The organism is Roseateles chitinivorans, assembly GCF_002761755.1.
Lineage (GTDB): Bacteria > Pseudomonadota > Gammaproteobacteria > Burkholderiales > Burkholderiaceae_C > Roseateles > Roseateles chitinivorans.
Genome location: NZ_PEOG01000014.1, coordinates 1 through 57,671 on the forward strand (window position 1 = coordinate 1; position 57,671 = coordinate 57,671).

General features: G+C 68.9%; 45 protein-coding genes (1 of these 45 running past the window's edge). 13 read left to right on the forward strand and 32 right to left on the reverse strand.

Features of this window, described 5'->3' with window-relative positions; genetic code table 11:
* The 3 genes from CS062_RS06575 to CS062_RS06585 form a co-directional block, all read left to right on the forward strand.
* Positions 1 to 1,548: ShlB/FhaC/HecB family hemolysin secretion/activation protein (locus CS062_RS06575; RefSeq protein ID WP_158238684.1), on the forward strand; the 1,548-nt coding region annotated here is incomplete at its 5' end.
* A 134-nt stretch (positions 1,549 to 1,682) separates the two neighbouring features.
* Positions 1,683 to 9,821 carry a two-partner secretion domain-containing protein gene (locus tag CS062_RS06580; RefSeq protein WP_158238685.1) on the forward strand — a complete coding sequence of 2,713 codons (8,139 nt, stop codon included), beginning with the start codon at positions 1,683 to 1,685 and terminating at the stop codon, positions 9,819 to 9,821.
* A gap of 10 nt (positions 9,822 to 9,831) precedes the next feature.
* Positions 9,832 to 11,169 carry a hypothetical protein gene (locus CS062_RS06585; RefSeq protein WP_099860649.1) on the forward strand — a complete coding sequence of 446 codons (1,338 nt, stop codon included), beginning with the start codon at positions 9,832 to 9,834 and terminating at the stop codon, positions 11,167 to 11,169.
* Positions 11,170 to 11,259: 90 nt separating this feature from the next.
* On the opposite strand, the gene CS062_RS06590 is transcribed toward CS062_RS06585, so the two are convergent.
* A complete protein-coding gene (locus CS062_RS06590) occupies positions 11,260 to 12,228 on the reverse strand; it encodes a sensor domain-containing diguanylate cyclase (protein WP_099860650.1) in 969 nt (322 codons plus the stop codon).
* Between the two features lie 113 nt (positions 12,229 to 12,341).
* Between CS062_RS06590 and recQ the strand changes: the two genes are divergently transcribed.
* Positions 12,342 to 14,210, forward strand: a complete 1,869-nt coding sequence (recQ, locus tag CS062_RS06595) for a DNA helicase RecQ (protein ID WP_099860651.1) — start codon at positions 12,342 to 12,344, stop codon at positions 14,208 to 14,210.
* Positions 14,211 to 14,347: 137 nt separating this feature from the next.
* Here recQ and CS062_RS06600 read toward each other — a convergent pair whose 3' ends face one another.
* From CS062_RS06600 to CS062_RS06610, 3 genes are all read right to left on the reverse strand, one after another.
* The gene (locus CS062_RS06600; RefSeq protein ID WP_099860652.1) at positions 14,348 to 14,617 is read right to left on the reverse strand and encodes a hypothetical protein; all 270 of its coding nucleotides are present in this window, start codon (positions 14,615 to 14,617) and stop codon (positions 14,348 to 14,350) included.
* A gap of 315 nt (positions 14,618 to 14,932) precedes the next feature.
* Positions 14,933 to 15,115, reverse strand: coding sequence for a hypothetical protein (locus CS062_RS06605; protein ID WP_099860653.1), 183 nt, complete (start codon positions 15,113 to 15,115; stop codon positions 14,933 to 14,935).
* Positions 15,116 to 15,271: 156 nt separating this feature from the next.
* Positions 15,272 to 17,281, reverse strand: a complete 2,010-nt coding sequence (locus CS062_RS06610; protein WP_158238686.1) for a putative bifunctional diguanylate cyclase/phosphodiesterase — start codon at positions 17,279 to 17,281, stop codon at positions 15,272 to 15,274.
* 191 nt (positions 17,282 to 17,472) lie between these two features.
* Between CS062_RS06610 and uvrA the strand changes: the two genes are divergently transcribed.
* Positions 17,473 to 20,472, forward strand: coding sequence for an excinuclease ABC subunit UvrA (uvrA, locus tag CS062_RS06615; protein WP_199174184.1), 3,000 nt, complete (start codon positions 17,473 to 17,475; stop codon positions 20,470 to 20,472).
* Positions 20,473 to 20,485: 13 nt separating this feature from the next.
* Here uvrA and CS062_RS06620 read toward each other — a convergent pair whose 3' ends face one another.
* Positions 20,486 to 21,271: an MHFG family PEP-CTERM protein gene (locus tag CS062_RS06620; RefSeq protein ID WP_099860655.1), complete on the reverse strand. Its 786-nt coding sequence runs from the start codon at positions 21,269 to 21,271 to the stop codon at positions 20,486 to 20,488.
* Between the two features lie 304 nt (positions 21,272 to 21,575).
* On the opposite strand from CS062_RS06620, the gene CS062_RS06625 reads away from it, so the two are divergent.
* Positions 21,576 to 21,953, forward strand: a complete 378-nt coding sequence (locus CS062_RS06625; protein ID WP_158238687.1) for a response regulator — start codon at positions 21,576 to 21,578, stop codon at positions 21,951 to 21,953.
* A gap of 103 nt (positions 21,954 to 22,056) precedes the next feature.
* On the opposite strand, the gene CS062_RS06630 is transcribed toward CS062_RS06625, so the two are convergent.
* The 9 genes from CS062_RS06630 to CS062_RS06670 all read right to left on the reverse strand — a co-directional run bounded on the left by CS062_RS06630 (position 22,057) and on the right by CS062_RS06670 (position 31,879).
* A complete protein-coding gene (locus tag CS062_RS06630) occupies positions 22,057 to 22,476 on the reverse strand; it encodes an SWIB/MDM2 domain-containing protein (protein WP_099860657.1) in 420 nt (139 codons plus the stop codon).
* A 285-nt stretch (positions 22,477 to 22,761) separates the two neighbouring features.
* Entirely contained in the window at positions 22,762 to 24,201 is a 1,440-nt protein-coding gene (locus CS062_RS06635) for a sulfite reductase subunit alpha (protein WP_099860658.1), read from the reverse strand.
* On the reverse strand, positions 24,201 to 25,226 hold the full coding sequence (locus CS062_RS06640; RefSeq protein WP_233217947.1) for an FAD:protein FMN transferase: 1,026 nt from the start codon (positions 25,224 to 25,226) through the stop codon (positions 24,201 to 24,203). Before CS062_RS06640 ends, CS062_RS06635 begins: the two co-directional genes overlap by 1 nt.
* Positions 25,227 to 25,282: 56 nt before the next feature.
* Positions 25,283 to 26,119, reverse strand: coding sequence for a DUF4198 domain-containing protein (locus CS062_RS06645; protein WP_099860659.1), 837 nt, complete (start codon positions 26,117 to 26,119; stop codon positions 25,283 to 25,285).
* A gap of 39 nt (positions 26,120 to 26,158) precedes the next feature.
* Positions 26,159 to 26,695, reverse strand: a complete 537-nt coding sequence (locus CS062_RS06650; protein ID WP_099860660.1) for a DUF2271 domain-containing protein — start codon at positions 26,693 to 26,695, stop codon at positions 26,159 to 26,161.
* 114 nt (positions 26,696 to 26,809) lie between these two features.
* Positions 26,810 to 27,463 carry a PepSY-associated TM helix domain-containing protein gene (locus CS062_RS06655; protein ID WP_099860734.1) on the reverse strand — a complete coding sequence of 218 codons (654 nt, stop codon included), beginning with the start codon at positions 27,461 to 27,463 and terminating at the stop codon, positions 26,810 to 26,812.
* A gap of 33 nt (positions 27,464 to 27,496) precedes the next feature.
* Positions 27,497 to 28,177 (reverse strand): Fe2+-dependent dioxygenase, encoded by a 681-nt coding sequence (locus tag CS062_RS06660; protein ID WP_099860661.1) that lies wholly within the window; start codon positions 28,175 to 28,177, stop codon positions 27,497 to 27,499.
* Positions 28,178 to 28,268: 91 nt separating this feature from the next.
* Positions 28,269 to 30,542 (reverse strand): catecholate siderophore receptor Fiu, encoded by a 2,274-nt coding sequence (locus CS062_RS06665; protein WP_099860662.1) that lies wholly within the window; start codon positions 30,540 to 30,542, stop codon positions 28,269 to 28,271.
* A 347-nt stretch (positions 30,543 to 30,889) separates the two neighbouring features.
* A complete protein-coding gene (locus CS062_RS06670) occupies positions 30,890 to 31,879 on the reverse strand; it encodes a TerC family protein (protein WP_099860663.1) in 990 nt (329 codons plus the stop codon).
* Between the two features lie 293 nt (positions 31,880 to 32,172).
* Between CS062_RS06670 and CS062_RS06675 the strand changes: the two genes are divergently transcribed.
* Positions 32,173 to 32,529 carry a phage holin family protein gene (locus CS062_RS06675; RefSeq protein ID WP_099860735.1) on the forward strand — a complete coding sequence of 119 codons (357 nt, stop codon included), beginning with the start codon at positions 32,173 to 32,175 and terminating at the stop codon, positions 32,527 to 32,529.
* A gap of 91 nt (positions 32,530 to 32,620) precedes the next feature.
* Here CS062_RS06675 and CS062_RS06680 read toward each other — a convergent pair whose 3' ends face one another.
* Positions 32,621 to 34,192, reverse strand: a complete 1,572-nt coding sequence (locus CS062_RS06680) for a M48 family metalloprotease (RefSeq protein WP_158238688.1) — start codon at positions 34,190 to 34,192, stop codon at positions 32,621 to 32,623.
* Positions 34,193 to 34,253: 61 nt separating this feature from the next.
* Between CS062_RS06680 and moaC the strand changes: the two genes are divergently transcribed.
* Entirely contained in the window at positions 34,254 to 34,736 is a 483-nt protein-coding gene (gene moaC, locus CS062_RS06685; RefSeq protein WP_099860737.1) for a cyclic pyranopterin monophosphate synthase MoaC, read from the forward strand.
* A 32-nt stretch (positions 34,737 to 34,768) separates the two neighbouring features.
* On the opposite strand, the gene CS062_RS06690 is transcribed toward moaC, so the two are convergent.
* The 12 genes from CS062_RS06690 to recA form a co-directional block, all read right to left on the reverse strand.
* Positions 34,769 to 36,556, reverse strand: coding sequence for a PglL family O-oligosaccharyltransferase (locus tag CS062_RS06690; protein WP_099860665.1), 1,788 nt, complete (start codon positions 36,554 to 36,556; stop codon positions 34,769 to 34,771).
* An 80-nt stretch (positions 36,557 to 36,636) separates the two neighbouring features.
* Positions 36,637 to 37,398: a pilus assembly protein gene (locus CS062_RS06695; RefSeq protein WP_099860666.1), complete on the reverse strand. Its 762-nt coding sequence runs from the start codon at positions 37,396 to 37,398 to the stop codon at positions 36,637 to 36,639.
* A gap of 91 nt (positions 37,399 to 37,489) precedes the next feature.
* On the reverse strand, positions 37,490 to 37,897 hold the full coding sequence (locus CS062_RS06700) for a pilin (protein ID WP_099860667.1): 408 nt from the start codon (positions 37,895 to 37,897) through the stop codon (positions 37,490 to 37,492).
* Positions 37,898 to 38,164: 267 nt separating this feature from the next.
* Positions 38,165 to 38,947: an MBL fold metallo-hydrolase gene (locus CS062_RS06705; protein WP_099860668.1), complete on the reverse strand. Its 783-nt coding sequence runs from the start codon at positions 38,945 to 38,947 to the stop codon at positions 38,165 to 38,167.
* A gap of 245 nt (positions 38,948 to 39,192) precedes the next feature.
* Positions 39,193 to 39,849: an FHA domain-containing protein gene (locus CS062_RS06710; protein ID WP_091730306.1), complete on the reverse strand. Its 657-nt coding sequence runs from the start codon at positions 39,847 to 39,849 to the stop codon at positions 39,193 to 39,195.
* A gap of 40 nt (positions 39,850 to 39,889) precedes the next feature.
* Positions 39,890 to 40,684: a Stp1/IreP family PP2C-type Ser/Thr phosphatase gene (locus CS062_RS06715; protein WP_099860669.1), complete on the reverse strand. Its 795-nt coding sequence runs from the start codon at positions 40,682 to 40,684 to the stop codon at positions 39,890 to 39,892.
* Entirely contained in the window at positions 40,681 to 41,751 is a 1,071-nt protein-coding gene (locus tag CS062_RS06720; protein ID WP_099860670.1) for a serine/threonine-protein kinase, read from the reverse strand. The genes CS062_RS06715 and CS062_RS06720 overlap by 4 nt, the downstream gene beginning before the upstream one ends.
* An 18-nt stretch (positions 41,752 to 41,769) precedes the next feature.
* Complete coding sequence (locus CS062_RS06725; RefSeq protein ID WP_099860671.1) at positions 41,770 to 42,501, reverse strand: TerC family protein; 732 nt, start codon at positions 42,499 to 42,501, stop codon at positions 41,770 to 41,772.
* 194 nt (positions 42,502 to 42,695) lie between these two features.
* The gene (gene sucD, locus CS062_RS06730; protein WP_099860672.1) at positions 42,696 to 43,589 is read right to left on the reverse strand and encodes a succinate--CoA ligase subunit alpha; all 894 of its coding nucleotides are present in this window, start codon (positions 43,587 to 43,589) and stop codon (positions 42,696 to 42,698) included.
* 27 nt (positions 43,590 to 43,616) lie between these two features.
* On the reverse strand, positions 43,617 to 44,777 hold the full coding sequence (sucC, locus tag CS062_RS06735) for an ADP-forming succinate--CoA ligase subunit beta (RefSeq protein ID WP_099860673.1): 1,161 nt from the start codon (positions 44,775 to 44,777) through the stop codon (positions 43,617 to 43,619).
* Between the two features lie 402 nt (positions 44,778 to 45,179).
* Positions 45,180 to 45,788, reverse strand: coding sequence for a regulatory protein RecX (locus CS062_RS06740; protein WP_099860674.1), 609 nt, complete (start codon positions 45,786 to 45,788; stop codon positions 45,180 to 45,182).
* A gap of 18 nt (positions 45,789 to 45,806) precedes the next feature.
* Positions 45,807 to 46,850, reverse strand: a complete 1,044-nt coding sequence (gene recA, locus CS062_RS06745) for a recombinase RecA (protein ID WP_091730281.1) — start codon at positions 46,848 to 46,850, stop codon at positions 45,807 to 45,809.
* Between the two features lie 312 nt (positions 46,851 to 47,162).
* On the opposite strand from recA, the gene CS062_RS06750 reads away from it, so the two are divergent.
* The 3 genes from CS062_RS06750 (at position 47,163) to CS062_RS06760 (ending at position 50,129) form a co-directional block, all read left to right on the forward strand.
* The gene (locus CS062_RS06750) at positions 47,163 to 47,834 is read left to right on the forward strand and encodes a response regulator (RefSeq protein WP_099860675.1); all 672 of its coding nucleotides are present in this window, start codon (positions 47,163 to 47,165) and stop codon (positions 47,832 to 47,834) included.
* A 53-nt stretch (positions 47,835 to 47,887) separates the two neighbouring features.
* Complete coding sequence (locus CS062_RS06755) at positions 47,888 to 49,393, forward strand: sensor histidine kinase (protein WP_099860676.1); 1,506 nt, start codon at positions 47,888 to 47,890, stop codon at positions 49,391 to 49,393.
* A 163-nt stretch (positions 49,394 to 49,556) separates the two neighbouring features.
* Entirely contained in the window at positions 49,557 to 50,129 is a 573-nt protein-coding gene (locus tag CS062_RS06760) for a Uma2 family endonuclease (RefSeq protein WP_158238689.1), read from the forward strand.
* Here the strand turns inward: CS062_RS06760 and rodA are convergent, their stop codons facing one another.
* From rodA to CS062_RS06785, 5 genes are read right to left on the reverse strand one after another with little or no spacing between them, the layout of a single operon-like run.
* The gene (gene rodA, locus CS062_RS06765; protein ID WP_099860678.1) at positions 50,130 to 51,284 is read right to left on the reverse strand and encodes a rod shape-determining protein RodA; all 1,155 of its coding nucleotides are present in this window, start codon (positions 51,282 to 51,284) and stop codon (positions 50,130 to 50,132) included.
* Positions 51,281 to 53,422, reverse strand: coding sequence for a penicillin-binding protein 2 (mrdA, locus tag CS062_RS06770; RefSeq protein WP_099860679.1), 2,142 nt, complete (start codon positions 53,420 to 53,422; stop codon positions 51,281 to 51,283). Before mrdA ends, rodA begins: the two co-directional genes overlap by 4 nt.
* A 22-nt stretch (positions 53,423 to 53,444) precedes the next feature.
* Positions 53,445 to 53,966 (reverse strand): rod shape-determining protein MreD, encoded by a 522-nt coding sequence (gene mreD / locus CS062_RS06775; RefSeq protein ID WP_099860680.1) that lies wholly within the window; start codon positions 53,964 to 53,966, stop codon positions 53,445 to 53,447.
* Positions 53,963 to 54,928: a rod shape-determining protein MreC gene (gene mreC / locus CS062_RS06780; protein WP_099860681.1), complete on the reverse strand. Its 966-nt coding sequence runs from the start codon at positions 54,926 to 54,928 to the stop codon at positions 53,963 to 53,965. Before mreC ends, mreD begins: the two co-directional genes overlap by 4 nt.
* Positions 54,929 to 54,980: 52 nt before the next feature.
* Complete coding sequence (locus CS062_RS06785) at positions 54,981 to 56,024, reverse strand: rod shape-determining protein (protein WP_091731851.1); 1,044 nt, start codon at positions 56,022 to 56,024, stop codon at positions 54,981 to 54,983.
* Positions 56,025 to 56,385: 361 nt separating this feature from the next.
* On the opposite strand from CS062_RS06785, the gene gatC reads away from it, so the two are divergent.
* Both gatC and gatA read left to right on the forward strand, forming a co-directional pair.
* Positions 56,386 to 56,685, forward strand: coding sequence for an Asp-tRNA(Asn)/Glu-tRNA(Gln) amidotransferase subunit GatC (gatC, locus tag CS062_RS06790; RefSeq protein ID WP_091730250.1), 300 nt, complete (start codon positions 56,386 to 56,388; stop codon positions 56,683 to 56,685).
* A protein-coding gene (gene gatA / locus CS062_RS06795; protein ID WP_099860682.1) for an Asp-tRNA(Asn)/Glu-tRNA(Gln) amidotransferase subunit GatA crosses the window boundary here: on the forward strand, positions 56,682 to 57,671 show its 5' portion. Its footprint extends 501 nt past the window's final position; only the first 990 of its 1,491 coding nucleotides appear in the window; the start codon lies at positions 56,682 to 56,684; its stop codon lies beyond the right edge, outside the window. Before gatC ends, gatA begins: the two co-directional genes overlap by 4 nt.

Here is a 57,671-nt window from a genome sequence, read left to right on the forward strand (position 1 = left end):
CTGCCGACGCCCGCGCCGAATGCCGTCCCCGCGCAGGCGCGCACGCTGCAAGTCGCGCCCGCCGAGATCCACGTCGAGGACGGATTCCCCGAGCTCGACCGCGCCACCGACGTGCTGGTCGCGCCGCTGCGCGGCCAGCGGCTGCCGGTGTCGGCCCTCTACGCGCTCGCCGACGCGATCGAGGCCGCCTACCGCGAGGCCGGCTACCCGTTGGTACGCGTGGTCGTGCCGCCGCAGTCGGTGAAGGATGGCGGCGTCTTCGCGCTGCGCGTGGTCGACGGTCACATCGAGCGCATCGACACCGCCGCCGTCCCCGAGCCGGCCCGGCATGCGGTGGAGCGTTCGCTCGCCGCGGTGCTGGGCCGGCGCCGGCTGCGCGGCGACGAGCTCGAACGCGCGCTGACCCTCGCCGGCCGCGGTCCCGGCCTGCAGCTGCGCAGCGCGCTGGGCGCCGGCCAGAAGATCGGTGGGGCGGTGCTGGTGCTCGAAGGCGAGCATCGGGCGACCGCGATGACCGTCTCGGCCGACCGCCGCCTGAGCGAGTCGCTGGGGCCCTGGCAGACGACGGTCCAACTGCGCCTGAACCAGCCGCTGCGGCGTGGCGAGCAGTTCTACGCCTATGTCTCCGGCGGCAAGGACTGGGGGACCGCCTGGCGCGACGATGCGCCGCGGCGCGTGCTGGGTGGCGGCGCGATCGTGCCGCTGACGGCCGACGGCCTGAGCCTCAACCCCGAATTCACCGTCTCGGACACGCAGCCACGCGTGCCGGCCGGCAGCCTGCGCTCGCGCAGCCAGCTCGAGCGCTACAGCCTGCGCCTGCTCTACCCGCTGCAGCTGACGCGCAGCCAGGAGATGAACCTGACGGCCACGCTCGATGCCAGCCGTCAGGTGGACTCGCTGCCCGATTTCGACTTCACGATGAGCGAGGACAAGCTGCGCGTGGGCCGCCTCGCCCTCGACTGGACCCGCAACGGCGACGCGGCCCGCTGGCGCGCCGGCGTGACGCTGTCGCGCGGCCTGCCCGGACTGGGCGCTCGCACCGCGGCGGACCTCGCGGCCACCGGCATCCCGGTCTCGCGGCCCGGCGCCAAGCCCTACTTCTCCAAGCTGGAGGCCAACGCCAGTGTCGACCTGTCGTTGCCGTGGGGGCTGAGCGCGCGCAGCTCGGCGCGGATGCAGAGCTCGCTGGGCGGCGTGCTGCCGAGCGCTGAGCTCTTCAGCCTGGACGGCGAGGAGGCGCTGTCGACCTTCCGTTCGGGCGCGATCTCGGACGACAGCGGCTGGACGCTGCGCCAGGAGGTCTCACGGGCCTGGTCGCCGACGGTCGGCGGCGCCGGCCTGTTCCTGCAGCCCTACCTGTTCGCGGCGCTGGGCCGGCCGATCTCCAAGCTGCCCAGCCTCGGTCACCGCCTGGCCGCGTCCGGCGGCGCGGGCCTGCGCACCCAATGGCGCGGCGTCGACCTCGCCATCGAGGCCGGCCGCCGCCGTTACCGCCCCTTCGGCATGGACGAGTTCCAGGCCTTCGTGAAAGCGCAAGCGCAGTTCTGACGACCATGCCGACCCTCACGCCCTCCCCCCTGCCCGCCACGACCCCGTCCAGCAGCGACGCCGACTCGCGCCGGCGCCCGACCCGTCCTCCGCGGCCTGGACACCGTCCCCGCCTCACGGCGCTCGCGGCCGCGATGCTCGCCGGCTTGCTGCCGCTCGCCGGTGGCGCCCAGACCGCCACGCTGCCGATCCTGCCGAAGAGCGGCAGCGTCAGCGCCGGTCAGGCCGTCATTGGCGCACCGGCCGGCAGCCGACTCGACATCCGGCAGCTGTCGCAGCGCGCCGTGCTGCGCTGGGACAGCTTCTCGATCGGCGCTGGCAGCGCCGTCGAGTTCAAGCTGCCCAGCACGCAGGCGGCCACGCTCAACGTCGTCACCGGTCCGCTCGGCAGCGAGATCGCCGGCTCGCTCAAGTCCAACGGCAGCCTCTTCCTCATCAACCCGCAAGGCATCGCGATCACTCCGACCGGCGTCGTCGACACGCGCGCCGGCTTCGTCGCGTCGACGCTGGGCCTGTCGGAGGACGACTTCATGGCCGGGCGCCTGCGCTTCAACGGCCGGGGCGGCAGCGTCCTCAACCAGGGCGTGATCGCGACCGGCGACGGCGGCCAGGTGGCGCTGCTGGGTAGCCATGTCCAGAACGACGGCGTGATCCTCGCCCCGCTGGGCAAGGTGGCGTTGGGCAGCGCCTCGGCGGCGACGCTGGACTTCTCCGGCGACGGCTTCCTGCAGGTGATCCTGCCGGCCGATGCGGTCGACGGCGACAGCCGGCCGCTGATCGAGAACAACGGCCGCATCGCGTCCGGCAGGGTCGCGCTGCGCGCCGCCACCGTCCGGGAGGCGCTGCGCGAAGCCATCCACCTGCCCGGCGAGATCCGCGCGACGACGCTGTCCGGCAGCGACGGTGCGATCGTGCTCGACGGCGGCGTCGGCGGCGTGGTGCGCCTCGGCGGCACGCTGGATGCGTCGTCGGCGGAAGGTGTCGGCGGACGCATCGACATCACCGGCCAGCGCGTCGCGCTGGAGGGCGCCACGCTCGACGCCAGCGGCGCGACGCGGGGCGGCCTGGTGCGGGTGGGCGGCGCCTTCCAGGGCGGCAAGGCCAGCGGCGCGCAGGCCGACGGGCATGAGCAGTTTCTCGACCGCTTCGGTGCGCTGCCCTCGCTGGCATCGGCCGATCGGATCTCGGTCGATGCCGAGAGCCGAATCGATGTCTCCGCGCGCGCTCGGGACGGGCGGGGCGGCACCGCCGTGCTGTGGAGCGAGCGCGCCACGCGCATGCTGGGCCACCTGGACGCGAGCGGCGCCGCAGCGGGCGGCGCGGTGGAGATCTCCTCCGCCTCGACGATCCAGTCCATTGCGCTGAGCCGCATGACGCTGGGCGCCGGCGCACGGCTGTTGCTCGACCCGCAGGACATCGTGATCGACGACGGCGTGTCGCCCACGCCGCCCGGCGACATCGGCTACGGCGACGCGTCCGGGATGACGACGACCTTGAACTCGGCCGACCTGACCGCGTTGCTGGGCAGCGGCGTCAGCGTCCGCCTGCAGGCGAGCCAGGACATCACTTGGTCGACCTTCTTCGCCAGCGTGACCCGTGGCGCGACACCCGTCGGCGACCTGAGCCTGGCGGCGGGCCGCTCGCTGACGCTCAACGGTGCCTTCAGCAATGGCGGCGGTCACTGGACGCTGACCGCCAACGACACCGCCGCGCACGGTGTCGTCGATGCGGAACGCGGCGCCGGTCCGGCCACGCTGGACCTGTCGAACGCGCGCTTCATCACCGACAACGGACCGCTGACGCTGCTGCTGGCCGACGGCGCCGGCAACACCGAACGCACCGCCGGATCATTGCGCCTCGGTGGCGTCAATGCCGCGTCGCTGAGCGCCACGGTGATGCCGACGGCATTGGCCGCGGACAGCTCGCGCGCCGAGTTGATCCTGCAGGGCGACGTCTCGGTGGCCGGGACGGCCACGCTGAGCGGCCCGCTGCGCGTCAGCGGCAGCAGCGAGATCGCAGGGCGCTCGGTGAGCTGGCTGACCGAAGGGAGCGACACCATCGTCGGCGAAGGTGGCTTCCGTTTCGTCGAGAACGGCGTCGTCACGCGGCTCGCGCGGCTGGGCAGCGTCGATGCGACGCGCGTGGCGCTGGGCAACGACACCGGCGCGCCGGTCATCCGCGTCTACGGCGATGCCGATCCCGATGCGGATCACCTCGGGCGCGCGCCGGTGCATGCCGTGGGCGGCATGCCCGCCTCGGTGGAGGGGTTGCTGGTCCCGGGCTCGCTGAACGTCGCGGGCCCCGGCGCCGCCGCACCGGTCGGCAACGGCACGCTGACGCTGTCGGCGACCAGCTCGGCAGCCATCGAAGCCGGCGTCGTCGGCAACTTCTTCATCGACCTGAGCGCGGCGACGATGCCGCTGTCGATCACGCGCCGCACGCTGACGCCGACCGTCTCCAACGGCAGCTACATCTACGGCTCGCCAGCCGCGGTCCTGCAACTGGCCGGCCTGGTGAACGGCGACAGCGTCGTGCCGGTCGCGACGCTGGGCTCGCAGGGTGGCGTCGCGATGGGCGTGAACGGCGCCGGCTATGGCTTCGGCGACCGGGTCGGCGCCGGTGCCTGGAACTTCATGCTGACGGGCCTCGACGGCGCCGCGGCATCGAACTACACGCTGGACCTGTCGGGCCCGGTGAGCGGCTTGCTGTCCATCGCGAGGAAGCCGCTGAGCTACATCGTCGGCAACGGCTCGCAGACCTATGGCTCGACGCACACGATGCCGGCCGCCGTGCTCGCCGGCGTGCTGGCCGGCGACGACGTGTCGCCGGTCGTCGGCCTGTCGCCCGGCGGCCTGCCTGCTGTGGCGGGCGATCGCCTGGCCGCCGGCAGCTACGCCGCCTCGGTGACCGCGCTGAACGGCGCCTCCGCGGCCAACTATGCGGTCGGCACGGTCAACAACAGCGACGGCGTCTACCGTGTCGACCCGAGGCTGGTCACCTGGTCGGTCGGCGCGGGCAGCGGCATCTATGGCTCGCCGGGCACGCTGGGCGTCGCCACGCTCAACGGCGTGCTCAGCGGCGACACCGTGAGCGGCTCCGTCTCGCCGATCACGAGCGGCGGCGCCCCCTTCACGCCCGACGCGATCACGCGCGCCGGGACCTACGCCGAGATCGTGTCCGCGCTGACCGGCCCGCAGGCCGGCAACTACGCGCTGGCCGCCAGCGGCAACACACCGGGACAGTTCGTCGTCGCGCCCAAGCCGATCACCTACACCGGCGGCGTGGTGGATCAGGTCTACGGCACGCCGCTGGCCTCGCCGACGCTCAACGGCATCCTGGCGGGCGATCTCGTCGGCGGTTTCCAGAAGGTCGAGGTGCTGCGCGGAGACGCCGCCAGCGGCCAATCGCAGGCCTGGCCCGTGGGCCAGTACGCCACCACCCTGCTGTGGCTGACCGGCGCCGATGCCGGCAACTATGTGATCGCCGGCAGCGGCAACTCGGCGCTGACCGTCAATGTCACGCCAAGAACGCTGACCTACGTCGCCGCCTCGGGCAGCAATGTCTACGGCACGCCACCGATCGGGGCGACGCCGACGCTCAGCGGCGTGCTGCCGGGCGACCAGATCGCCGCCCTTCCAACGCTCCAGGCCGGCGGCACCACCTCGACGCTCGATGCGCGGTCGCATGCCGGCACCTATGCGTCCATCGTCACGAACGGCTCGTTGTCGGGCGCCGGCGCCGGCAACTACGTCATCGCGACGAGCGGCAACACGCCGGGCGCCTGGACCGTCGCGCCCAAGCCCGTCAACTGGCAGGTCAGCCAGGGGTCGAGCGTCTATGGCGATGCGCCCGCCAATGCGGTCGTGCTGGACACGCTGCCGGGCGACTCGGTCCGCCCGACGGTGGTGGCGCTGGACGGCAACGGCAACCCCGTCGCCCGGCCCACCGTCGGCGGCAACTGGTGGGCGGGCGTCGGCGCCTTGACCGGCCCGGATGCGGGCAACTACGTGCTCGCCAGCGGCGGCAACGCGATCGGCGCGCTGACCGTCACGCCGCGCCCGGTGACCTTCTCGGTCGCCAACGCCACCGCTGTCTACGGCAACCTCGCCACGCCCGGCGCGGTCACGCTCGGCAATGTGCTGGCCGGCGACTCGGTCGGCTACACCACCGCGGTGCTGTCGGGCTCAACGCCGATCACGCTGACCGAGCGCACCGGCGCCGGCGCCTACGCCGAGGTGGTGACGGCGCTGACCGGCAACCCGAATTACCTGCTGGCCGCCAGCGGCAACGCGCCCGGCACGCTGACGGTGCAGCGCCGCCCGGTCGGTTACATCGCACAGGATGCCTCGTCGATCTACGGCACCGCGGCCGCGACGGCTCCGGTGACCCTGCAAGGCGTGCTGGCCGGCGACAACGTCAGCGCCGGTCCCGTTGTGCTGCTCGCGACCGGCGCCACGCCGACCGAGCGCACCGCGGCCGGCACCTGGGCGCTGGGCCTGCGCAGCCTGAGCGGCGCGGACGCGGCCAACTACCTGCCGAGCGACGCCGGCTCGACGACGGCCCACCTGACGGTGGCGCCCAAGCCGGTGACCGTCACGGTCGAGGGCTACTTCGGCCTGTCCGGCGGCTACCGCGACAGCTTCATGGATCGCACGCTGCCGTACACCGCGGCGGGCACCGCCACGCTGCCGGGCGCCCAGGGCCGCATCGATGGCGCGCTGCCCGGCGACCAGGTGACGGTGACCACCGCCATCACGCCCATCGCGCGGTCGGGCAGCGGCCGGATCAACGCGGGCACCTACAGCTTCACCGGCACGGGGCTCGGCGGCGCGGACGCCGGCAACTACGTCATGGCGCCGTCCGGCAACCGCTTCGCGACGCTGACGGTCACGCCGGCCCTGGTCTCGAATTCGGCCTGGGTGCAGGGCGCGGACATCAGCCAGCGGGAGCCGATCTACGGGTCCGCGGACCAGTACCGCCTCAAGACCTTCCTCGGCGGCGTCTATGCCGGCGACGACGTGGCCCTCAACGCCTGGGCGAACCTGCCCGGCGGGCGCTCGAACACCTTGCCCGCCCGCCTGGTGCCCGGCTGGTACGGCGTCGACAGCGAGTTGCAGGGCGCGGACAAGGGCAACTACGTCATGGCCGACGTGTCCTCCAGCGCCTTCCATGTCGCGCCCAGGCCGATCACCGTCACCGTCGGCAACAGCACCAGCACCTACGGCGACGCGTTGCAGCTGTCCGCGAGCACCCTCCACGGCGTGCTGGACGGCGACGCGGTGTCGGTGACGACGGCCATCGCCGGCGCGTCCTTCACCAACGGCAGGATGTCCGCCGGCCAGTACGGCGTCTTCGCCACCGGCCTGACGGGCGCGGAGGCGGGCAACTACACGCTGAAGCCGGAGAACTTCGGGGCGCCCGGCCTGCCGCTGTCGGAAAGCGGCCGCCTGACCGTGCTGCCGCGCGGCCTGGACCGCGCGATGGACCCGGGCAGCCTGAGCATCACCTATGGCGACGCGCTGCCGCAGCTGCGGATCGTCGGCGGCGTGCTGCAGGGCGACGAGGTGTTCATGACCAACGTCGTCGTGCCGACCGAGATCCAGGGCCTGCCGGTCGTCTCCGGCCGGGACACGGCGCTGTCGACCACGCTGTCCGCCGGCACCTACCGCTACGTGCCGCGGCTGAGCGGCCGCGACGCGGCCAACTATGTCAGCGGCGGCGACGCCGGCACCGTCACCATCGCCCGCAAGCCGGTCACGGTGACGATCGAGCCGATCAGCACCGTCTACGGCAGCTACGTGGCGCCGTCCGTCTCGGTGTCGGGGCTGGTCAACGGTGACCAGACCTGGGTCAAGCCCGACTTCCAGATCGCCGGCGCCGGCTCGGTCTACAGCGAACGGACCAACGCCGGCAACTACATGCAGACGGTGACCGGACTGCACGAGGAGGGGCCGGCCGGCGCGGTCGACCTGAGCCGCAACTACCTGTTCGTGTCCACCCCGGGCGCCTCGGCGCCGCTGACGATCGCCCGCAAGCCGCTCGTCCATGTGCCGTCGACGGCGACCGCCGTCTATGGCGACGCGAGCACCGCGCTCGGCACCCTCTCGGGCGTGCTGTTCGGCGACGATGTCGGGGTGCGCGTCGATGCCGGTGGGACGCTGTCGTCGACCGCCATCGGCAAGGGCAACGGCTCGCTGGCCTACACCGGGCGCCTGGATGCGGGCGACTACAGCTGGACCGCCTCGCTGACCGGCGCGAAGGCCGGCAACTATGCGGTCTCGATCGGCGGCGCGTTCACCGTGGCGCCGCGCGAGGTGGTCTATGGCGTCTCGAACTGGGCCATCACCTACGGGGGCTACAGCGGCAGCCTGTCCTGCAGTCGCGACGGGTGCGCGGCATGGAACACCTCCCCCCATGACAACACCGGCACCGCGACGTTCCAGGGCGTGCTGCCCGGCGATTCGATCGCGGGCACCGTGGGCATCGTCGACTTCACCGGCCGCCGCGTGGCACTCGACAACAACACCCCGGCCGGGCAGTACTTCGAGGTGGTCACCGGGCTGACCGGTCCGTCGGCGAAGAACTACCGCATCGCCGACAGCGGCAGCCTGCCGGGCCTGCTGACGGTCAAGCCAATGCCGCTGAGCTACAGCGTCACCAGCGCCGTGTACCTGAACGGCCTGGTGGGCACGCCGGGCATCGCGACGCTCAATGGCCCGGACGGACCGTTCAGCGGGCCGGACGTGCATCCGGTGGTGACCGCCTTCGATCCGCAAGGCCGCGTCGTGAGCGACCTGAGCCAGCTGACGACGGGCCGCTACACCTTCGTCGTCACCGGCCTCACCGGTGCGGACGCCAGCAACTTCACGGTCCTGGGCAACGACAGGACCTGGATCGGCAAATTCCTGCCGAACAACGTGGGCACGCTGGACGTCTTCAGCTCGGCGACGCTGGGCCAGCACTTCGGCGACACCGCCCTGCAAGTCCCGCCCATCCCGCAGATCCCCCAGCCGCCGCAGACGCCGGCGGTGGAGGCGCCGCCGCTGCGTGGCTGGGTGCGCAGCGGCCAGACGGGTCAGACGGAGGAGTTCGGCCGCAACATCACGCAGACCGGCGCCGACGGCAACGTGGCGATCGGGCTGACCGGCGTCGGTGCGAGCGGCAGCGCCAGCGGCGCGGTCGAAGCCGGCGTGGACCTCGGTGGCGCCGACCTGTCGACGCAGGCCAGCGGGGAGATCACCGGCCTGGCCAAGTTCGGCATCACCGGCGTGCGCCTGGAAGCCGGCGCCAATGCCCATGTCGACGTCACCATCACCACCGGCCCGGGCTATGTGACCTTCGGCGCACAAGGCGATGCCTATGCCATCGGCAGCCTGAACCGCAACGGCGTGCGCATCGGCGCCGAGGCACGCGCCGGCGTGACCGCGCAGACGGGTGTCGGCGGCCATGTCGACGGACTCGGCGATGCGAACGTCGACGCCGCCGTCAGCACCTTCGCCTTCGCCCGCGCCGATGAGCAGTACACGGTGCGGGACGGCCAGGTCGTCCAGCGCTTCGACAACGCGGTGGGCGTCGGCTCGTCGGCAGGCATCTCGGCGGGCGTGGCGGGCAGCACCGGGTCGGTCGGCGGTGGCGCGACGGTCTATACGCCTGGCTCGATCGGCGGCACCTTCAACTACTCGGTGGGCATCTCGGACGGGGCGATCAGCGTCTCGCTGGATCTGGGTGCCCAGCTCGGCTTCGGCGGCCTGGGGCTGTCGCTGAACTTCTCGATCGACCCGATGGGACTGGCCGGCGCGCTCACGCATTCGCCGATCGGCGAGCTCGTCGTGAACGCCTTCGGCCTGAATCACCAGGAGCCCAACAGCCATTACTCGGAGGCCGACTCGCGCCATGCGGCGTCGATCAGCGATCCGGTCGAGCGCTACAACTACCTGGCGGGCAACACCCGATGGCGGGACCGTCCCTGGGACTACGCTACCAATGCCAACGCCAGGACGGACTGGGACAACATGCAGAACTTCTTCAACACCTACAACTCGCTGATCGACCGCACGCAGGCGCTGATCAAGAAGGAACAGGCCGACCAGACCCGCTTCCTCGATCTGCTCAAGACCGACCCGAAGGCGGCCGTCGAGCTGGCCCACTCCAGCAATTTCGCGCAGGCCAACCTGGCCGAGGAGTCGTCGCTGCGACTGCTTGCCGCGCAGATGGGCGTGCAGCTCGCCGTGGTCGAGGGCCAGGTGACCTACGTCGCCGGTGGCAGTCGTTGAGGGCGATGAGATGAGCACCCTTCCAAATTGGCATCGGCACGCGACCCGCGCCTGGCGGCGTCCGATCGGCGTGCTGCTGGCGATGTTCACCGCGGCGGCCGGCGCAGTGCCGGCGACCACCGATGCGCCATTCGAGGTGTCGCTGACCGGCCAACCCACGCGCTACCTCGTGGCGGGCGCGCCTTACGAGGTCACCGGCCACGGCCTGGCCCGCTTCGGCATGACGGCCGCCGAGGTTCGCGGTGTCATCGGCCGCGAGCATCCCGAGGCGCTCGCCTCGCTGCGCGAGGACGCCGATCCGGAAACCGGGGGCATCGCCTGGACGATCCGCGTGTCATCGCTGGCGCCGGCCGCGATGCCGGGCACGCTGCGCTATCACTTCGGCGCGGAGAGCGGTCGGCTGGTCGCCGTCGATGCCGAATGGGCGAGCGACGGCCCGTCCACCCCCGGGCAGCGCGCGGCGCTGATCGGGGCCGCGCAGGCGGTCGGCGCGACGCTGGCCGGCTGGCGTTGGCCGCCCCTGGCGACGACCCGCGGGCGGCTGCTGCCCGACGGCACCTTGATCGTGTTCGCCGGCAGCGACTTCCAGGGCGCGGGCGTCGAGATCCGGCTGACCGGCGTCGATGTGGACGTCGAAGCGCGCGCCCGCACGGCTTCTTCGACGGCGCGCCCCCGCGAGCACCGCGTCGCGCCGCCCGGACCATCGATGCTGCGCCTGCGTCTGGCCGCGCCCGCCACGGCGGCGGCCGTCGTGGCCGCGGCGTCGGCACCGCCCGCTGCGGGGTCCGGCGCCGCACGCGCCGTCGCGCTGCATCGCGTGACCGGCTTCCGGTCGGCGCGCTTCGGCATGAACGAGGAGGAGCTCCGCGCCGCGATCGCCCACGACTTCGCGCCGGCGGCGGACGCGCTGCAGACGGTCGAGAACCGGGCGGAAGGCACCCGTGCGCTGGTCGTGCGGCTGGCCGCGCTCGAACCGGGTCCCGGCGCCGCAACGGTGAGCTACATCCTGGGCACGGTCTCTCAACGGCTGACCCACGTCAACGTCGTCTGGTCGACCGGCGACACACCCGACGAGGCGCTGCGCCAACGCATGGTGGACGCCGGCGGACGACTGGCACGCTATTTCCAGCAGCTGGGCTGGCGACCTGGAACCACCACCTCGCGGTTGGCGCCCGACGGGAGCTACGCGGTGCTCTTCGCCGGCGTCGATGCGCAGGACGCGGCGCTCGAGCTGAAGATCTCCGGCGTGACGACGCAGCGCCGCGGACAGGCCGCCGTCACGCCGAAAGGTCCGGCCGTGCTGCGCGTGGCCTACTACGCGACGACGGGCGCGGCAACGCCACCGTGACACCGCGCGGCACCGTCCGGGGCCACGGCGACCGGGCACCGCTCAGGCCTTGGTCCGCGACCCGAGGTCGACGATGGTCGAGGCCCGCCGTCAGCCCATGCGGCGCCGGCTCTGCTTGTGCGCGTACATCGCCGCGTCGGCCTGCTGCATCAGTTCCTCCAGCGTCAGCGGCCGGTCGCCGGCCATCGCGGCGTCGCCGACGCTGAAGTCCAGCGCATAACCGCGCTGGGCCCTCAGGTTGAGCGCCCCGACCTGCGTGCGCACCCGTTCCAGGGCCGGCGACATCTGCTCGGTCGCCGTGCCGCTGAGCAGCACCACGAACTCGTCGCCGCCGGTGCGCGCGATCACGTCCGACGCCCGCAGGCAAAAGCGCAGGATGTCCGCAAAGGACTTCAGCGCCCAGTCGCCCTCCGCATGGCCGTAGCGGTCGTTGACATGCTTGAAGTGGTCGAGGTCGAAGTACAGCATCGTCGCCGGCCACTGCTTGCGCCGGCACAGCGCCAGCACATGCCCGGCCTGCGATTCGAAGCCGCGCCGGTTCGCCAGCCCGGTCAGCTCGTCCACCATCGCCATGTACATCGCCGCGAACTGCTGTTCGACCATGAAGGCCAGGTCGCGCAGCGTCGCCTGGTCGTCCTCGTCGAAACCGCGCGGCACGTGGTCGATCAGGCACAGCGTGCCCAGCCGGTGGCCGCTCGGCGCCCGCACCGGGCAGCCGGCATAGAAGCGGACATGCGGTGCGCCCGTCACCAGCGGGTTGTCGACGAAGCGCGGATCGGCATGGGTGTCGGGGATCAACAGGATGTCGTCCGACAGGATCGCGTGGCCGCAGAAGCTGACGTCGCGCGGCGTCTCCGGCACGTCCAGGCCCTGCGCCGACTTGAACCACTGCCGGTCGGCGTCCACCAGGCTGACCAGCGCGATCGGCACCTGGAACAGGCGCCGGGCCATCCGCGTCAGGCGGTCGAAGCGTTCCTCGGGGTCGGTGTCCAGCACCCGCAGCACGCGCAGCGTGGACAGCCGGGCATTCTCGTCGTCGGGCAACGGCGCAGCGATCATGGGGAAGGTCCCTGCCTGTGCGGAAGAGGAAGGAGCTCGCGACGCGCCGTCCGCGGCAGGTCGGGACCGGGTGAACGGCGGGCCCGCCGATGTGCGGGACAATCGAAGGCTCCATGAGTTCGTCCAAGCATCATCCCGTCCCGCTCGACATCCTGCAAGAGGTGTTCGGTTACAGCGCCTTTCGCGGCCAGCAGGCGGCGATCGTCGACCACGTGACCGCCGGCGGCGACGCGCTGGTGCTGATGCCCACCGGCGGCGGCAAGTCGCTGTGCTACCAGATCCCCGCGATCGCCCGGCAGCGCGCCGGCCATGGCGTCACCGTGGTCGTCAGTCCGCTGATCGCCCTGATGCACGACCAGGTCGGCGCGCTCGAGGAAGCGGGGGTCGAGGCCGCCTTCCTGAACTCGACCCAGACACTCGAGGAAACCCAGCGCATCGAACGCGAGATGCTGGCCGGCCGCCTGACGCTGCTGTACGCGGCGCCGGAACGCGTCAACACGCCGCGCTTCATCGCGCAGATGCAATCGCTGTACGAGCGCGGCCTGCTCGCGCTGTTCGCGATCGACGAGGCGCATTGCGTGAGCCAGTGGGGCCACGACTTCCGCAGCGAGTACCTGTCGTTGTCGCTGCTGCACGAGCGCTTTCCCGATATCCCGCGCATCGCGCTGACCGCGACCGCCGACGACATCACCCGCGCCGACATCATCGAGCGGCTGCAGTTGGAAGAGGCCCAGGTCTTCGTCGCCTCGTTCGACCGGCCCAACATCCGCTACCTGATCGTCGAGAAGGACAGCCCGCGCGAGCAGCTGCTGCGCTTCATCCAGGACGAGCACGAGGACGAGGCCGGCGTCGTCTATTGCCAGAGCCGCAAGAAGGTCGACGAGACGGCCGAATGGCTGCGCGCCAAGGGCATCAATGCGCTGCCGTACCACGCCGGCATGGAGCAGGACCAGCGCAAGCGCCACCAGGACCGCTTCCTGCGCGAGGACGGCATCGTGATGGTCGCCACCATCGCCTTCGGCATGGGCATCGACAAGCCCGACGTGCGCTTCGTCGCCCATCTGGACCTGCCCAAGAACATCGAAGGCTATTACCAGGAGACCGGCCGCGCCGGCCGCGATGGCTTGCCGGCCCAGGCCTGGATGGCCTACGGCCTGGCCGACGTGGTGCAGCAGCGCCGCATGATCGACGAAAGCCCGTCCAGCGACGAGTTCAAGCAGGTGCAGCGCGGCAAGCTCGATGCGCTGCTCGCGCTGGCCGAGGCCATCGACTGCCGCCGGGTGCGGCTGCTGGCCTACTTCGGCGAGGACAGCCAGCCTTGCGGCAACTGCGACAACTGCCTGAATCCGCCCGCGACCTGGGACGCGACCGAGGCGGCCCGCATGGCGCTGTCGTGCATCTACCGCTTCCATCAGGTCACCGGCTTCAGTTTCGGATCCGGCCACCTGATCGACGTGCTGCGCGGCAAGGAGACCGACAAGGTCGCCCAGTACCGCCATCACGAGCTGTCGACCTGGGGCGTCGGCGCGGCGCTCAGCGAGCAGCAGTGGCGCGCGGTGATCCGCCAGCTGATCGCGCTGGGCTATGCGGTGACCGAGGGCGAATACAACACGCTGTCGCTGGGCGGCGATGCCAAGGCCGTGCTGCGCGGCGAGGTGCGGATGCTGCTGCGGCAGCCCGCGGTGCCGACGCGCAAGAGCAAGTCGAGTCGAAGCAGCTCGTCGTCGAGCCGGCGCTCGGAAGCCGAGGCGGACCTGGATGCCGCGGCGCAGGCGCGCTTCGACGCGCTCAAGGCCTGGCGCGCCGAGGTGGCGCGCGAGCACGGCCTGCCGGCCTACGTGATCTTCCAGAACGTCACGCTGGCCGAGCTGGCGCGGGCGCAGCCGCGCTCGCTCGACGAGATGGCCGGCATCAGCGGCATCGGCGCGAAGAAGCTCGAGGCCTATGGCGAGGCGCTGCTGCGGGTCCTCGCCGAGGACTGAGCCGCCTGGCCCGTCGATCGCGTCACGCGATCGTCATGAACAAAAAGAAGAAAGCCCGGCGGTGCCGGGCTTTCTCGTTGGCGATCGCTACAGCTGAACCGTCGCGGTCGCCGCCGTCACAGCGCAACCGCCAGAGTTCAGCAGAGCTGGGTCGTGCAGCCGACCGGCAAGGCCGAGGCCAGTTGCTGGCCGTCGGCCGAAGTGTCGCGGCGGCCGGTGATGTAGACGGTGGGCAGCTGTTCGCGCTTGGCGGTGATGACCACCGGATCCAGCGTGATGACAGCGGCGCGTTGCTCGCGCTGTTCCTGCACGTGCAGCAGGCTGACGGCGATCGCCAGCGTGGCGCCGATGCCGAAGGCAAAGGCCTTGAAGCTGGTGCGGACGGTCTTGAAAGTGGTGGTGCTCATGTCGATCTCCTTGAAGGGGTTGCGTGTGTCAGTGAAGTCAGTGTCGTCATCGCGCCGCCCTTCCGCGAGCCGCAGGCGACGAATGCGCGCGGCGACGGAGCGAACTGCGTGGAACCGCGACGAATGGATGAACCGACCTCGTCGATCGCCGGAGGGCCCCATTCCATCGATGTTTCCGGTGATCGCGTCGCCTGTGTCCGCGGACAGGTCGGACACTGCGGACACCTGCGGGCGAGGAAAAAAAGAAGCCCGCTGGTCAGGCGGGCTTCGAAATGCCGGGGAAGCGTGGCGTCTATCGGAGCGCAGGCCGCGGGGTCATCCGCGCGGCTTGCTGGCCTGTTCGGCCTGAGGTCCCGGCATGGTCTGCTCGGCCCAGTGCAGGGGCAGGGGGTTGGACGGACGCGCAGCCTCGTTCGCATCCGCCAGCCACAGGGCGATGACGGCAGCGCTGGCCACGGCGGCCAGGGCGGTGAGGAAGGTCTTGGCGGCGTCGTTCATGGTGGTCCCCCTGCGGTGCGATCCCTGTCCTGGAAATTCAACGAGGATGCACTGTGCGCCGCCACCGGCGGCAAGGCCACGGCGACGCGACGAATTGCCGCTATCGCGCGCCGAAATGCCGGTCGGCGGGGCGAATGGAACTCGGGGGGTGGACGGTCAGCCGCGCGCGAGCCGCGATGCCCCAGCCTGGGGCGGCCACACGGCGAGGCGCTCGGCCAGCGCGGCGGCCGGCTGCGGCCGGCAGTAGAAATAGCCCTGCTGCTGCCAGCAGCCCAGCGCCAGCAGCGCATCGCGCTGGGCCTCGGTCTCGACGCCCTCCGCCACCACGTCGATGCCCAGCGCCTCGGCCATGCCCATCATGGCCCGCACCAGCGCGCGGTCGTCGGCGCTGCTGGGCAGGTCCCGGACGAAGGCCCGGTCGATCTTCAGCCGCGCCGGGCGCAGCAGCTTCAGATAGGCGAGCGAGGAATAGCCCGTGCCGAAGTCGTCGACCGACAGGCTCAGCCCCAGCTCGGACAGGCGCGCCAGGGTCTGGAGCACCGTATCGGTATCGGTCAGCAGCGAGCTCTCGGTGAGCTCGATCGCCAGCTCGCCGGGAGTGACCGCGTGGCGGCGCATCGCCTCGGCGATCCGCTCGGCCAGCCGCGGTTCGCGGAACTGCAAGGCCGACAGGTTGATCGAGATCGGTCCGGGATGCCGCCCCGAGGCCTTCCAGCGCGCCAGCTGCGCGCAGGCCTGCTCGATCGTGCTCCAGCCCAGGTCCAGGATCTGCCCGGTTTCCTCGGCCAGTTCGATGAACTGGCCCGGCATCACCAGCCCGCGCTGCGGGTGCTGCCAGCGCATCAACGCCTCCAGCCCCGACCAGGCGCCGGTGCGGGCGTCGACGACGGCCTGGTAATGGAGCAGCAGTTCGTCGCGCTCGAGCGCCAGCTTCAGCTCCCGCTCGAGCTCCATCCGCTGCACCGCCGCCGCGTCCATGTCCTGCTGGAAGAAGCTGTAGCGCGAGCGGCCCAGCTGCTTGGCGCGGTACATCGCCAGATCGGCATGCCGCACCAGGGTGTCGAAATCGTCCCCATCGCGCGGGAACAGCGCGATGCCGATGCTGGCCGACACGCTGGCCACGCCACCCTCGAGTTGCAGCGGCGCATTCAGCGCCTCGATCAGGCGCTGCGCCGCGGAGGCGACATGCTCGCTGGAATCGCGCATCAGCAGCAGGAACTCGTCGCCGCTGACGCGGCAGGCCAGGTCGGACTCGCGCACCGCCTGGCGCAGCCGCTCGCTGGCCTGCAGCAGCATGCGGTCGCCGGCGGCATGACCGAGCGAATCATTGATCGCCTTGAACCGGTCCAGGTCGACGAAGAGCAGCGCCAGGTGGCTCTGCTCGCGCCGAGCGACCGCCGCCTCGTGCAGGAAGACTTCCCGGAACAGCGTCCGGTTGGGCAGGCCGGTGAGGTGGTCATACATCGCGAGCTGATGCAGCTGCGCGTTCTTGCTCTCCATGTCCGCCAGCAGGCCGGCGATCTGCTGCCCCATCTGGTCCAGATGCACGCCCAGCTGCCCCAGCTCGTCCTTGCGGTTCCAGCGCAGCCGGGGCACCGGCTGGCGCTCGGCGATCGCATTGGCCAGCCGCTTCAGCCGATCGATCGGCCGGACCATCCTCAGATAGAAGACCATCAGCACGATGCCCACGCCGACCGCCACCTGTGCGGCCACGATCAGCGCGGTCTGCCGCCGCCCTTCGTCGAGCATGCGTTCCTGCGCGGCATCGTCGAACTGCACCCGCAGGCTGCCCAGCACCTGTCCCTCGCGCTGGATGGTCGCGGCGAGCGTGACCGTCGGCCAGCCGGGGCTGCACTTGGCGCGGACGATGTCGCGGGTGTCGGCCCGCTCCTCGTTGAGCTCGACCGCGCAGACGTTGACGTCGGACAGCAGCTGGTCGAGCGCCCGCTGCACCGCCGGGCTGTCCACCGTCCACAGCGGCTCGATCAGGCCGTTGGCGGCCAAGGTGAGCACGGCCGCGCGCTGGCCCTCCAGCACCGGCTCGAGGCTGCGGCGGATGAAGGCGTCGCTGTAGGCGAGCAGCGCCAGTGCCGGCGCCGCGATCCCGATCACCACCGCGAGCAGGATCACACTGCGCAGCGACAGCGACGGCGCTTTGAACTTCATCGAGGAAGGGAGGGGCTGCGGGAGGATCCGGCGATTCTGCACCCCCATGTGGCCGAAGGGCCCCCGCAAAGGCGGGGTCGCGGAGAAGGATTTCGGCATTCCTCCCGCTGCCATGCGATGTCAGCAGGGATCGGCGCGGGAACGGGGCTGGCCCTATCATGGCGAGTTCGCCTCCAGCTGTGTCCGGCCCCATGTCCACGAAAGTCCCGCCCGCCGTCCCCGCCCCGTCCGAGCCCAGCGCCGCGCCGCAGGCGGACCCGGGCCCGGGCCGGTACCTGGGCCAGGCGCTGGGCCGCGTCGGGGACGAGCCGCCGATGATCCGCGTCCGCGGCGCCCGCACCCACAACCTCAAGAACATCGACGTCGACCTGCCGCGCAACCAGCTGGTCGTCATCACCGGGCTGTCGGGATCGGGCAAGTCCTCGCTGGCCTTCGACACGCTGTACGCCGAGGGCCAGCGCCGCTACGTGGAGAGCCTGTCGGCCTACGCGCGCCAGTTCCTGCAGCTGATGGACAAGCCCGAGGTCGATGTGATCGAGGGCCTGTCGCCGGCGATCTCGATCGAGCAGAAGGCCACCAGCCACAACCCGCGCTCGACCGTGGGCACGGTCACCGAGATCCACGACTACCTGCGCCTGCTCTACGCCCGCGCCGGCACGCCGTTCTGCCCCGATCACCACCTGCCGCTGGAGGCCTCGAGCGTCGGCCAGATGGTCGACGCGGTGCTGGCCATGCCGGACGACTCCCGGCTGATGGTGCTGGCGCCGGTCGTGCGCGACCGCAAGGGCGAGTTCATCGAGCTCTTTCAGGACCTGCAGGCGCAGGGCTACGTGCGTTTCCGCGTCGACGGGCAGACCGTCGAGGTGCCGGACCTGCCGGCGCTGAAGAAGGCGGAGAAGCACGACATCGACGTCGTCGTCGACCGCATCAAGCTGCGCCACGACAGCGCCGACTCGCTGCGCCAGCGCCTGGCCGAGAGCTTCGAGGCCGCGCTGCGCCTGGCCGACGGCCGCGCGCTGGTGCTCGACATGGACAGCGGCACCGAGTCGATCTACTCCAGCAAGTTCGCGTGCCCGATCTGCAGCTACTCGCTGCCGGAACTCGAGCCGCGGCTGTTCTCGTTCAACTCGCCGGTCGGCGCCTGCCCGTCCTGCGAGGGCCTGGGCCTGGTGACCGTCTTCGATCCCGAGCGCGTCGTCGCCTTCCCGTCGCTGAGCCTGGCCAGCGGCGCGGTCAAGGGCTGGGACCGGCGCAACGCCTACACCTTCTCGATGCTGGAATCGGTCGCCAAGCATTACGGCTTCGACATCGAGCAGCCCTTCGAGGAACTGCCCGAGCTGGCGCGCCAGGTGCTGCTGCAAGGCTCCGGCGAGGACGAGATCACCTTCGTCTACCAGGCGGAAGGCGCCAACGGTCGCAAGCGCAGCGTCAGGCGCTCCCACCCGTTCGAGGGCATCCTCCCGAATCTGCAACGGCGTTTCCGCGAGACCGATTCCGCCGCGGTGCGGGAGGAACTCGCCCGCTACCAGAGCGCCAAGCCCTGCCCGCATTGCGAGGGCTCGCGTCTGCGGCGGGAAGCACGCCACGTGCTGCTGCAACCGGCCGATGCCGCCGAGGGCGAGCGCGGCAAGCCGATCTACGAGGTCGAGCATGCGACGCTGCGCGAGGCGCTGAACTACTTCGAGGGCCTGAAGCTCAAGGGCGCGAAGGCCGAGATCGCCGACAAGGTGATCCGCGAGATCGCCTCGCGGCTGCACTTCCTCAACGACGTCGGCCTGAATTACCTCAGCCTGGACCGCAGCGCCGACACGCTGTCCGGCGGCGAGGCGCAGCGCATCCGCCTGGCCTCGCAGATCGGCTCCGGCCTGACCGGCGTGATGTACGTGCTGGACGAACCCAGCATCGGTCTGCACCAGCGCGACAACGACCGGCTGATCGCCACGCTGCGCCGGCTGCGCGACCTGGGCAACTCGGTGCTGGTGGTGGAGCACGACGAGGACGCGATCCGCGCCGCGGACCATGTGCTGGACCTCGGTCCCGGCGCTGGCGTGCATGGCGGGCGGATCATGGCCCAAGGCACGCCCGAGGAGGTCGCGGCGAATCTCGAGTCGTCCACCGGCCGCTATCTCAGCGGCGTGGAGCGCATCGAGGTGCCCAAGCGCCGCCATTCGCTGCAGGACAGCGCCGATCCGCGCACGCTGAAGATCGTCAATGCGCGCGGCAACAACCTCAAGGGCGTGACGGCCGAGTTCCCGGTCGGCCTGCTGACCTGCGTGACCGGCGTGTCCGGATCCGGCAAGAGCACGCTGGTCAACGACACGCTGTACGCCGCCGTGTCGCGCAAGCTCTACCAGAGCCATGCCGAGCCGGCCGAGCACGACGAGATCGAAGGCATGGACGCCTTCGACAAGGTGATCAACGTCGACCAGTCGCCGATCGGCCGCACGCCGCGCTCCAATCCGGCGACCTACACCGGCCTGTTCACCCCGATTCGCGAGCTCTTCGCCGAGATGCCGACCGCGCGCGAGCGCGGCTACGGCGCCGGCCGCTTCAGCTTCAACGTCGCGGGCGGGCGCTGCGAGGCCTGCCAGGGCGACGGCGTGCTGAAGGTGGAGATGCACTTCCTGCCCGACGTCTACGTCCCCTGCGACACCTGCGGCGGCAAGCGCTACAACCGCGAGACGCTGGAGGTGCTCTACAAGGGCAAGAACATCTCCGAGGTGCTCGGCCTGACGGTGGAAGACGCGCTCGCCTTCTTCAGCGCGGTGCCGACGCTGGCGCGCAAGCTGCAGACGCTGATGGACGTCGGCCTGGGCTACGTCAAGCTCGGCCAGAGTGCGACGACGCTCTCGGGCGGCGAGGCCCAGCGGGTCAAGCTGGCGCTGGAGCTGTCCAAGCGCGACACCGGCCGCACGCTGTACATCCTGGATGAGCCGACGACCGGCCTGCACTTCGCCGACATCGCGCTGCTGCTCAAGGTCGTCCACCAGCTGCGCGACGCGGGCAACACGATCGTGATCATCGAGCACAACCTCGACGTGATCAAAACGGCGGACTGGCTGATCGACATGGGGCCGGAAGGCGGCTCCGGCGGCGGGCGTCTGCTGGTCGCGGGCACGCCCGAGGACGTCGCCGCCTGCGAGGCGAGCCACACCGGCCGCTACCTCAAGCCGCTGCTCGCGCGCGGCTGAGGCGCGCCCGCTCTCAGGCGGCGCGGCGCTTCGCCGCGAAGGCCAGAGCGCCCAGGCCCAGCACGAAGAGCAGCCAGGTCTGCGGTTCAGGCACGCCCGGCACGACAGGCAGGTTGCCGTTGCCGCCGCCGTTGAGCGGCAGTTGCGGCAGCGTGATCACGCCGGGTCCGCCAACGCCGGTGGGTGGCGCCACGGTCGCGCCACCGCTGCTGCTGCCCGGTGTGGGCGCGATCAGGCTGGTGTCGGAGGTGGCTGTCGGCGGCAGCGCGGCCGTGCGCGAGAAGCTGCCCGGATCGCCACCGCCGCCGTCGGCCGCCGCACCGGCGGCCGGCGGGTCGAACATCAGCGGCTCATCCTCGGCCTTGGCGGTCGGAGCGCCCGCCGCGGCCGGCTTCAGCGGTCCGCGCGCGATGCGGCTCACATTGCGGCACACGGTCGGGACCAGGATGCATTGGCCGTCCTCGCAATAGACCAGGCCGCGCTCCAGCGTCTGCGCGGTCCACTTCGTCCGCGTGACGGTGCGGCAGACCGAGCCGGCGCCGAAGTGCATGTCGCGGATCTCGCTCGCGTACTCGTAGCGGCCGACGATGCTGTCGCGGTGGATGTCGACGATCTCGTCGTACTGGCGCGTCGCCATGCGCGCCTTGAGCTTGGCGCGGGTCGCCGCCGGGATGTCCTTGTACCGGTCCACGGCCGCGACGAGGTCGCCCATGAAGGGATTGACGCCCGGTTTGTCCCAGGAGCAGTTGGGCAGCGTCACCGTGGACGCGGCCAACGCGAGTGCGGCCACCAACGACATGACTGTTCTCTGTTTCGGCGGCCGCCTCCGCGAGGTCTCGTCGGGGTCAAGCCTTGCCGTTTGTCTTTCCTGTTTCCATCGGTGGGTTTGAATCACCGGATGTGACAGGAGCTGCGGCGGAGTGTAGGCAGCGAAGCCCCGCTGCATCGGCCCCTCCCCCTCAGCCGGGGGTACGGTCCCGCGTGGTTTTTGTCACAGTGTTCCCGCAGATCGCACAGGCGGTGAAGATGCGGTGATGGCATGGACAACACTGCCCGTCCAGACAATCGCTGGTATCGTGCGTTGTCCCCCGCCTGCCCCCGCCATGTCGTCCCCCACCGCCCCCCGCCACGTCCTCTATGTCGAGGATGACCGCATCAACATCGTGCTGATGGAGGAGGTGTTCCGCCTGATGCCCGGCTGGACGCTGGACGTCGCCGAGACCGGTGCCCAGGCGATGGAGATGCTGCCGCGCGTCATGCCCTCGCTGGTGCTGATGGACATGAACCTGCCCGACATGAACGGCCTGGAACTGATGGCGCTGGTGCGCGCGGACGTCCGCCTGGCCCAACTGCGCTGCATCGCGCTGTCGGCCGACGTGATGGACGACCAGCGTCAGCGCGCACGCGCCGCGGGCTTCCAGGATTACTGGCTCAAGCCGATCGACGTGCGCCAACTGCGCGCCGCGCTCGAGCGGCTCTGACGCGCTCGCCGCGCGCGCTCCCTGCAGGAGCGCGCGGACGCAAAAAAGCCCGCGCGAGGCGGGCCTTGTCCTGAACGCAGAAGAGGCCTTGCGGCCTCCGCGCTCAATCCTTCAGGTGGCTGTTGATCAGGCGGGTCATCTCGAACATGTCGGCCTTGGGCTTGCCGAAGATTTCCTTCAGCTTCGCGTCGGCATTGATGACGCGCTTTTGCGCAGCGTCCTGCAGGTTGTGCTTCTTGATGTATTCCCAGACCTTCTTCACCACGTCGGTACGCGGCAGCGGCTTGTCGCCGACGATCGCGGCCAGCGCGGGGCTGGGGGTCAGGGCCTTCATGAAGGCGGCGTTGGGGGTGCGCTTCTTGGCGGGAGCGGCAGCCTTCTTCGCGGGAGCTGCCTTCTTCGCGGGCGCGGCCTTCTTCGCAGGTGCCGCCTTCTTCGCGGGAGCGGCGGCCTTCTTCGCCGGAGCCGCCTTCTTGGCCGGTGCCGCCTTCTTGGCGGGCGCGGCCTTCTTCGCAGTTGCCATTTCGATTCTCTCCATCAAGGGTTGTTGATGTGCCGGGCCCTGGTGAAGGTCTGACGCCTTCGGTACTCGTTGGCACCCTGCGCGGGCAATGGTACTGCGCACCTCTCCCATTGAGAAGGCTCTGGCAGGGGGAAAACGGCCTCGAAGTCAACGCCGTCCCCCGTGTTTGTCGCGGGCGCGCATCAATCTCCGCATGTCCGACACGCACGATGCCTGCGCGCCTACGGGGTTCCCCGTGGTCCACGTGCCGTGCGCCTCACGACGCCGTCACCATCGGTGGACGGCTCAGTACACGTCGCGCCGGTAGCGCCCCTCGCGGATAAGCCCGTCGACATCGGCCTCGCCGAGCGTCTCGCGCAGCACCGCGTCGACCGCGCCCGCCATGCCTTGCAGGCTGCCGCAGACGTAGATCGCGGCGCCCTCCGCGATCCACTCGCGCAGGCGCGGTGCCTCACGCGCGAGCAGGTGCTGCACATGCACACGCTCCGCCTGGTCGCGCGAGAAGGCCCAGTCCACGCGGGCCAGCACGCCGTCGCGCTGCCAAGCCTCGATCTCGTCGCGGTAATGCGCGTCGTGTGCCGACTGCCGTTCACCGAAGAGCAACCATGCCGGCGCGGCGCCGCCGATCCCCGTGTTCATGCGGCTTGCCGAGCGCGCCTTGAGGTGCGCGCGCAATCCTGCCAGGCCGGTGCCGTTGCCAACGAGGATCAGCGGTCGGTCGGTGTTCGTGCCGATGCGGAAGCTCGCGTGCGGACGCAGGCGCAGCGCGACGCCGCCGCCGATGGCGAGCCGCTGCGTCAGCCATCCCGACGCCAGGCCCGGCGTGCCGTCCTCGCGCGCGGTGCGGCGCACCATCAGCTCGACATGGCCGTCCGCGGGCAGCGACGCGATCGTGTATTCGCGCGGCCGCCGCGCGTCCTCGTCGGTCGCATCGGCGGCTTCGCCGGCGACGCTCACCTGCACGAGATCGCCGGCCTCCCAGACGGGCAGCGACGATCCGTCCGCCGGCACCAGCTCGAGGTGGAACACCGGTCCACCTTGACTGCCCGGATTCAGATGACGACGCTGGGTCAGGCGCCAGGACGTGAACACCGGCGCCTCCCACTCGGCCAGGTCGGCGGTGCCGGCCAGGTGACTCAGGCGTTGCCGCCATTGCGACAGCGCGTGTTCATCGGCCCGATCGGCCTCGATGCGATCGAACATCGACCGCGCGCCGCGCTCGCGCAGCCAGGCGTCGAGCGCGCGTCCGAAACCGCAGAAGTGGGTGTAGGTCGCATCGCCCAGCGCCAGCACGCCGACCTGCAGCGAAGACAGGTCGAGGCCGCCGGCCGCGTCCGACGCTTCCGCCGCCATGAGGTCGCGCGCGAACGGCGCCGCGCTGTCGGGCGCGTCGCCTTCGCCGTAGGTGCTGGCGATGAAGAGCGCGTGCCGCGCGCCACGCAGCGCATCGCGATCCACCTCGCCGAGCGCGGCGACGCGCACCGGCATGCCGGCCAGGTGCAGCGCCTTGGCGGTCTGCCAGGCGATCTGCTCGGCCTGGCCGGTCTGGCTGGCATGCAGCACCAGCACCGGCGCGCCCGCGTCGGCGGCCGGCAGCAGCGCGGCGGATTCCTCGGCCGCCTGGCGTCGCCGGCGGCGATGCCGCCACCAGACGGCGGCGCACATCAGCAGGTAGAGCGCGAGCAGCAGCAGCGCCGCCGCGGGACGGGACAGGATCGCAGCCATCAGAGCATCAGCGCGCGCATCGCGGCGGAGAAGCGCTCCTCGAAACCACCGCCCTCGATCGACGGGCGACGCCGCACGAGCCGTGCGGCGAGGCCGAGCCGGTCGGCCAGCGCGAGCCCCTCGTCGGGACCGAGCACCATCAGCGCGGTCGACCAGCCGTCGGCGGCCATCGCGCTGTCATGCACCACGGTGACCGACGCCACGCCGTGCTCGACCGGTCGCCGCGTGCGCGGATCGATGGTGTGGGAGCGCCATTGCCCATCGGCGTCGGCAAAGCATTTGCGGTAGTCGCCCGAGGTCGCGACCGACAGGCCGTGGAGCGCGATGCGCAGCGGCGCCAACCCGCAGTCGGCCGCAGGCGGCTCGAGGTCGACCCACCACGGCTGTCCATCCGGCTTCAGGCCGGCGCCGCGCAGTTCCCCGCCGATCTCGACCAGGTGATCCGGCAGGCCCAGCGCGCCCAGCACATCGGACACGCGGTCGACGGCGAAGCCCTTGGCGATCGCCGACAGGTCCAGGGCGACGCCGCCGGTCTGCACCAGCGTGCGACGCTCACCGTCCCACGGGAGCGCGTCCCAGCCGCAGTGGACACGGGCGCAGTCCTGGGCGGACGGCGGCTGGAAGCCCGCCTCGTCGTGGCGCGGCGCGAGCGCCGTCTCGCCCGAGGGACCGAAGCCCCACAGCGCCACCAGCGCGCCGGCGCTCGGGTCGTAGGCGCCACCGCTGGCGGCCGCAATGCGCAGTGCCGCGTCGAGCACCGTCGCGAAGCCATCGGGCAACCGACACACCGTGCCGGCGGGCGCGCGGTTGAAGCGGCTCAAGTCGGAAGCGGCGTCCCAGCCGCTCATCTGCGCGATCACTTCGTCGCAGGCTCGGACGACGGCCGCCTCGATCGCGGCGAGCCGCAGGCCGCTCGGTCCGATGAAGCGCACCGACCAGGTCGTGCCCATCGTCTCGCCGTCCAGCGCGTGCAGCACCTGCCCCAGCGCGGGCGGCTCGCCGTCGATGCGCAGCGGGACCAGCACGCGCGGCTCGGGCGCGAGGCCCGGCGTCCGCGCGTGGGCCGTCCCGCTCGCCGGGCTCACTTCGGCAGCACCTCGAAGGTGGCGCTGACGCCGGCGCGCTGCACCGGCGCCTGACGGGTGCCGGTCGGCGCGTTGGGGCCGCGCGCCGGACCGGTGCTCGCGCCGAGGAAGTAGCGGCCGGGCTCGGCCCACTCGACGGTGAACTCGCCCTGGGCGTCGGTCTTGAGCTCGACCTCGCCGAACTTGTAGCGATAGCGGTTGCCTTCGCGCACCAGCTTCAGCTGCACGTCGGCGGCCGGCTTGCCATCCAGCAGGAGACGGAAACGGGTCTTGTCGCCATGGCTCAGATCGGTGACCGGTCCCAGCGGCAGCAGCTCCAGGCCGTCGCCCTCGGGCTTGAAGTCGACCTTGCCGGCCTCCTCCTTGCTGACGAAGGTCTGCTGGCGATTGGTCATCACCGTCAGCGCGGTGATCTCGGCGTCGGCCGGCACGTCCTTGGCGAAGCTCGCCGGCGTGCCGCGGAAGCGCTTGGTCTCGCCGCCCTGCTTGTAGCTGCCCATCATCGACTGGCTGACGTTGCTGATGCGCCAGGTGCCGTCCTGCGTCAGCTTCACGTCGAAGCTCTCGCGGTGGCGGGCGGTGCTGCGGTTCTCGGCCTCGACGGACTTGCCGTCCGGCGCGGTGATGCGCAGCGTCTCGAGCTTGAGCGCGCGCTCGAAATTGAAGAGGTCTTCCGAGACCGCCGCGTCGAACGAGGCGACCGGCTCCTTGCCGTCGAAGGCCGCCTTGTTGGGCAGCAGCCAGGTCATGTGCGCATGCGCGGCCAGCGGCAGCAGCGCGGCGACGGCCAGCGCGACGGGGGCGAGGCGGGAAGCGATCGAGGTCTTCGTCATGGTGGAGTGCTCCGTGTCTTGTCGGTGGACGGCGGCCGCTCAGGGCTTGACGTTCAGTTCCAGCGCGCCGAGCTCATGCTCGCCCTGCGCCTTGGCGGTGGCCGCGGCCTTGACCGGCCAGGTCAGCGGCAGGCGCTGCACCTCGCGCCCGCCGGCTTCGCGGCTCGACTCGACGACGATGTCGTACTTGCCCGGGGGCAGCGCGGCCAGCGCGGGGTGCGTGTCCAGCGAGATCGCATGCTCGCCCGGCGCGCGCGTCGCGGCGCTCACGCCGTCGGCGGGCACCGACAGGTTGCGGCCGCCCTGGCGCCACCACTGGCGCATGTCCTTGAGCCACTTGGTGCCGGCGTTGTTCTGCTTCTTGATGTCGTACCAGACCGCCAGCTGCGCGACGGCCGGGCCGGATTCGCCGGCCTTCTCGACCCAGACGGCGATGTAGGGGCGGTGGTACTCGGCCACGTTCAGGCGCGGCAGTTCCAGCTTGAGCTGGACGGTGGCGGCCCAGGCGGACGAGCCGGTGGCCAGGGTGCCCAGGGCACCGATCGTGAGGAGGGTACGACTTGCGGAGCGATTCATGGTCGATGTCTCGGTGAAAGGTCGGGAGGATCCTGGCGATGGCTCGGAACGGGAGAACGGTGGGAAGACCAGGCCCGACGCGCCGCGGCGGGCGCCGGTCGAGGACAGGTCCGGTCAGTGGATCAGCAGCAGCGCCAGCAGCGCGGGAATGACGAGGCCCAGGCCGACCAGCGGCCAGGTGCTGGGCCGGCTGACCGCATGGAACTTCAGGATCAGCAGGCCGGTGATGGAGAACAGCAGGCAGGCGACGGCGAAGAGGTCGATGAACCAGCTCCAGGCCACGCCGGCATGGCGCCCCTTGTGCAGGTCGTTGAAATAGGAGATCCAGCCGCGATCGGTGTCCTCGTACTCGACCTCGCCGCTGTCGCGCGCGATCCGGACCCAGGCGTCGCCGCCGGGGCGCGGCATCGCGAGGTAGACCTCGTCGCGGTTCCACTCGGCGTCCCGGGCATCGATCGGCCGGCCGAGTGCCTTCGCCAGCCAGGCACGCACCGGTGCGGGCACAGCGGCCTTGCTGTCGGCCTCGTCGGCCGAGCGCGGCTTGAGCGTCGCGGCGAGCTCGGCGGGCAGTTGCGCGGTCCTGCTGACGATCGCGGGCTTGGACTCGATGTCGGCGGCATGGTTGAGCGTGATGCCGGTGACCGCGAACAGGATCATGCCGATCAGGCAGATCGCCGAGCTGATCCAGTGCCACTGGTGCAGCTGCTTGAGCCAGGCGGCGCGCGCGGCGGGGCCTCTGCCGGGCTTGGCGGAGGAGGAGGAAGACATGTCGGCCGGCGTCATCGGAACGGTCTCGCGTGCTCAGGTCTCGGCCCAGAGCCGGAGCAGGTTGTGATAGTGGCCGGTGAGGGCGGTGGTCTCGGCATCGTCGCCGAGCCGGCCGCGCAGCTTCTGCACGGTCTGGTCGAGCTCGAACAGCATCGCCCGCTGCCAGTCCTGGCGGATCAGGCTCTGCGTCCAGAAGAACGAGGACACCCGCGCGCCCCGCGTCACCGGCGTGACGCGATGCAGGCTGGTGCTGGCATAGACGATCAGGTCACCCGCGGGCAGCTTGACCTCGTGCGTGCCGTAGGTGTCGACGACCTCCAGCTCGCCGCCGTCGTACTCGTCGGGCTCGCTGAGGAAGAGCGTCGAGGACACGTCGCTGCGCAGGGGCTGGTCGGTGCCCTGCTGGCGCATGATCGCGCCGTCGATGTGGAAGCCGTACTGCTCGCCGCCCTCGTAGCGGTTGAACAGCGGCGCCAGGGTGCGCAGCGGCAGCGCGGCGGAGATGAACAGCGGATGCCGCGCCAGCACCTGCCGGATGTGGGCGCCGATCTCGCGCGCCACCGGATGGTCGACCGGGAGCTGCCGGTTCTGCTTGACCTTCGCGCCCTGCTCGCCCACGGTGGCGCGGCCGTCGGTCCAGTCGGCGGCATCCAGGAGCTTGCGCATCTCGCGCACGTCCTGCTTGCTGAGCACTTCGGGGATGTGAAGCAACATGTCCGGATCGATTCGATTCAGGGGCGGGACGGACGAACGGCCCGCTCCCGCCAGGACGGGAACGGGCCGCGCGTACGCTACCTCAATCCGCTCAGAAGCCGATGTTGGCCATCAGCGTCACGGCACGCGGAGCGCCCAGCACCAGACGGCTGCCGCCGTTGTTCAGCGAGGACATGTATTCCTTGTCGAACAGGTTGGTGACGTTCAGCTGCAGGCTGAGGTTCTTGTTGACGCGGTAGGCGCCCATCAGGTCCACGACGGTGAAGGCCGGCAGGGCCGCCAGGCCGTTGGCCGGCGCGGCGTTGACGGTGACGATGCGCTTCTGCTCGGCCGTGTGACGCACGCCGCCGCCGATGGTGAAGTCGTTCCACTGGTACGAGCTCCACAGCGTGGCCGACCACTTCGGCGTCCAGCGCACGCCATCGGTGGTGGTCTGCACGCCGGTCGTCGAGTTGAAGCTGCGCTGGCTCAGCGCCTTGGCATCCATGGTCTGGAAGCCGGCGGTGATCTGCCAGAAGTTGGTGAGCTGGCCGACCGCCGCCAGCTCGATGCCCTGGACGCGGGTCTTGCCGCTCTGCGTCGCGACATTGGTCACCGCGTCGACGCTGACCTGGCCGTCGTTCTCGGTGCGGTACAGCGCGGCGGTCAGGTTCAGCCGCTTGTGCAGCAGGTCCCACTTGGTGCCGACCTCGTAGTTCTTGGTCTCCTGCGCTTCGGCGGCCGTGGAATTCTGACCCGAGGCGGCCAGCGTCGAATTCGCGCCGCCGGGCGGCGTCAGCGAGTTCGCGGCAGCGGCGTAGACGGTGCCGTTCTCGGACAGCTTGTACAGCGCGGCGAGGTTCCAGCTGGTGACCCACTTGCCGGTGTCGAGCGCGCCGGTGGAGGCGCTGCTGTACTTGACCTTGTAGTGCTCGGTGCGCAGGCCGGCGGTCAGCTTCAGCGCCTCGGTCACCGAGATCGTGTCCAGCGCATAGATCGCGGTGGTGGTCGTGCTGCCCGAGGTGTCGGCGGCGGCATTGCGCACCGAGCCGCCCAGGTCGACATTCGGGTTCGGGTTGTAGAGGTTGGCGACGTTGGTGCCGGCCGGGACCACGGCGGTGTAGCCGCGGTTGTCCTGGCTCTCGTGCATCAGCTCGATGCCGGTGGACAGGTCGTGCTTGATGCCGCCGGTCGCCACCGTGGCGTTGACGCTGGTCTGGTTGGCCAGGATCTCGTTGGTCTGGTTGACGCGCTGGCGCGAGCGGCTGATCGTCCAGGTGCTGCGGTCGGCCGGGTTGACCGCGACGATCGAGTTGATGCCGGTGACCAGGCGGTCCATGTAGGTGCGGCCGTAGCGCGAGACGTTGCGCACCGTCATCTGGTTGCCGATGTCCATCTCGAGCTTGGCGGTGACCATGTCGGCCTTGACGTCCTCGTAGTCGTGGACGCTGCCGTAGAAATTCTTGCGGTCGACCTTGGGCGCGGCCATCAGCGCGGCGGCCTGGGCCGGCGTCACCGTCGCGGACGACACCGCCGTGTAGCCGGGCCAGCCGATCGTCGGGATGCCGCCGTCCGGTCGGTTGTTCTGGCGCAGGTGCTGGGAGTACAGGAAGAAGCGGGTCGGCGTGTTCAGGCCGAAGGCGATCGACGGCGCGATGCCGTAGTTCTTGCGCTTGACCTCGTCGCGGCCGGGGACGCCGTAGTCCTGCCACACCGCGTTCAGGCGCACGGCGCTGTTGTCGAAGATCTTCTGGTTGACGTCGACCGAGGCGCGCTTGCGGCTGGCGTCGCCGATCGTCACCGAACCGTCGATGAAGTCGTCGATCTGCGGCAGCTTGGTGATCAGGTTGATGTAGCCGGCGCTGGCGGCGCGGCCGGTGTCGGCGCCGGCCGGCCCCTTCACCACTTCGATCTGCTCGACGTTGAACACGTCGCGGGTGACCGCGCCCAGGTCGCGGATGCCGTCGACGAAGGTCGAGGTGCTGGCGCTGAAGCCGCGCATCTGGAAGGTGTCGCCGGCGGAGGTGTTGCCGTTCTCGCCCAGTTGCATCGTGATGCCCGGGGTGTTCTGCAGCGCCTCGATCAGCGAAACGGCGCCTTGCTCGCGCAGCACTTCCTTCTTGATCACCGAGATCGTCTTGGGCGTCTCCAACAGCGGCTGGGTCAGCTTGGACGAGGCGCTCTTGTCGGCCTTGTAGGCGGACTGGGCGGTGCCTTCGATCTTCACCTGCGGCAGGTAGGGCGCGGCGGATGCGGAAGAGGCGGTCGAGCCGGCGTCGGCGGGAGCGGGGGATTCGGCGGCGTGGGCCAGGGGGAGGGTCAGGGAGGCGGCCAGTGCGGCCAGCGGGGCCACCGCGTGCTTGCGGCTCTTGATGTAGCGGGACATGGGGGATCGAGCTCCGGGGGGAGAAGTTCTTATGGAATCGGCTCGGCTGGCTGCGCGCTGGCGGCGTCGTCCCGACGCTTCACGGCGCACGGTGGCGGGCCCCTCCCTGATCGCGACTGGCTGGCGGTGGCGGGTGATTGAGGCCGGTTCCGGACTCAAAGGCCGCAAATGCTAAGCATTCTCATTTGAACGTGTCAAAGATTTGCTGCCCGGCAGCAGTTACGCGTGGCGAACGCGCGACGCCGATGTTTCTGCTCGGTAAAGCAAAACCCGCGGGACGCTGTCGCGTCGCGCGGGTTCGAAGGGGGGGCGGCGGGCGGGATGACCGCCAGCTGGTCAGCGCGCCGTCAGTTCAGCGCATCCGGCGACTCGTTCGAGCGATGTTCCGGCAGCTTCGGCGCAGTGCGCAGGCTCCAGACCATCGTGATGGCGAGGATCGCCACCACGACGCCGAGCGACAGCAGCACCGGGATCTTGATGACGTCGATCAGCATCATCTTGGCGCCGATGAAGACCAGCACCACCGCCAGGCCGTAGCTGAGCAGATGGAACTTGGACGCCATCGCCGCGAGCAGGAAGTACATCGCGCGCAGACCCAGGATCGCGAAGATGTTGGAACTCAGCACGATGAACGGATCGCTGGTGATCGCGAAGATCGCCGGGATCGAGTCCACCGCGAAGATCACGTCCGTCATGCCCACCAGCGCGATCACCAGCAGCATCGGCGTGGCGATGCGCTTGCCGTTCTCGATCGTGAAGAAGCGCTCGCCGTCGAAGTTCTTGCTGACCGGCAGCACACGGCGCAGCAGCTTCAGCGCGGGGTTGTCCTCCAGGTCAGGCTCCTTCCCCGCCGCCCACCACATCTTGACGCCGGTGATCAGCAGGAAGGCGCCGAAGAGGTAGAGGATCCAGTGGAACTGCGCGATCAGCCAGCCGCCCACCAGGATCATCACCGTGCGCAGCACGATGGCGCCGATGATGCCCATCATCAGCACCCGCTTCTGGTAGGCCGACGGCACCGCGAAGTAGGTGAAGATCATCAGGAAGACAAAGATGTTGTCGACCGCCAGCGATTTCTCGATGAGATAGCCGGTGATGAACTCAAGCGCCTTGGTGTTGGCGAGGGCCGTGTCGCCGGTACCGTCCCTGACGGCCCACCACAGCAGGCCCATGAAGGCGACGCTCAGCGCCACCCACACCAGCGACCAGTTGATCGCTTCCTTGACGCCCACTTCGTGCGCGCCCTGCTTGCGCAGGACCACGAAGTCGAGGAACAGCGACACCACGACGATGCCGACGAAAACCACCCACAGCCAGGTGGGCACGATCGTGCTCATGAAGACTCCTTGCAAGAACGGGAGCGGCTGTACCGATCCCCGAAACACTCGCGGCAATCGAGGGACCGCCGTCCGGCCAAAAGGTCTTGCAAGGCTGGCGCGGCGCGGGTCGGGAGACCTCGTTCCGGCGTCAGGCGCAGGGCCCGGCTGCCTTCATGGCAACGTACTGACGGGCGTCTGCCGCGGCATGGGCCGCGTGGCTACTCCCCTTTTGGAAGGTTCGGATTATCTTGTGTTGTTGAACATTTCAATTTCGTATTTTCCTGATGACGGCTGCCGGTATGCTGAGCGGCATGAAAACGCTGACCCGTTGGCTGCTCCTGGCAGCCGCGCTGCTGCTGGTGGCGCATCTCTACCCTGGCGTCCAGGTGAAGGGTTTCGTCACCGCGCTGATCGCGGCCTTCGTGCTGGGCTTGTTCAACACGGTCCTGCGACCGGTGCTGGTCCTGCTGACGCTCCCGGTGACGCTGCTGACGCTGGGACTGTTCCTGTTCGTCATCAACGCGCTGCTCTTCTGGGCCACAGCCAGCGTGCTGGACGGCTTCACCGTCGCGGGATTCAGCGCGGCGCTGATCGGCTCGCTGATCTATTCGCTGTGCGGCATGGCCATCGACGTGCTGATCGAGCGGCTGTTTCCCGACAGCGAGTGAGCGGCTCGTCGCTGCCGCCGAGCGCCCTCCGTCGCTCATGAAAAAAGGCCGCTCATCGAGCGGCCTTCGTTCTGGCGGCGCGAAGGCACGCTCAGGGTTCGGCGCCGGGCGGCACTCCGCGGGGATACATCTCCATCAGCATCTGGCGGCGCTCATAACGAAGATCGCGCAGCCGCGAGTCGATCACCGACGCCTCGAACTGGTCGGCCGAACGGGCGCGGCCCTGGCGCTCCGCCGACGCGAGGCGATCGATCGCGCCAGTGATGTCGCCGAGCGCCGCGCGGTTCTCGCCTTGCGCCCGCAGGGAACGCAGCGGCTGGCCCAGCTGTTGCCACAAGGTGCCACTTTCCTGCCAGGCCAGCGCATCCTGCGCGTGCAGCGCGAGGTGCGTCTGCAGCGCCTCGGCCGCCTCCCGCTTCACTTCGGGCCGCGGGTCCGCCTGCGCCAGGTCCGCGCGGATCATCAACATCGGGCGCGAGCGCTCGTTCTTCAGCGGCTCCAGCGCCGCGAAGCCGGCTTCAGGCTTGCCTCGCGCGACCTCCAACTCGGCATGCGCGTAGACGAGCAGCCGCTTCGCCCCCGCGTCGGCGCCAAGCAGGCCCGCCAGCGCATCGGCTGTCTTCAGGGTCGCCTCCGCGCGGGAGAAGTCCCGCAGCTTGATCGACGCGAGCGCGCTGGTGTAGCGCGCGGCGAGCTGATCGATGTTCTTCTCGCCAGCTCTCGATCCGGCGTCCAGGCCCTGGAGCACGCGCCAGGGATCGGTGCGCTGGTCCATCAGCACGCGGGCGCGCGCGGCCATCAAGGCGTGCTCCGAGGTGCCGACCAGCTTGGTTTGTCCAGCCGTGCCCAGCCGCGCCCGCGCCTCGCCGATGCGCTCGCTGGTCAGCGGGTGACTGCGCAGGTAGGGATACGCCCCTGAATCCATCAGGTGATAGGCCTGCTCCATGCGCTCGAACATGCTGGCCATGCCGGCGGGCTGGTAGCCGGCCTGCGTCATGACCTGGAAGCCCACCCGGTCGGCCTCGCGTTCCATGTCGCGCGAGAAGTTCAGCTGGGCCTGCGCCGCCGCGGCCTGACTGGTGACGATCGCGGCCTGGGCGCCGTCGACGCTGCGACTCTTCGCGGCCGCCAGGATGCCCAGCAGCAGGCCCACGGTGGCCAGCGCACTGGTGCGCGCGTCGCCGACGATGCTGCGCGCGATGTGCCGCTGGGTGACGTGCGACAACTCGTGCCCGAGCACCGACGCCAGTTCGTCCCGCGCGCCCGTCATCGCGATCAAGCCCAGGTGCACGCCCACATAGCCGCCGGGCAGCGCGAACGCGTTCACCGAGCGGTCGCGCACCAGGAAGAGTTCCCAGGCGAAGCGGTCGCTGGTGTCGTCGCTGATGTTGCCGAGGCGCCGCGCCGCGTTCACCAGCGGCTGCCAGGTGTTCTGCGCGTACTCGAGCAGCAGCGGATCATCGATGTAGTCGGGGTCCGGGCGGATCTGCCGCATGACCTGGTCGCCGAGCTTCTTTTCGGCGCCGATGCTGACGTCGGCGGACACCGAATCGCCCAGGGCGGGCAGGTTGACCTGCGCGGCAGCGCCCTGGCCGAGCAACGCCGCGCTGAGCAGCACCGCCACGCAACGACGGCTGAAGGGAATGGGGTTCGGTCGCTTCAAGGGATCTCCAGGGCGGGAACTATGATGACGCCTCTTCGGTTTCGCGATTGTTGCCGCGCCCATGAGCTCGCCTCTGACCCATTTTGACGCTGACGGACAAGCCCACATGGTGGACGTCTCCGGCAAGGATGTCACGCACCGCGTGGCGCGCGCGGCGGGACGCATCCGGATGAAGCCGGAGACGCTGGCCTTGATTCGCGATGGGAACGCGAAGAAGGGCGATGTGATCGGCGTCGCCCGCATTGCCGCGATCCAGGCCGCGAAGCGGACGTCCGATCTGATTCCGCTGTGCCATCCGCTGCCGATCACGCGGGTCGCCGTCGAGTTCGAACTCGACGCGGCGGCGAACGCGGTGGTCTGCACCGCGCAGGTCGAGACGCTGGGACGAACCGGTGTCGAGATGGAAGCGCTGACGGCCGTGCAGGTCGGGCTGCTGACCGTCTACGACATGTGCAAGGCCGCGGACCGCGGCATGGTCATGGAGCAGATCCGGGTGCTGGAGAAGCACGGCGGGAAATCGGGCGACTGGACCGCCGAGGTCTGACTCCTCAGCCCCTATCCGCTTGGCTCGCCCGATCAGCGTAGTTCGCGGAAGCTGTACTCGCGCTTCGGCGCTTCGCATTGGAAGGGCTTGGCTGCGGCGCCCAGTTGCGCGACCTCGTCGCATTCGTTGAGCCACTCCTCGCTGGCGACGTTGCGGAACTCGCGCAGGCGCTGGACCAGGTAGCGTGCCTTGTCGGTCTCGCCGACCGCGTTGAGCGATTTCGCCCAGGCCATCAGCAGGCGGGTGTCGATCAGGTGATGGCCGGTCTGCCGGGCCGCGGCCAGGGCCACGGCTCCCGGCGGTTGTACCGTGGCTTCGGCGTAATCGGCTTGGAGCGCGAACAGTGGCGAACGCTGGCCAGCGGCGATGCGGTCGTCGAGCGAAGCCGCACCGGCCGGCGGCGCGTAGATGTGCACGATGCGCAGGTAGTCGATCACGACCAGCGGCACGGCGGCCGCAACCACAAGCCCGAGCGCCGCCAGCCATGGTCGGCGCTGACCGGTCGCCGACGTCGGCTCGGCGACATCCCCCCCCGCCAGGCAGAGCCCATAGGCGAGTGCAGCCGGAAGGAGGAAATAGGCGTACCAGAGGGGGTACTCGAACTGGCTGTGGAGGCCGATCATCGCGACCAGCATGGCCGCGCAACGCGTGGCCGCGCTTCCGCGCACGGCGCGGGCGAAGCCCTTCCACAGGCCCACGGCGAGCAGGGCCAGCGTGAGCAGGCCCAGGGGCAGCCCCATCTCGACGAGCAATTGCAGTTCGAGGTTGTGGGTGTGATCGAAGAACGCGACCGGGCGGTCCGGGAACGGCGTCATCGTCCAAGCGAAGTTGAAGTCTCCCCAGCCGGAGCCGGTCAGCGGGTAGCGCTCCAACAGGCCGATCGCGTTTTTCACGATCGCGATGCGCGACGGAGAACCTGCACCTTCCTCGGACACGCGGGACTGGGCGCCGAAGGCGTGATGGCTCAGGGCGGTGTAAGCCTCAAGCAGCCCCCAGCCGATGGCGAACATGATCAGCGTCGATCCCAGCGCGATGCGCACGCGCGGGGCGAGCCGGGCATCGACCGCGCCCCAGAGGGCGAGCATCGCCACGCCGATCATGCCGGTGCGGGAGGCGCTGAGCAGGACGCAGAAGACGAAGAGAAAGAGCAGCACGTGCAGCGCGACGGTGCCGCGCAGCGCCCCCCCCAGACGACGGGCAAGCCAACCCCCTTGAGCGAGCCACACGGACGCGACGCAGGCCCACATCAGCAGGCTCGCGAGGTGATTGGGCTGGCGCATGTTGCCGACCGCGCGGCCCACGAGCCCCGAGCGCGCGATGAAGGTGCCGTCTGCCAGGGACGGGAAGAACATCTGGACGAAGCTGACGATGACGCTCAGCACGCCGGCACCGACGAGGGCGATGCAGAAGAGCGTCAGCACCTGGTCTCTCTGGTTGGCCACCACGGCCCGACCGGTTTGCACTGCGAGCAACGCACCGAGCAGCATCGCAATGCTGGTCAACGACATGGACCAGGGGAGTCCATGGGTGAACGGCGCCGCCAAGGCGACGGCGGTCATCAGCAGCAGGGAGAGGGACACGCCGTCGTTGCGCCAGCCTGCGCGCAGGGAGCGCCCCCACGCGAGACCGGCGACCAGCAGTCCCAGACCAGCGAACGCCGTCAGTTGGTTATAGAGCGTGGCTGACGGCGTCTGGTTGTAGGCGATCAGCGGGGCGAGCGTGACGCCAAGCAGGAGGCCTAGCAGGGTGAGGAACTGGCGGTGCGGCTCCATAGCCGTGGCAGGGAAATCGGCGGCGGGCGCCATCGCGGAGAGCGTCATGGACGATCCGGGTAATGAGGTAAGGGCGGAACTCTACCGCCCAGCAGCCAGTGCGACCGCGCCGCGATGCAACGGCAGGTTCAGAAACCGTCGACTGCTGCGAAGCCGATAGGATCGCCGGTCGACCTGTCCAGCAGCACAGACCAATCCGTGCGACGCGCCAGCATCGGGATGTAAATCAGTTGCTCGATGGGCTTGCCGGTCTTGGCAACGGCGGCGCGAAGTTCCGCCGCTTGGGCAGGGTGCTTCGCCAGTAGCTCGGTCACCGGCTTACCCACTCTCAGCGCCTGTGCGCGGCCGCGCCCATCCCACTCCTGCCAGAAACTCGGCCGCATGCCAAGATCCGCGCCGCCAAACGCCGTGAAGATGGCCTCCATCTTCTCTTCGTCGGTGACATCGCGAGTGTTTGCCAGTCGCGGGCCAGTCATCGACAGCGAGCGCAGGGACTCGGGCGCCTTCGGAAGTTCCTGCTCGATCACGCTGGCGGCGATCACGGCGCGAAAGCGGTCTCCTTCGAGGGCAAGCACCACGGGCCTAGCGATAAACATGGTGTGCGCCCCGAAGGCCAGTCCTGCCAATTGCAGAGCCACAACCACCGTCATGTCTCTCCACAGCTCGCCGGGCGGTTTGCGCCGGTCAAACACGACGAGCGTGATCAACGGGCCCAGGACGGCGTCCACGCCCACGATCAACAGGAACAGGCCGGTGCCGCCGGACACCTCGCTGTATGGCCACGGATACCAGAGCAGGAACACCGCAGCCGCGACGGATGCCGCCACGATCAGCGTGAAAGTGAAATGGAGCAACGACGCCTTGAGGCGTCCGCGCAGCGTGGGCATCATGGGCGAAACCGAATCGGAAAAGCGCCGATTGTGGCGCGCCAGAAATGACAAACGGGGCCTAGGCCCCGTTGTTCATCCGTGAACGGACTTATTACTTGCAGCTTGCGGCCACGTACTTCTTGTCGATCGTGGTCGAGCAGACCCACTTCAGGCTTTCCTTCGTGCCATCCTGCGAGGCCGTCAGGACAATGTCACCCGTCGCATCCGGCACAGTCGACGTGGCGGTGATCACGCCAGCAGCATAGGTCACGCCGCTCACGAATTGGCTCTTGATGTTCTCCGTCGGGATGTCGGTCTGCAGCTGCGGGATCGAGCCCTTGACGGTGAAGAACTCCTGAACGGCGGCCTTCGGCTGGGTCGCGGCAGCCATCACTTCCGAGACCTTGGTCTTGGTGATGTAGTCACGATACGCTGGCAGAGCCACAGCAGCCAGGATACCGATGATCGCCACGACGATCATCAGTTCGATCAGGGTGAAACCTTGTTGAACGCGCTTCATAAACACTCCAAAGAGAGATTAGGGGTAGAGACGAGTCCTGTGTACGCAGGGGCCGTGCCAGCCGCCTTCCCTCTCCACTCCGTGACCCACTTCACGGCCTGTCGGAAGCGGCCTGACTTCAAGTGACCATTTTTGTCAGTCGATCTGCCACGATTTGTCAGCCGCTTGGCCCCTGCCAAACTTTGTCGCCCGAGGCATGTCGCCCCCGAAACGAAGCCGCCCGCAGCGAAGACCAGTGCGGGCGGCGGACGTGAGGAGGAGCCAACTTCAGGCTAGCGAGAACTCCTGGAAGTTCTCCAGAGCAGAGAGGCGATGCGTCGTACGCAGAGCCATCACCGCCTCCATCACCGCCTCCCGCTCACCGGGCTTGATGTGGGTGATGTGTACGTCAATCGAACCGCCCAGCTTCGCCAGTTCATCCCGCAGGGTCGTCGGGCACAGGTGTTTGCTGATGCCGGCAAGTCCGCATTCATCGTCGCCAAACGCGCATTCGATGACCAAGTGGGCAACCTTGATCTCCGACAGCCGCTTCCAGAGTGCCGGATTCGGACCGGTGTCCCCAGTGAAGACCCAGTGTCCGGTGGCGCCTCCGTCGACGGCAAAACCAACGGCTGGCACCGTATGCGCAGCGGTGAGCACCTCGATGTGGCGACCGCCGCCCAGGTCCAGGCGGTCACCCACCGCGAACTCGTGGAAAGTCAGCGCCGGCCGCTGGGGCGAGGGCAGACGGGTGAAGTCCGGCCAGATCACGCCGTTGAACACATGGGCCCGGAGCGCTTCCAGCGTTTCCGGAAGCGCGTGGACCTTCACCGGCGGGCGACCCGCCTGTGCGCGTCGGCGCTGGACCGTGTCGGCCAGCAGACCAATCGCCAGGACGTGGTCGAGATGCGAATGCGTGACCAGGATATGGTCGACCTTGGCCATCGCCTCCACGGTGAGCTCGGCCACGCCGCTGCCGGCGTCGATGAGTACATCGTCGTCCAACAGGAACGAAGTGGTCCTGTAGCCGGCCGCCAGGGCGCCGGCGCAACCGAGCACGCTAATCTTCATGCGCGGGACTTTAGAGGCAGCGTTGCGCGGCGCTAAGCGCCGAATCCTCGAATCGGGGACTTATTGCCGTCGCTTACGTGACGCCGCCGTTGTGCCGTGAAAACCTGCACGCGTGTCGGTAATCGACCGACAGCGCCGAATCATCTCGATACAGGATTGGCGGCGATCCACCGCCCGATGTCGCCGAAACGGCCGTGAAAAAGGGGCTCGCGAGCCCCTTGATCAATCCCGTGAAGCGAGAAGCCTCAGACCTGCACGAACTGCATCTGCGTGCCGGCCAGCTCGATCACGTCACCGTTTTTCAGCGGGACCGACTCGGCGGTCAGCGGCGCGCCGTTGACCACCGGTCTGGCGCCCCCTTCGACGTGCGCGAAGACATAGCCGCTGGGCCGCTTGGTAATCGACGCGACCTGCACGCCGGGCTTGCCGACCGTCGTGACGACCTTCGTCAGCGTAACCTCACGACCGGCTGCCGGCCCGTTCAGCACCTTGATGGCCGCAGGCGCAGTCGAGACCGGCGCCGGTCCCAAACCACCGAACGAAGACGGCAGTCCAAAACCGCTGCTCGGGGCCGTGCCCGGGCGCAGGATCATCGTCTTCTCGTAATCGGCGTTGTCCTCGACCAGATACTTGATCTTGTACTTCCCGACTTCGATCACGTCGCTGTGCGAGAGCAACTGCTTCTTGATCGCCTTGCCGTTGATGTACGTCCCGTTGGTCGAGTTCAGATCCTCGATGAAGACATCCGCGCCAACCATCTGCAGCACGGCGTGCTCGCCGCTGACCGCCAAGTTGTCGATGACGATGTCGTTGTACGGCCGACGGCCGAGCGTGGTCTTGTCCTTGGTGACCTGCACTTCCTTGATCACCACGCCGTCGAGCGACACCACCAGCTTGCCCATGCTTGACCTCGAGTCCTGTCTTTATTTGTAGCGGGCCGCCTCAACGGCGCCCATTGTTACGACTGAATGGCCACCACGCCCATGGCTTGGTGCGACTTTCCGCGCGAACCAGAACGATCGCAATATTATCCTTGCCGCCCATGTCATTGGCCGCGTCGACCAGCGCCTGCGCGGCCTCCGGCAGGTCTTCGTGGCTTTGCAACACCTGCGCCACGCTGGCGTCATCGACCATGTCGGACAGCCCGTCGCTGCAGAGCAGGATCTGGTCGCCCGGCAGCAGCTCATGCTGATGGACTTCCAGCATCACCGTATCCTCGACCCCTACGGCCCGTGTCACCAGATTCTTGTTGCTGCTGAAGACAGCTTCTTCGGGCGTCAGTAGACCCGCATCGATCTGTTCTTGCAGCAACGAATGGTCACGCGTCAGCTGGACGAGTTGCCCATCGCGGAAGCGGTAGGCGCGGGAGTCGCCCACATGCCCCAACAGCAGGCTCTGTTCCCTGAAGACCGCCAGGACCAGCGTCGTGCCCATGCCGGCATAGCGCGGATTGGTGTTGGCGGCGTTGAAGATCGCCCGATTGGCGTTGTCGACGCAGATATCCATCGCGCGCCGAACATCGATGTCGGTCGCATGCTGGCCGGACTCGGCAAGCCAACGGCCCAGTTCCGACTTGATGAAGGTCGTCAGCATCTGGCTGGCGACTTCCCCGGCGTTGTAGCCGCCCATGCCGTCCGCGAGAACCGCCAGCCCGACGCCCGGCTCCAGGGCAACCGAGTCTTCATTGTTGTCGCGCACGCGTCCGGTGTCGGTGGCGCTGAAGAACTCCAGGGTCATGTCTTGCTGGCGGGATCGGCTGGGGGAAGGGGATTGTGCACTGCGCCCTGGGACTGTAGCCGCAAAGTTCGCTCGAATGCCTGTCCCGCTGGCGGGGGGGGTGTGGCGCCGGTGCTATTGGCCAGCGCCACTGGAATCTGGCTCAAAACTGCCTCCAGGTCCTGCGCCATCAGATCGCCGCGCTGGTAGCGCAGCTCGGGGCGTTTCTCGAGGGCGAGCGCGACAACCAGGGCCAGGGATTCCGGCAATTCCGGGCGCAGCCGACGAATGTCGGGCGCCGGTTGGTTGGTGATTTGATGCATCAGCGTGGCCATCGACTCGGACTGGTGAGGCAGATGGCCAGTGAGCAACTGGAACAGCATCGCGCCCAGCGAATACAGGTCGCTGCGTCCGTCCACCTGGAGGCCGGCCAGTTGTTCCGGCGACATGTACGACGGCGTGCCCAGCACCAGCCCGGTCCGCGTGCGGCTGCCATCGGCAACACGCGCGATGCCGAAGTCCATGATCTTCACGCTGCCGGACTCGCGCTCCAGCATCACATTGGCCGGCTTGATGTCCCGGTGCACGACGCCATGACCATGGGCGTACTGGAGTGCCCGCGCCAGCCGGGCGCCGAGCAGCAAGACCTCCCGCAAAGGGAGCAACTGCCCCGCTCGCGTGTGGTGGCTGAGGTCCTGGCCGACGACGTACTCCATGGCGATCCAGGTATCGCCGGCGCATTCGCCGGCGTCCAGGACGCGAAGAATGTCGGGGTGGTCCAGGTGCCGCGCCGCGCTGGCTTCCCGCATGAAGCGGTCGCGGACGTCGATCAGGTCCTCCGGCGCGAATTCACGCTGCAACGCCAGCCGCTTGATCGCGACCGTGGCGCCGCTGCGCCGGTCGACCGCACGGTTGACCACCGCCATCGCTCCGCGGCCGAGCTCCGCGCCGATCGCGTAGTCGTCGAGCGCCACGCCGGCCGCGCGCGGCATCGGCTGCGTCGTCGGCAGCGTGTCTGGCGCGCCATGGACGTCCTCGTCGGACGCGCCCCGGCCCAGCAATCGCTTCAGGAAGCCGGAGGCGCTCATGACATGGCGGGCCTTTCGTCAGGCTTCAGCCGGCTTGCGCGCGGCCAGCAGCTTGCCGACGATCAGCACGAACAGCGCGCCGCCCACGCCCAGCGCGTAATAGACCTGCGGCAGCACTTCCGTGGTACCCGGCTTGTCGCCCGGCTGCATCGGCACCCAGCTGTTCAGCGCCGGATCGGTGACCAGCATCGTGCCGGCGATCCATCCCAGCAGCATCGCGCCCAGCGTGATCACGATCGGGAACTTGTCCATCAGCTTGATGACGAGCTGGCTGCCCCAGACGATGATCGGGATCGAGACCAGCAGACCGAAGATCACCAGCGGCATCTGGTGATGGGCACCAGCGCCTTCCGCGGCACCGGCGATCGCGATGACGTTGTCCAGGCTCATCACGAAGTCCGCGATGATGACGGTCTTCACCGCGCCCCAGAGCTTGTCACTCGCTTCCATCTTCGAGTGGTCGTCCTCGGCTTCCGGCATCAGCAGCTTGATGCCGATCCACAGCAGCAGCGCGCCACCGACCAGCTTCAGGAACGGCAGCTTCAACAGCGTCAACGCGAAGAAGATCAGCACGACGCGCAGCACGATCGCGCCGGCGGTGCCCCACATGATCCCCTTCGTGCGAAGGTTCGGCGGCAACTTGCGGCAGGCGAGCGCGATGACGACGGCATTGTCGCCACCCAGCAGGATGTCGATCAGGATGATCTGGCCGACGGCGAGCCAGAACTCGGGGCTGGTGAACATTTCCATGGAAGGGAACCCGCGCCGGGCCTCGCGCAACGAGGGCCCAGTCTAAAGCGTTGGAGGGACGAACGAGAGAAGGGGCCCAGTGGGCCCCTTCCTTGGTTCAGGGGGTGCGCGTGGATTGTCCTCGCCCTCCCCCCGTGATCGCAGTGCGTGAAATTACGCACCGACGATCTTCTTGCTCAGGTTTTTCCTGCTGCTTACAGCAGGCCCTTCAGCAGCTTGCCCATTTCGGACGGATTGCGGGTCACGGTGAAGCCGCACTCTTCCATGATGGCGAGCTTGGCATCGGCCGTGTCGGCGCCGCCCGAGATCAGCGCGCCGGCGTGGCCCATGCGCTTTCCGGGAGGGGCGGTGACGCCGGCGATGAAGCCGACGACCGGCTTCTTCATGTTGGCCTTGCACCAACGGGCGGCTTCAGCCTCGTCCGGGCCGCCGATCTCGCCGATCATGATCACGGCGTCGGTGTCCGGATCGTCGTTGAAGGCCTTCATCACGTCGATGTGCTTCAGGCCATTGATCGGGTCGCCACCGATGCCGACAGCCGAGGACTGACCCAGGCCGATCTCGGTCAGCTGCGCGACCGCTTCATAGGTCAGCGTGCCGGAGCGCGAGACCACGCCGATGCGACCCTTGCGGTGAATGTGGCCGGGCATGATGCCGATCTTGATTTCGTCGGGCGTGATGAGGCCGGGGCAGTTGGGGCCCAGCAGCAGCGTCTTCTTGCCGCCGGCGGCTTCCTTGGCCTTCATCTTGTTGCGCACTTCCAGCATGTCGCGGACGGGGATGCCTTCGGTGATGCAGATCGCCAGGTCGAGGTCGGCCTCGACGGCTTCCCAGATCGCGGCAGCTGCGCCCGCGGGCGGCACGTAGATCACCGAAACGGTCGCGCCAGTCTGCGCAGCGGCTTCCTTGACCGTGCCGTAGATGGGGATGTCCGAGAACTTCTCGCCCGCCTTCTTCGGGTTCACGCCGGCGACGAACGCGTTCTTGCCGTTGGCGTAGGCCTGGCAGCCCAGGGTGTGGAACTGACCGGTCTTGCCCGTGATGCCCTGGGTGATGACCTTGGTGTCCTTGTTGATGTAGATGCTCATGTCGTATTCCTTGGCTGGGTCTGCGGCTTACTTGACGGCGGCGACGATCTTGGTCGCGGCTTCGGCCATGGTGTCGGCGGCGATGATGGGCAGGCCGGACTCGGCCAGCATCTTCTTGCCCAGCTCCTCGTTGGTGCCCTTCATGCGGACGACCAGCGGCACGTTCAGATTGACGGCCTTGCAGGCGGTGATCACGCCTTCAGCGATGGTGTCGCACTTCATGATGCCGCCGAAGATGTTGACGAGGATGCCCTTCACCTCGGGGTTCTTCAGCATGATCTTGAAGGCCTCGGTGACCTTCTCGGCCGTGGCGCCGCCGCCGACGTCCAGGAAGTTGGCCGGCTCGCCGCCGAACAGCTTGATGGTGTCCATCGTGGCCATGGCCAGGCCGGCGCCATTGACCAGGCAGCCGATGTTGCCGTCGAGCGAGATGTAGGCCAGGTCGAACTTGGAGGCTTCGATCTCAGCCGGATCTTCTTCGTCCAGGTCGCGGTAGGCGACGATTTCCGGGTGACGGAACAGCGCGTTGGCGTCGAAGTTGAACTTGGCGTCCAGCGCGATCAGGTTGCCCTTGGAGTCGCAGTTCAGCGGGTTGATCTCCACCAGCGACGCGTCGGTGTCCATGTAGCACTTGTACAGCTTGGCGAACAGGTCGACCGCCTGGTCCACCGAAGCGCCGGTCAGGCCGATGGCGGTGGCGATCTTCTTCGACTGCTCGGCGGTGATGCCGGTCAGCGGGTCGATGTACTCGGTGATGATCTTCTCGGGGGTCGAGTGGGCGACTTCCTCGATATCCATGCCACCTTCGCTCGAAGCGATGAAGGCCACCTTCTGCGTACCGCGGTCGGTCACCAGCGAGACGTACAGCTCATTCTTGATGTCCGCGCCTTCCTCGATGTACAGGCGGCGGACCTTCTGGCCGGCCGGGCCGGTCTGGTGCGTGACCAGCTGCATGCCCAGGATCTGCTCGGACAGCGCCTTCACGTCGTCCAGGCTCTTGCCCAGCTTGACGCCGCCACCCTTGCCGCGACCGCCGGCGTGGATCTGCGCCTTGACCACCCAGACCGGGCCGCCCAGCTTCTGCGCGGCTTCGACCGCTTCTTGCACCGTGAACGCGGGAATGCCGCGCGGCACCGGCACGCCGAACTGGCGCAGGATTTCCTTGCCCTGGTACTCGTGAATCTTCATAGGGAGGTCTCGCTTGATGGATGAATCAGGAAGAGGCCGCCGATGCCGCGGACGCTCCGCGATGCCGGCGTTGAGATGGGGTTTGCAGCGCCGGATTCAGCCGAGCCTCCGCGACAAGGATCCCGTCGTCGCGGCCATAGACCCTCACGTCGACAGTTCGGCGACGTTGCGGCGGATGGCGCTCGGGGGAGGCGGTGAAAGACATAAACCGATGCAAACACGCAAAAACACGCCCGCGGACGAACGCCGGCGGGCAGATTTGCGAAGCCGAAAATGTAGCATGCTGCGTTGCATCAAGCCCTTGGCGCGGTTGTGACGCGCACTGGCGTGGGCTTGTCAGCGGCCCGCAAGGTGCTCATGACGCACGAAGTTTCAGGCGGTTTCGGCGCGTCTGTCACCGCTTCAAGTGTCGCTATCGGCGGCCGCTCGGCGCACCGCCTTGCGGGCGAGTTCAGATCCAAAGCCCCGACCCATCAGGAAGCGCAGCTGCTTGGCTTCCGCGGCAGCGTCCACCGGCGCCCCGTCGCCAAACTTGCGCCGTAACACCTCACAGGCACGCTCAAGTTCTCCCGCAGCCAGCGCCGAACGCTGCTCCGCATCGAGCGCCAGGCCATGCTGGGACAGTTCCTGCTCGATGCGCCGTTGGCCGAAGCGCTGGGAGCGAGCATGGATGCGCGACTCGACGAATCGCGACTCGTCCAGATAGCCGTGCGCCTTGAGCCAGTCGAGGACAGCGTCCACCTCCTCGGCCAGGCCAGCCGCTTGCGCTTCGGGGTCCTCAGAGGCCGGCGCCTCGGCAAGCCCTGCGCCACTTGCCCTGGGATCGAGGTCGGGACCGACCCCGCTGGCCGAGGACTCGATCAGCGCGTCTCGTCGATCACGGGCAATGCGCAGCAGCTTGCGCCGCAGTTCCATCGCGCTGTGCTCGCGTCGCGCGAGCAGCGCCACGGCTCTGGCCCGGAGCGACAGGGGCTGCGAGGCCGACCCTCGCCGGCTCCCGGACGGAGTCATGCCGTCGCCCCGCTGCGCTTACTCGGCGTCGCCAGGCGCGGCGCCCAGCAGCGGGATGCCCAGGGATTCGCGGATCTTGTTCTCGATCTCGACCGCCAGGTCAGGGTTCTCGCGCAGGAACTCGCGCGCGTTGTCCTTGCCCTGGCCGATCTTCTCGCCGCTGTAGGCGTACCAGGCGCCGGACTTGTCGACGATCTTCGCGGTCACGCCCATGTCGATGATCTCGCCCTCGCGGCTGATGCCCTCGCCATAGAGGATGTCGAACTCCGCCGTCTTGAACGGGGGCGCCACCTTGTTCTTCACGACCTTGACCTTGGTCTCGGAGCCGATGACTTCCTCGCCCTTCTTGATCGAGCCGATGCGACGGATGTCCAGGCGGACCGAGGCGTAGAACTTCAGCGCATTGCCGCCGGTGGTCGTCTCGGGCGAACCGAACATCACGCCGATCTTCATCCGGATCTGGTTGATGAAGATGACCGTGCAGTTGGTCTTCTTGATGGTGGCGGTGAGCTTGCGCAGCGCCTGGCTCATCAGACGGGCCTGCAGGCCGGGCAGCGCGTCGCCCATTTCGCCTTCAAGTTCCGCCTTGGGCGTCAGCGCGGCGACCGAGTCCACGATGATCAGGTCCACCGAACCGGAACGCACCAGCGAGTCCACGATCTCCAGCGCCTGTTCGCCGGTGTCGGGCTGGCTGATCAGCAGTTCCTGCAGGTTGACGCCCAGCTTCTGCGCGTACTGGACATCCAGCGCGTGCTCGGCATCGATGAAGGCGCACACGCCATCCAGCTTCTGCATCTGGGCGATGACCTGCAGCGTCAGCGTGGTCTTGCCGGACGATTCCGGACCGTAGATCTCGATCACGCGGCCGCGAGGCAGGCCACCGACGCCCAGCGCGATGTCCAGGCCCAGCGAGCCGGTGGAGACGACCTGGATGTCCTCGATCTTCTCGCCTTCGGCCAGCCGCATGATCGAGCCCTTGCCGAACTGCTTTTCGATCTGGGCGAGGGCGGCCTGGAGGGCCTTGGCTTTTTCGGTGTTGGCGTTCTTCACGGGGGCGTCCATGCAATCTTCTCCTGTTGGCTGCGGCGGATTATGGCGCAATCTGTATATCTGTACAGTACTTTGTCGAACCGCACCGACCGGCTTTGAGGCTTCGGCGGCGTCGATGCAGGCATGTTAGGCCGCAGGTGGCTCACAGGATGAGCCAGGCCGCGCGACTCCCTCCTTTTTCCGCCAAAGAGGTGACGCGCCTCCGTCAAGCTGTCGCCGCCCTGACCAACTCCCGGCCGCACCGCCCAACGACGGCTCGGAAACGCCTAGGGAAGCGCAGCGGACCGCTCCCTAGAATGTCTCCATAACCAGAGGGGACGACACATGCGCATCTTGATCGCCGAAGACGACCAGGTCCTGGCCGATGGCCTGCTGCGTTCGTTGCGGGCCTCGGGCTGCGCCGTCGACCAGGTCGGCAGCGGCAGCGAGGCGGACGCCGCGCTCGCCTCGCACGAGTTCGACCTGCTGATCCTGGACCTCGGACTGCCGAAGCTGCATGGGCTGGAAGTCCTGCGTCGGCTGCGCGCGCGCGGATCGGCTGTGCCGGTGCTGATCCTGACGGCGGCGGATAGCATCGAGGAGCGCGTCAAGGGGCTGGACCTCGGTGCCGATGACTACATGGCCAAACCCTTCTCGCTGCAGGAACTCGAGGCCCGTGTGCGCGCGCTCACGCGCCGCGGCCTGGGCACCGCCTCCAGCGTGATCCGCCATGGCCCGCTGACCTTCGACGCCACCGGCCGCGTCGCCTACATCAACGACCAGATGGTGGAACTGTCGGCGCGAGAGTTGTCGCTGCTCGAGGTGCTGCTGCAGCGCGCCGGACGTCTCGTCAGCAAGGACCAGTTGGTCGAGCGCCTGTGCGAGTGGGGCGAAGAGGTCAGCAACAACGCGATCGAGGTCTACATCCATCGGCTGCGCAAGAAGATCGAGCAGGGGCCGATCCGCATCGCGACGGTGCGCGGGCTGGGCTATTGCCTTGAGAAGATTCCCGGCTGAGGAACGGCACGTCCCGAAGGGCCCGGGCGCACGCTTGACCAAGGACGCGCGGCATGGCGGGTGAATCGTCCGGCCATCGCTCCTTGTTCGGCGAGATCCTCGACTGGATGCTTGCCCCGCTGCTGGTCATCTGGCCGATCAGCGTCGCGTTGACCTGGCTGGTGGCGCAAGGCATCGCCAACAAGCCCTACGACCGCGAGCTCGACGAGATGGCGCGCACCCTCGGCCTGCAGGTCGTCACCGAGCCCGGTCCCGGCGACGCGTCCGCGCGACGCGGGCGGTCGCGCTACGCACTCGCGCCGGAGGCCGCGGCGCTGCTGCGGGCGGATGAGTCCGACACGATCTACTACCAGGTGCTGGGCCTGCGCGGCGAACTGCTGAGCGGCGACGCCCAGTTGCCGGTGCCGGAGGTCGAGCCGCCGATCGTGCCGTGGGAGGTGAATCGACGCTTCGACGAGGTCAACAACGAGGCGGTGCGGGTGTCCTACCTGTGGGTGGTGCCGGAGGGGATGGCGGGCGGCGACAAGATGATGCTGGTCCAGGTCGCGGAGACGCTGGGCAAGCGCTCGCGGCTGACCAACGAGATCATCAAGGGCGTGATCCTGCCGCAGTTCGTCATCCTGCCGCTGGCGGTGCTGCTGGTGTGGCTGGCGCTGGCGCGCGGTATCGCCCCCCTCAACGACCTGCAGCGCCGCATCCGCTCGCGCGACAGTTCCGATCTCAGCCCCATCGACGAGCAGCGCATCCCCGACGAGGTCGCCCCGCTGGTGCAGGCGATCAACGACCTGCTCGAGCGGCTCGATCAATCGATCCGCGCGCAGAAGCACTTCCTGGCCGACGCCGCGCATCAGCTCAAGACGCCGTTGGCGGGGCTGCGGACGCAGGCGGAACTCGCGCAGCGCGAGATCGACGAGGGTCGCAGCTCGCCAGCGGAGCTGCGCCGCTCGCTCAAGCAGATCGCGGTATCCAGTCAGCGTGCGGCGCACATGGTGAACCAGTTGCTGGCGATGGCCCGCGCCGAGGACCAGGAGCATGCCGCGCGTCGCAGCGAGGTTAACCTCGCGGTGCTGGCGATCGAGACGGTGCGGGACTTCGTGCCGCGGGCGATGGAGAAGCGGCTGGACCTGGGTTACGAAGGGCCGGAGGCGAGCCAGGCGGGGCTGCGCATCCACGGCCATCCGCTGCTGATCCGCGAACTGATCCGCAATCTGGTGGACAACGCGCTGCTGTACACGCCCAGTGGCGGGACGGTGACGGTGCGCGTGGTGGAGGACCCCTTCGGACAGGTGTGCGTGCTGCAGGTGGAGGACTCGGGGCCAGGCATCGCGGAGGCGGAGCGCGACCAGGTCTTCCAGCCGTTCTACCGGGCGCTGGGCACCAACGTCGACGGCTCGGGGCTGGGCTTGGCGATCGTGCGCGAGATCGTCCAGCAGCACGACGCCGAGATCGCGGTCGACGACACGCGAGCACGACGTCAGGCAGAGGCGGAGGGCGTCGGTCCTGGCGCTCGGTTCACGGTGCGCTTCGCGGCGCATCCGCTCGCCAACGGGGCGCATTGAATCGGGACCTTGAACCAGGCATATCGAACGCCTCCACACATCGATCAGCCGGTGCCTTGGACCGGGAGTCCACGCAGGGTCATCCGTCAGTTCAGGCTAGCGACAAGCACTGAGCGCTTTCGAAGAATCACGCCTTCCTTCTCAAATGAAGCAGGTGGATTCGATGGCTTACCAACTTCCCACGGCGACAGCGATGCGAATGACGAGCGACGAGTTTCTGCTCTGGAGTCCGAACGACGACAAGCGGTACGAATTGATCGACGGCCACGTCATCCAGATGACGACCAGCATCGACCGGCATCAGACGGTCGCGGGAAATCTCTGGGCTGAGTTCCGGGCCCACCTGAGGGGGAAACCCTGCACGGCCTACATGGCGTTGGATGTGCACATCGACGAATCGAATTGCCTGGTACCCGACGTGTTCGTGTCTTGCGGCACCGCCGATCGCAACAGGCCCCGCGGCAAATCGAACGTGCCGCTCGTCGTCGAGGTCTTGTCGCCGAGTACCGCCGCCTTCGATCGGAAGGGAAAGTTCGCCCGCTATCGCCGAATGAGCGCGTTGAGGGAATACATGTTGGTCGACGTCGAGAAACTTGCGACCGTCGTGCACCGCCGCTGCGAAGACGGTGCCTGGGAAATCTTCCGTTACTCCGCCCCGGCCATCGTCCGATTAGCCTCGATCGGGCTCGATATCGCCAGCGACCTCATCTTTGCGGATCTCGAGCGTGCAGCCTGATTACCGCTGCGTGCCGCCACGGCTCTTGGCGATCGACATCAGCATCCCCAGCGACAACCCCAGCGTCACCATCGCCGTGCCGCCATACGAGATGAATGGCAGCGGCACGCCGACCACCGGCAGGATGCCGGTCACCATCCCCATGTTCACGAACACGTAGGTGAAGAAGCTCAGGGTGATCGCCCCGGCGAGCAGCCGCGAGAACAGCGTCGGCGCTTCGTGCGCGATGACCAGTCCGCGCAGGATCAAGGCGGTGAAGCCGAGCAGCAACGCCAGCGCTCCGATCAGGCCGAACTCCTCGCCATAGGCGGCGAAGATGAAGTCGGTGGTCCGCTCCGGGATGAACTCCAGGTGCGTCTGCGTGCCCTTCATGAAGCCCTTGCCGGTCACGCCGCCCGAGCCGATCGCGATCTCGCCCTGGATGATGTGGAAGCCCTTGCCCAGCGGATCCTTGGTCGGATCGAGCAGCGTGCAGACGCGGTCCTTCTGGTAGTCCTTCAGCACCACCCACTTCACATCGGGCTGGCAGATCTGGTCCTCGCTGAAGACCAGCGCGGTGATGCCCGCCCCGGCCAGCACCAGCGCCGGAATGATCAACTTCCACGACAACCCGGCGAAGAAGATCACGTACAGGCCAGCGCCCAGCACCAGCAGCGAGGTGCCGAGGTCCGGCTGCTTGGCGATCAGGCCGACCGGCACTACGAGCAGCACGAAGGCGGCGACGAAATCGGGCAGACGCAACTGGCCCTCGCGCTTCTGGAACCACCAGGCCAGCATCAGCGGCACCGCGATCTTCAGCATCTCCGAGGGCTGGATCACGACGCCCACATTCAGCCAGCGCGTCGCGCCCTTCTTGCTGATGCCGAACAGCGCCACCGCCACCAGCAGCGTGACGCCGACCGCATAGAGCGGCAGCGCGAGCTGCATCAGGCGCTGCGGCGGCACCTGGGCGGTCACGAACAGCACGCCCATCGCCAGCACCATGTTCCGCGCGTGATCGACGAAGCGCGTGCCATGGTCATAGCCGGCCGAGTACATGCACATCAGGCCCAGTCCCATCAGCCAGCCCATGGCGAGCAGCAGCGGGAGGTCGAAGCCCTGGAACAGCGGCTTCACGCGCTGCAGCAGGCTGGGTTTGCTGAAGACGGCGCTCATCGTGAAGCTCCCGGGTTGGGTCGCGGCGCGACCGGCGCGAGGCGGCGCTCGGCGGCGGAGCCTGGTATCGCGGCCGGCACCGCCGACGCCGGGACAGCGGGTCTGGGCACCCGGCTCGCGGGGCTGGACGCCTCAACCGATGCCGCCGCTGCGGACGCTGAGGACGCCGATGCGTCCGGCACGCTGGCCGCGGCGCCCGGCAACGGGATGTCCTCGACGCGGCGCGGCGTGCCGATCGGCGCGCCGACCTGGCCGACCCGCACCTTGGCAATGTCCTCTTCGCTCGGATACGTGCCGGTCAACACGTAGTCGAAGACGCGCCGCGCGATCGGCGCCGCCGACTCGGAGCCGAAGCCCGCGTTCTCCACGATCAGCGCCAGTGCGATCGTCGGTGCCTGGTAGGGCGCGAAGGAGATGTACAGCGAATGGTCGCGCTTGCGTTCGTCCGCCTTGATGCTGCTGTAGGTCTGGCCGGCCCGCAGGCCGACCGCCTGCGCGGTGCCGGTCTTGCCGGCGCTCTGGTACTGCGCGCCGGCGAACACCATCCGCGAGGTGCCTTCCATCGTCACGTCGTGCATCGCGTTGCGGATCACGTCGACGTCGGCCTTGCGCAGCGCCAGCGGCGACAGTGCGTCGCTCGCGGTGCGGCGCTGCACATGCTTGACCACGTCCTCGATCTCCCGCACCAGCCGTGGCCGATAGCGTTCGCCGCCGCTGGCCAGCGTCGACATCGCGGTGGCCAGCTGCAGCATCGTGAAGTTGTTGTAGCCCTGGCCGATGCCCAGCGAGATCGTCTCGCCCGCGTACCACTTCTGCTGCTCGGGCCGCTTGTAGGCGCGGCGCTTCCACTCGGTGCTGGGCAGGATGCCGGTGACCTCGCCCAGCAGGTCGATCTCGGTCTTGCGACCGAAGCCGAAGGGCTCCAGCTGGTCGTGGATCATGTCAACGCCCATCTCGTTGGCCAACGAGTAGAAGTAGACGTTCGACGAGGTCACGATCGCCAGCCGCATGTCCTTCGGGCCGGCGCGGTCGCCGGTCGCGCTGCCGAAGGTCCGTCCGCCGAAGCTGTAGGTCAGGTTGTCCTGGACCACCACATTGGCCGCGCGCTTGCCGGTGTTGAGCGCCGCCATCGCCATGTAGGGCTTGAAGGTCGAACCCGGCGGATAGGTGCCGCGCAGCGCCCGGTTCAGCAGCGGCTTGTCGATGTCCTCGTTGAGTTCCTTCCAGCTGTCGGCGTCGATGCCGTCGACGAACAGGTTGGGATCGAAGGTCGGCTTGGACACGAAGGCCAGCACCTCGCCGTTGCGTGGGTCCATCGCCACCAGCGCGCCGCGGCGATCGCCATAGAGGCGCTCGACCAGCGCCTGCAGCTTGATGTCGATCGACAGGTGCAGCGTGTTGCCCGGCGTCGGCGGGCGGTTGCGCAGCCGGCGGACGGCCCGGCCACCGGCACTGGTCTCCATCTCCTCGAAGCCGGTCTGGCCGTGCAGCTCGCGCTCGTAGGCCTGCTCCAGGCCCAGCTTGCCGATGTATTCGGTGCCGCGGTAGTTGGCGATGTCCTCTTCGGACCAGTCCTCCATCGCCTTCTTCTCGACCTGGTTGATGCGGCCGATGTAGCCCAGCAGGTGCGCCCCGACATCGCCCAGCGGGTAGTTGCGGAACAGCCGCGCCTTGATGTCCACGCCGGGGAAGCGGAAGCGCTGCGCCGCGAAGCGCGCGACCTCGGTATCGGTCAGCTTGGTGCGGATGGGCAGCGACTCGAAGTTCTTGCTCTCCTCCATCAAGCGCTTGAAGCGGCGGCGGTCGCGCGGCTGGATGTCGATGACGGCGGTGAGCGCATCGATCGTGCGCTCCAGGTCCGGCACCTTGGAGGGGGTGATCTCCAGCGTGTAGGCCGAGTAGTTGCTGGCCAGCACGACGCCATTGCGGTCGACGATCAGGCCGCGGTTGGGCACGATCGGCAGCACGGTGACGCGGTTGGTCTCGGCGCGCTCGAGCAGCGAGTCGTGCTGCGTGATCTGCAGGTAGACGAGCCGGGCGACGAGCAGCGCGAAGCAGAACAGCACGAACGCGGCCGCGGCGACCAGCCGCAACCGGAACCGGCTCAGCTCCGCCTGGAGATTCTTGATGACCGTCATCGCGGGCCCGTCCTCGGCGCGCTCAGAGCGGGCGGTGCGCGTCGGGATCCGGCGCGCGACGCTGCGGCGCGAGCAGCAGCGCCGCGGCGATCGGCCACAGCGCCGCCTGCAGCACCGGCGCCAGCACCAGGCTCCAGCCGGGCCACATGCCGCCGACGATCAGCCGCACGATCACCGCGATCGCGGTCGCCAGCACGAACAGCGGCAGCACGTGCAGCGCCTGCGCGCCGAGCGAGAACCAGAGCAGCCGGCGATGCAGCGCGACCGCGCCGAAGGCCAGCAGGCTGTAGGCCAGCGCATGCTGGCCAAGGAGCGCGCCATGGTGGACGTCGATCATCAGGCCGAAGACGAAGGCCCAGCCCACGCCGACGCGCCGTGGCTGATGGACATTCCAGAACACCAGCACGATCGCCAGCACGTCCGGCATCCAGGGCTGGCGGCCGACGGGCACCATGTCGACCAGCAGGCCGACGACCAGGCTGAACGCGATGAACAGGGGATTGGCGGGCAGCAGCAGCTGGCTCGCGCCGCGCGGCATGATCATCGGTGGGCTCCCTTGGGGGCGGACGCGGCGCGACGCGGCTTGGCGCCGGCATCGGCCGCCGCGGCGCTCGCGGCGCTGGCCGCTTCCTGCGCGGCTTCGATGCGGGCGTCCTCCTGGCCCTGCAGCGGCTCCAGCACCAGCACATGCCGGGCGCTGTCCGGCTGCGCGACCGGCGCCAGGCCGACGCGGGCGAAGCTGGTGTCGCCGCGGCGCTCCACCTCGGCAACCTTCGCCACCGGCAGCCCCGGCGGGTAGAGGCCGTCCAGGCCGGAGGTCGCGAGCGCGTCGCCGGCCTTGATGTCGGCGTTGGCGGCGATGAAGCGCAGCTCCATCACGCCGCGTTCGCCGCCGTAGGCGACGCCGCGCTGCTGGGTGCGGGTGTTGAGGACCGGAATGGTGGCCTCACGGTCGGTCAGCAGCGTGACCTCGGCCGAGAGCGGATAGACCCGCGTCACCTGGCCGAGCACGCCGGCGTCGTTGACCACCGGCGCGCCCAGTCGCACGCCGCGGTGGCTGCCGCGATCGATGACGATGCGGCGCGAGAAGGGATCGGGCGCCTCGTAGAGGACCTCGGCGGCGAGCCCCTTCACCGGCAGGGCATCGCGCAGGTCGAGCAGCGCGCGCAGCCGCGTGTTCTCGGCCTGGAGCTGCGCGGCGCGACTCAGGATCACGGCCTGCGAGGCGAGTTGCTGGCGTGCCTGGTTCTCGGCCTCGGTGGCCTTCTCCATGCCGCGGGCGTAGTCGCCGGCCTGCTCCCAGGCGTCGACGGGCGCCAGCAGCGCGCGCTGCAGCGGATGCAGCGCCAGCGCCAGGCCCGCGCGGGCGGGAGCGGTCAACTGGAAGCGCGAATCCGCCACCATGAGGAACACGGCCAGCGCGGCGCAAAAGGCCAGCTTCGTCAGCGCGGACGGGCCTTCGCGAAACAGCGGCGGTGGGTTGCGATCCAAGGTGCCGAGAGGCATGAAGATCTCAGCAGGGGAGATTCAATGCAAAGCGGCCCGAAGGCCGCACCCATCACTCGTTGGTGAAGATCGACCCGAGGCGCTCCATGCGCTCGAGGGCCATGCCGCAGCCACGCACCACGCAGGTCAGCGGGTCTTCGGCGACCAGCACCGGCAGGCCGGTTTCCTCGGCCAGCAGGCGGTCCAGGTCGCGCAGCAGCGCGCCGCCGCCGGTCAGCATCATGCCGCGCTCGGCGATGTCGGCGCCCAGCTCCGGCGGCGTCTGCTCCAGCGCGTTCTTCACCGCCGAGACGATCTGGTTGAGCGGATCGGTCAGCGCTTCCAGGATCTCGTTGGACGAGATGGTGAAGCTGCGCGGCACGCCTTCGCTCAGGTTGCGGCCCTTGACCTCCATCTCCTTGACCTCGGAGCCGGGGAAGGCGGAGCCGATGTTCTTCTTGATCGCTTCCGCGGTCGGCTCGCCGATCAACATGCCGTAGTTGCGGCGGATGTAGTTGATGATGGCCTCGTCGAACTTGTCGCCGCCGACGCGGACCGAGCCCTTGTAGACCATGCCGCCCAGCGAGATCACGCCCACTTCCGTCGTGCCGCCGCCGATGTCGATGACCATCGAGCCCGACGCTTCCGACACCGGCAGGCCCGCGCCGATCGCCGCGGCCATCGGTTCCTCGATCAGGTAGACCTCCGAGGCACCGGCGCCCAGGGCGGCGTCGCGGATGGCGCGTTTTTCGACCTGGGTCGAGCCGCAGGGCACGCAGATGATGATCCGGGGCGAGGGACGCAGCAGCTTGGTGTCGTGCACCATCTTGATGAACTGCTTGATCATCTGCTCGGTGACCACGAAGTCGGCGATCACGCCGTCCTTCATCGGGCGGATCGCCTCGATGTTGCCAGGCACCTTGCCCAGCATGGCCTTGGCTTCGTGGCCCACGGCCTGGATCGTCTTCTTGCCGTTGGGACCGCCTTCGTGGCGGATGGCGACGACGGACGGTTCGTCCAGCACGACGCCTTTTCCGCGGACGTAGATCAGCGTGTTGGCGGTGCCCAGGTCGATGGCGAGGTCGGTGGAGAAGTAGCGGCGCAGGGAGGCGAGCATGTGTGTGGGCAAGGCCAGGACGGGACGCTTCGGCACCTGGAGCCGCCAGTCCATGTCGAACTACACGCAATCGGCGGCATTCGACGGCATCAGGCGGCGTTCGTCTGCGTTCTGTCCGGGCGGCTGCGATTCGGGGCGGTTCGGGTCGGGTAACCGCGCGGACCGGCGGCGTCCGCGCGAGCGAGATTCCTTGCCATAAGCAACGAGGCTGCAGAAGCAGCCCCGGCGCCATGGAGATAAGCGGGGATAATAACTGATCACCCCTTGGTTTGGCCCGTCTGCAAGGCTTCCGTCAGCGTTCGGCGAATGTTTCGCACGCCCGGCGGACCGCTGGTCCGGACCGGCCCTCGAGCACATTCCCATGGCACTCACCCACGACGACGTCAGCCGGATCGCCAAACTGGCCCGGCTCGAACTTTCCGGCGACGAACAGGCCGCGCTGCTGCCCCAGCTCAACGGCTTCTTCTCGATCGTCGAGCAGATGAGCGCGGTCGACACCAGCGGCGTCGATCCCCTCTACACGCCGCTGTCGGCGGTCCAGGAAGTGGCCCTGCGGCTGCGCGAGGATCGCGTCACCGAAACCGACCAGCGCGCGCTGAACCAGCGCAGCGCTCCCGCCGTCGAGGACGGCCTGTTCCTGGTCCCGAAAGTCATCGAATGACCGCCCCCCTGCATCAACTCGGCGTCGCCGAGCTCGGCCGCGCCTTGCGCGCCAAGACGGTCTCCAGCACCGAACTGACGCAACATCTGCTTGCGCGTGTTGCCGCGGCGAAGGATCTCGGCGCCTTCCTCCATGTGGATCCGGACTACGCGCTGACCCGCGCCAGGGACGCCGACGCGCGGCTGGCCGCCGGCGAGGCCGGCGCGCTGATCGGCGTGCCGCTGGCGCACAAGGACATCTTCGTCACCCGCGACATGCCGACCACCGCCGGCTCGAAGATGCTGGCGGGCTACCTGAGCCCGTTCGACGCCACCGTGGTCGAGCGGCTCAACGCCGCGGGCACCGTGTCGCTGGGCAAGCTCAACTGCGACGAGTTCGCGATGGGCTCGGCCAACGAGAACAGCGCCTACTTCAAGGCGCTCAATCCCTGGGACCGCACGCGCGTGCCGGGCGGCTCCTCGGGCGGCTCGGCGGTCGCGGTGGCGGCTGGCCTGGTGCCGGCCACGACCGGCACCGACACCGGCGGCTCGATCCGTCAGCCCGCCAGCTTCTCCGGCATCACCGGCATCAAGCCGACCTATGGCGTGTGCTCGCGCTACGGAATGATCGCGTTCGCGTCGAGCCTGGACCAGGCCGGCGTGTTCGCCCGGTCGGCCGAGGACTGCGCGCTGCTGCTGTCCACGATGAGCGGCTTCGACGAGCGCGACGCCACCAGCGTCCAGCAGCCGCCGCAGGACTTCAGCGCCCAGATGCTGGCCCCGCGCGACGGCGCGACCGCCGCGCAGCCGCTCAAGGGACTGCGCATCGGCCTGCCGAAGGAGTTCTTCCCGGCCGCGCTGTCCGCCGACGTGAACAGCGCCGTGCGCGCCGGCCTGGCCGAGCTGGAAAAGCTCGGCGCGACGCTGGTGGACGTGTCGCTGCCCCGCACCGAGCTGGCGATCCCGGTCTACTACATCATTGCCCCGGCCGAGGCGAGCTCGAACCTG

Coding starts and splice junctions, on each gene's coding strand:
- CS062_RS06580 (WP_158238685.1), top strand. CDS start 1,683: ATGCTCGCCGGCTTGCTGCCGCTCGCCGGTGGCGCCCAGACCGCCACG.
- CS062_RS06585 (WP_099860649.1), top strand. CDS start 9,832: ATGAGCACCCTTCCAAATTGGCATCGGCACGCGACCCGCGCCTGGCGG.
- CS062_RS06590 (WP_099860650.1), bottom strand. CDS start 12,228: ATGATCGCTGCGCCGTTGCCCGACGACGAGAATGCCCGGCTGTCCACG.
- recQ (WP_099860651.1), top strand. CDS start 12,342: ATGAGTTCGTCCAAGCATCATCCCGTCCCGCTCGACATCCTGCAAGAG.
- CS062_RS06600 (WP_099860652.1), bottom strand. CDS start 14,617: ATGAGCACCACCACTTTCAAGACCGTCCGCACCAGCTTCAAGGCCTTT.
- CS062_RS06605 (WP_099860653.1), bottom strand. CDS start 15,115: ATGAACGACGCCGCCAAGACCTTCCTCACCGCCCTGGCCGCCGTGGCC.
- CS062_RS06610 (WP_158238686.1), bottom strand. CDS start 17,281: ATGAAGTTCAAAGCGCCGTCGCTGTCGCTGCGCAGTGTGATCCTGCTC.
- uvrA (WP_199174184.1), top strand. CDS start 17,473: ATGTCCACGAAAGTCCCGCCCGCCGTCCCCGCCCCGTCCGAGCCCAGC.
- CS062_RS06620 (WP_099860655.1), bottom strand. CDS start 21,271: ATGTCGTTGGTGGCCGCACTCGCGTTGGCCGCGTCCACGGTGACGCTG.
- CS062_RS06625 (WP_158238687.1), top strand. CDS start 21,576: ATGTCGTCCCCCACCGCCCCCCGCCACGTCCTCTATGTCGAGGATGAC.
- CS062_RS06630 (WP_099860657.1), bottom strand. CDS start 22,476: ATGGCAACTGCGAAGAAGGCCGCGCCCGCCAAGAAGGCGGCACCGGCC.
- CS062_RS06635 (WP_099860658.1), bottom strand. CDS start 24,201: ATGGCTGCGATCCTGTCCCGTCCCGCGGCGGCGCTGCTGCTGCTCGCG.
- CS062_RS06645 (WP_099860659.1), bottom strand. CDS start 26,119: ATGACGAAGACCTCGATCGCTTCCCGCCTCGCCCCCGTCGCGCTGGCC.
- CS062_RS06650 (WP_099860660.1), bottom strand. CDS start 26,695: ATGAATCGCTCCGCAAGTCGTACCCTCCTCACGATCGGTGCCCTGGGC.
- CS062_RS06655 (WP_099860734.1), bottom strand. CDS start 27,463: ATGTCTTCCTCCTCCTCCGCCAAGCCCGGCAGAGGCCCCGCCGCGCGC.
- CS062_RS06660 (WP_099860661.1), bottom strand. CDS start 28,177: ATGTTGCTTCACATCCCCGAAGTGCTCAGCAAGCAGGACGTGCGCGAG.
- CS062_RS06665 (WP_099860662.1), bottom strand. CDS start 30,542: ATGTCCCGCTACATCAAGAGCCGCAAGCACGCGGTGGCCCCGCTGGCC.
- CS062_RS06670 (WP_099860663.1), bottom strand. CDS start 31,879: ATGAGCACGATCGTGCCCACCTGGCTGTGGGTGGTTTTCGTCGGCATC.
- CS062_RS06675 (WP_099860735.1), top strand. CDS start 32,173: ATGAAAACGCTGACCCGTTGGCTGCTCCTGGCAGCCGCGCTGCTGCTG.
- moaC (WP_099860737.1), top strand. CDS start 34,254: ATGAGCTCGCCTCTGACCCATTTTGACGCTGACGGACAAGCCCACATG.
- CS062_RS06690 (WP_099860665.1), bottom strand. CDS start 36,556: ATGACGCTCTCCGCGATGGCGCCCGCCGCCGATTTCCCTGCCACGGCT.
- CS062_RS06695 (WP_099860666.1), bottom strand. CDS start 37,398: ATGATGCCCACGCTGCGCGGACGCCTCAAGGCGTCGTTGCTCCATTTC.
- CS062_RS06700 (WP_099860667.1), bottom strand. CDS start 37,897: ATGAAGCGCGTTCAACAAGGTTTCACCCTGATCGAACTGATGATCGTC.
- CS062_RS06705 (WP_099860668.1), bottom strand. CDS start 38,947: ATGAAGATTAGCGTGCTCGGTTGCGCCGGCGCCCTGGCGGCCGGCTAC.
- CS062_RS06710 (WP_091730306.1), bottom strand. CDS start 39,849: ATGGGCAAGCTGGTGGTGTCGCTCGACGGCGTGGTGATCAAGGAAGTG.
- CS062_RS06715 (WP_099860669.1), bottom strand. CDS start 40,684: ATGACCCTGGAGTTCTTCAGCGCCACCGACACCGGACGCGTGCGCGAC.
- CS062_RS06720 (WP_099860670.1), bottom strand. CDS start 41,751: ATGAGCGCCTCCGGCTTCCTGAAGCGATTGCTGGGCCGGGGCGCGTCC.
- CS062_RS06725 (WP_099860671.1), bottom strand. CDS start 42,501: ATGGAAATGTTCACCAGCCCCGAGTTCTGGCTCGCCGTCGGCCAGATC.
- sucD (WP_099860672.1), bottom strand. CDS start 43,589: ATGAGCATCTACATCAACAAGGACACCAAGGTCATCACCCAGGGCATC.
- sucC (WP_099860673.1), bottom strand. CDS start 44,777: ATGAAGATTCACGAGTACCAGGGCAAGGAAATCCTGCGCCAGTTCGGC.
- CS062_RS06740 (WP_099860674.1), bottom strand. CDS start 45,788: ATGACTCCGTCCGGGAGCCGGCGAGGGTCGGCCTCGCAGCCCCTGTCG.
- recA (WP_091730281.1), bottom strand. CDS start 46,850: ATGGACGCCCCCGTGAAGAACGCCAACACCGAAAAAGCCAAGGCCCTC.
- CS062_RS06750 (WP_099860675.1), top strand. CDS start 47,163: ATGCGCATCTTGATCGCCGAAGACGACCAGGTCCTGGCCGATGGCCTG.
- CS062_RS06755 (WP_099860676.1), top strand. CDS start 47,888: ATGGCGGGTGAATCGTCCGGCCATCGCTCCTTGTTCGGCGAGATCCTC.
- CS062_RS06760 (WP_158238689.1), top strand. CDS start 49,557: ATGGCTTACCAACTTCCCACGGCGACAGCGATGCGAATGACGAGCGAC.
- rodA (WP_099860678.1), bottom strand. CDS start 51,284: ATGAGCGCCGTCTTCAGCAAACCCAGCCTGCTGCAGCGCGTGAAGCCG.
- mrdA (WP_099860679.1), bottom strand. CDS start 53,422: ATGACGGTCATCAAGAATCTCCAGGCGGAGCTGAGCCGGTTCCGGTTG.
- mreD (WP_099860680.1), bottom strand. CDS start 53,966: ATGATCATGCCGCGCGGCGCGAGCCAGCTGCTGCTGCCCGCCAATCCC.
- mreC (WP_099860681.1), bottom strand. CDS start 54,928: ATGCCTCTCGGCACCTTGGATCGCAACCCACCGCCGCTGTTTCGCGAA.
- CS062_RS06785 (WP_091731851.1), bottom strand. CDS start 56,024: ATGCTCGCCTCCCTGCGCCGCTACTTCTCCACCGACCTCGCCATCGAC.
- gatC (WP_091730250.1), top strand. CDS start 56,386: ATGGCACTCACCCACGACGACGTCAGCCGGATCGCCAAACTGGCCCGG.